The 55802-nt window shown below is 66.5% G+C and carries 55 protein-coding genes, 2 tRNA genes and 1 pseudogene (1 of these 58 running past the window's edge); 34 read left to right on the forward strand and 24 right to left on the reverse strand.

Annotated features, from left to right (window positions below; genetic code table 11):
- Positions 1–224: 224 nt before the first annotated feature.
- On the forward strand, positions 225–959 hold the full coding sequence (locus MF610_RS11555; RefSeq protein ID WP_242196587.1) for an SDR family NAD(P)-dependent oxidoreductase: 735 nt from the start codon (positions 225–227) through the stop codon (positions 957–959).
- A gap of 408 nt (positions 960–1367) precedes the next feature.
- Here the strand turns inward: MF610_RS11555 and MF610_RS11560 are convergent, their stop codons facing one another.
- On the reverse strand, positions 1368–2255 hold the full coding sequence (locus MF610_RS11560; protein WP_242196590.1) for a LysR family transcriptional regulator: 888 nt from the start codon (positions 2253–2255) through the stop codon (positions 1368–1370).
- Positions 2256–2351: 96 nt separating this feature from the next.
- Here MF610_RS11560 and MF610_RS11565 point away from each other — a divergent pair, with 96 nt between their 5' ends.
- Together MF610_RS11565 and MF610_RS11570 are read left to right on the forward strand one after the other, a co-directional pair.
- On the forward strand, positions 2352–4778 hold the full coding sequence (locus MF610_RS11565) for an aldehyde dehydrogenase family protein (RefSeq protein ID WP_242196593.1): 2427 nt from the start codon (positions 2352–2354) through the stop codon (positions 4776–4778).
- Positions 4779–5929: 1151 nt separating this feature from the next.
- Positions 5930–8476: a TonB-dependent receptor plug domain-containing protein gene (locus MF610_RS11570; protein ID WP_242196595.1), complete on the forward strand. Its 2547-nt coding sequence runs from the start codon at positions 5930–5932 to the stop codon at positions 8474–8476.
- Between the two features lie 198 nt (positions 8477–8674).
- On the opposite strand, the gene MF610_RS11575 is transcribed toward MF610_RS11570, so the two are convergent.
- The gene (locus MF610_RS11575) at positions 8675–9571 is read right to left on the reverse strand and encodes an AraC family transcriptional regulator (protein WP_242196598.1); all 897 of its coding nucleotides are present in this window, start codon (positions 9569–9571) and stop codon (positions 8675–8677) included.
- Between the two features lie 149 nt (positions 9572–9720).
- Between MF610_RS11575 and MF610_RS11580 the strand changes: the two genes are divergently transcribed.
- The gene (locus tag MF610_RS11580; RefSeq protein WP_242196601.1) at positions 9721–10446 is read left to right on the forward strand and encodes an SDR family oxidoreductase; all 726 of its coding nucleotides are present in this window, start codon (positions 9721–9723) and stop codon (positions 10444–10446) included.
- Between the two features lie 301 nt (positions 10447–10747).
- Here the strand turns inward: MF610_RS11580 and MF610_RS11585 are convergent, their stop codons facing one another.
- Positions 10748–11377 (reverse strand): TetR/AcrR family transcriptional regulator, encoded by a 630-nt coding sequence (locus MF610_RS11585; RefSeq protein ID WP_242196604.1) that lies wholly within the window; start codon positions 11375–11377, stop codon positions 10748–10750.
- A 128-nt stretch (positions 11378–11505) separates the two neighbouring features.
- Between MF610_RS11585 and MF610_RS11590 the strand changes: the two genes are divergently transcribed.
- Positions 11506–11925 carry a nuclear transport factor 2 family protein gene (locus MF610_RS11590; RefSeq protein ID WP_242196607.1) on the forward strand — a complete coding sequence of 140 codons (420 nt, stop codon included), beginning with the start codon at positions 11506–11508 and terminating at the stop codon, positions 11923–11925.
- Positions 11926–12069: 144 nt separating this feature from the next.
- Here the strand turns inward: MF610_RS11590 and MF610_RS11595 are convergent, their stop codons facing one another.
- On the reverse strand, positions 12070–12717 hold the full coding sequence (locus MF610_RS11595; RefSeq protein ID WP_242196610.1) for a TetR/AcrR family transcriptional regulator: 648 nt from the start codon (positions 12715–12717) through the stop codon (positions 12070–12072).
- An 83-nt stretch (positions 12718–12800) separates the two neighbouring features.
- Here MF610_RS11595 and MF610_RS11600 point away from each other — a divergent pair, with 83 nt between their 5' ends.
- Together MF610_RS11600 and MF610_RS11605 are read left to right on the forward strand one after the other, a co-directional pair.
- A complete protein-coding gene (locus MF610_RS11600; protein ID WP_242196611.1) occupies positions 12801–13712 on the forward strand; it encodes an SDR family oxidoreductase in 912 nt (303 codons plus the stop codon).
- A gap of 21 nt (positions 13713–13733) precedes the next feature.
- Positions 13734–14105 (forward strand): hypothetical protein, encoded by a 372-nt coding sequence (locus MF610_RS11605; protein WP_242196615.1) that lies wholly within the window; start codon positions 13734–13736, stop codon positions 14103–14105.
- Here MF610_RS11605 and MF610_RS11610 read toward each other — a convergent pair.
- On the reverse strand, positions 14067–14873 hold the full coding sequence (locus tag MF610_RS11610; RefSeq protein WP_242197542.1) for an acyltransferase family protein: 807 nt from the start codon (positions 14871–14873) through the stop codon (positions 14067–14069). The two genes, MF610_RS11605 and MF610_RS11610, sit on opposite strands and share 39 nt — an antisense overlap.
- 22 nt (positions 14874–14895) lie before the next feature.
- Between MF610_RS11610 and MF610_RS11615 the strand changes: the two are divergent.
- A pseudogene (locus MF610_RS11615) lies at positions 14896–15170 on the forward strand (integrase core domain-containing protein); the annotation flags it as partial.
- Positions 15171–15503: 333 nt separating this feature from the next.
- Here the strand turns inward: MF610_RS11615 and MF610_RS11620 are convergent.
- Positions 15504–15594: transfer RNA gene (locus MF610_RS11620), tRNA-Ser, on the reverse strand.
- 92 nt (positions 15595–15686) lie between these two features.
- Here MF610_RS11620 and MF610_RS11625 point away from each other — a divergent pair.
- Positions 15687–16559 (forward strand): peptidylprolyl isomerase, encoded by an 873-nt coding sequence (locus tag MF610_RS11625; RefSeq protein ID WP_242196618.1) that lies wholly within the window; start codon positions 15687–15689, stop codon positions 16557–16559.
- A 3-nt stretch (positions 16560–16562) separates the two neighbouring features.
- Here the strand turns inward: MF610_RS11625 and MF610_RS11630 are convergent, their stop codons facing one another.
- From MF610_RS11630 to MF610_RS11650, 5 genes are read right to left on the reverse strand one after another with little or no spacing between them, the layout of a single operon-like run.
- Positions 16563–17177, reverse strand: a complete 615-nt coding sequence (locus tag MF610_RS11630; RefSeq protein WP_242196621.1) for a LysE family translocator — start codon at positions 17175–17177, stop codon at positions 16563–16565.
- 11 nt (positions 17178–17188) lie between these two features.
- Positions 17189–17767, reverse strand: a complete 579-nt coding sequence (locus tag MF610_RS11635; protein WP_242196624.1) for an ABC-type transport auxiliary lipoprotein family protein — start codon at positions 17765–17767, stop codon at positions 17189–17191.
- Between the two features lie 22 nt (positions 17768–17789).
- On the reverse strand, positions 17790–18755 hold the full coding sequence (locus MF610_RS11640; protein ID WP_242196627.1) for an MlaD family protein: 966 nt from the start codon (positions 18753–18755) through the stop codon (positions 17790–17792).
- The gene (locus tag MF610_RS11645) at positions 18755–19606 is read right to left on the reverse strand and encodes an ABC transporter ATP-binding protein (RefSeq protein ID WP_380870618.1); all 852 of its coding nucleotides are present in this window, start codon (positions 19604–19606) and stop codon (positions 18755–18757) included. Before MF610_RS11645 ends, MF610_RS11640 begins: the two co-directional genes overlap by 1 nt.
- Complete coding sequence (locus MF610_RS11650) at positions 19597–20706, reverse strand: ABC transporter permease (protein ID WP_242196633.1); 1110 nt, start codon at positions 20704–20706, stop codon at positions 19597–19599. The genes MF610_RS11645 and MF610_RS11650 overlap by 10 nt, the downstream gene beginning before the upstream one ends.
- 56 nt (positions 20707–20762) lie before the next feature.
- On the opposite strand from MF610_RS11650, the gene MF610_RS11655 reads away from it, so the two are divergent.
- The gene (locus tag MF610_RS11655) at positions 20763–21443 is read left to right on the forward strand and encodes an HAD family hydrolase (protein ID WP_242196636.1); all 681 of its coding nucleotides are present in this window, start codon (positions 20763–20765) and stop codon (positions 21441–21443) included.
- Between the two features lie 103 nt (positions 21444–21546).
- Here the strand turns inward: MF610_RS11655 and MF610_RS11660 are convergent, their stop codons facing one another.
- A complete protein-coding gene (locus tag MF610_RS11660; protein WP_242196638.1) occupies positions 21547–21990 on the reverse strand; it encodes a hypothetical protein in 444 nt (147 codons plus the stop codon).
- Positions 21991–22104: 114 nt separating this feature from the next.
- Here MF610_RS11660 and ppc point away from each other — a divergent pair, with 114 nt between their 5' ends.
- Entirely contained in the window at positions 22105–24780 is a 2676-nt protein-coding gene (ppc, locus tag MF610_RS11665; protein ID WP_242196641.1) for a phosphoenolpyruvate carboxylase, read from the forward strand.
- A gap of 360 nt (positions 24781–25140) precedes the next feature.
- On the forward strand, positions 25141–25875 hold the full coding sequence (locus MF610_RS11670; RefSeq protein WP_242196644.1) for a glutaredoxin family protein: 735 nt from the start codon (positions 25141–25143) through the stop codon (positions 25873–25875).
- Between the two features lie 211 nt (positions 25876–26086).
- On the opposite strand, the gene panC is transcribed toward MF610_RS11670, so the two are convergent.
- Positions 26087–26926, reverse strand: a complete 840-nt coding sequence (gene panC / locus MF610_RS11675) for a pantoate--beta-alanine ligase (protein ID WP_242196648.1) — start codon at positions 26924–26926, stop codon at positions 26087–26089.
- Positions 26927–27010: 84 nt separating this feature from the next.
- Between panC and MF610_RS11680 the strand changes: the two genes are divergently transcribed.
- The 5 genes from MF610_RS11680 (at position 27011) to MF610_RS11700 (ending at position 31007) form a co-directional block, all read left to right on the forward strand.
- Positions 27011–27808 (forward strand): division plane positioning ATPase MipZ, encoded by a 798-nt coding sequence (locus MF610_RS11680; RefSeq protein ID WP_242196651.1) that lies wholly within the window; start codon positions 27011–27013, stop codon positions 27806–27808.
- 4 nt (positions 27809–27812) lie between these two features.
- Positions 27813–28067, forward strand: a complete 255-nt coding sequence (locus MF610_RS11685; protein ID WP_242196654.1) for a J domain-containing protein — start codon at positions 27813–27815, stop codon at positions 28065–28067.
- A gap of 265 nt (positions 28068–28332) precedes the next feature.
- Entirely contained in the window at positions 28333–29700 is a 1368-nt protein-coding gene (gene pgmG, locus MF610_RS11690; protein ID WP_242196657.1) for a phosphoglucomutase/phosphomannomutase PgmG, read from the forward strand.
- Positions 29701–29859: 159 nt separating this feature from the next.
- Positions 29860–30615 (forward strand): exonuclease domain-containing protein, encoded by a 756-nt coding sequence (locus MF610_RS11695; protein ID WP_242196660.1) that lies wholly within the window; start codon positions 29860–29862, stop codon positions 30613–30615.
- Positions 30612–31007, forward strand: a complete 396-nt coding sequence (locus MF610_RS11700; protein ID WP_242196663.1) for a hypothetical protein — start codon at positions 30612–30614, stop codon at positions 31005–31007. The genes MF610_RS11695 and MF610_RS11700 overlap by 4 nt, the downstream gene beginning before the upstream one ends.
- A gap of 182 nt (positions 31008–31189) precedes the next feature.
- Here MF610_RS11700 and MF610_RS11705 read toward each other — a convergent pair whose 3' ends face one another.
- The 4 genes from MF610_RS11705 to MF610_RS11720 form a co-directional block, all read right to left on the reverse strand.
- Positions 31190–31672: a DUF1440 domain-containing protein gene (locus tag MF610_RS11705; RefSeq protein WP_242196666.1), complete on the reverse strand. Its 483-nt coding sequence runs from the start codon at positions 31670–31672 to the stop codon at positions 31190–31192.
- Positions 31673–32049: 377 nt separating this feature from the next.
- Complete coding sequence (locus tag MF610_RS11710; protein WP_242196669.1) at positions 32050–32688, reverse strand: 2-dehydro-3-deoxy-6-phosphogalactonate aldolase; 639 nt, start codon at positions 32686–32688, stop codon at positions 32050–32052.
- A complete protein-coding gene (locus MF610_RS11715; protein ID WP_339328526.1) occupies positions 32685–33548 on the reverse strand; it encodes a 2-dehydro-3-deoxygalactonokinase in 864 nt (287 codons plus the stop codon). Before MF610_RS11715 ends, MF610_RS11710 begins: the two co-directional genes overlap by 4 nt.
- On the reverse strand, positions 33545–35125 hold the full coding sequence (locus MF610_RS11720; protein ID WP_242196672.1) for a sodium/sugar symporter: 1581 nt from the start codon (positions 35123–35125) through the stop codon (positions 33545–33547). Before MF610_RS11720 ends, MF610_RS11715 begins: the two co-directional genes overlap by 4 nt.
- A gap of 105 nt (positions 35126–35230) precedes the next feature.
- Here MF610_RS11720 and MF610_RS11725 point away from each other — a divergent pair, with 105 nt between their 5' ends.
- A complete protein-coding gene (locus tag MF610_RS11725; protein WP_242196675.1) occupies positions 35231–35941 on the forward strand; it encodes a FadR/GntR family transcriptional regulator in 711 nt (236 codons plus the stop codon).
- Positions 35942–36061: 120 nt separating this feature from the next.
- On the opposite strand, the gene fghA is transcribed toward MF610_RS11725, so the two are convergent.
- Entirely contained in the window at positions 36062–36901 is an 840-nt protein-coding gene (gene fghA, locus MF610_RS11730) for an S-formylglutathione hydrolase (RefSeq protein ID WP_242196678.1), read from the reverse strand.
- A 110-nt stretch (positions 36902–37011) separates the two neighbouring features.
- Here fghA and MF610_RS11735 point away from each other — a divergent pair, with 110 nt between their 5' ends.
- Positions 37012–37560 (forward strand): pseudouridine synthase, encoded by a 549-nt coding sequence (locus tag MF610_RS11735; protein WP_242196681.1) that lies wholly within the window; start codon positions 37012–37014, stop codon positions 37558–37560.
- Positions 37561–37726: 166 nt separating this feature from the next.
- Here the strand turns inward: MF610_RS11735 and MF610_RS11740 are convergent, their stop codons facing one another.
- Positions 37727–39157 (reverse strand): sigma-54-dependent transcriptional regulator, encoded by a 1431-nt coding sequence (locus MF610_RS11740; RefSeq protein ID WP_242197548.1) that lies wholly within the window; start codon positions 39155–39157, stop codon positions 37727–37729.
- Between the two features lie 199 nt (positions 39158–39356).
- Here MF610_RS11740 and MF610_RS11745 point away from each other — a divergent pair, with 199 nt between their 5' ends.
- From MF610_RS11745 to MF610_RS11775, 7 genes are all read left to right on the forward strand, one after another.
- Positions 39357–39482: an aa3-type cytochrome c oxidase subunit IV gene (locus MF610_RS11745; protein ID WP_242196684.1), complete on the forward strand. Its 126-nt coding sequence runs from the start codon at positions 39357–39359 to the stop codon at positions 39480–39482.
- Between the two features lies 1 nt (position 39483).
- Positions 39484–40611, forward strand: a complete 1128-nt coding sequence (locus MF610_RS11750) for a Re/Si-specific NAD(P)(+) transhydrogenase subunit alpha (protein ID WP_242196686.1) — start codon at positions 39484–39486, stop codon at positions 40609–40611.
- 10 nt (positions 40612–40621) lie between these two features.
- Positions 40622–40990 carry a PH domain-containing protein gene (locus tag MF610_RS11755; protein WP_242196689.1) on the forward strand — a complete coding sequence of 123 codons (369 nt, stop codon included), beginning with the start codon at positions 40622–40624 and terminating at the stop codon, positions 40988–40990.
- 185 nt (positions 40991–41175) lie between these two features.
- Positions 41176–41580, forward strand: a complete 405-nt coding sequence (locus MF610_RS11760) for an endonuclease domain-containing protein (protein ID WP_242196692.1) — start codon at positions 41176–41178, stop codon at positions 41578–41580.
- A gap of 4 nt (positions 41581–41584) precedes the next feature.
- The gene (locus MF610_RS11765) at positions 41585–41863 is read left to right on the forward strand and encodes an NAD(P) transhydrogenase subunit alpha part 2 (protein WP_055757824.1); all 279 of its coding nucleotides are present in this window, start codon (positions 41585–41587) and stop codon (positions 41861–41863) included.
- Between the two features lie 5 nt (positions 41864–41868).
- Complete coding sequence (locus MF610_RS11770) at positions 41869–43377, forward strand: NAD(P)(+) transhydrogenase (Re/Si-specific) subunit beta (RefSeq protein WP_242196695.1); 1509 nt, start codon at positions 41869–41871, stop codon at positions 43375–43377.
- 80 nt (positions 43378–43457) lie between these two features.
- A complete protein-coding gene (locus tag MF610_RS11775) occupies positions 43458–44378 on the forward strand; it encodes a winged helix DNA-binding protein (protein ID WP_242196698.1) in 921 nt (306 codons plus the stop codon).
- A 421-nt stretch (positions 44379–44799) separates the two neighbouring features.
- On the opposite strand, the gene MF610_RS11780 is transcribed toward MF610_RS11775, so the two are convergent.
- Positions 44800–44875: transfer RNA gene (locus MF610_RS11780), tRNA-Val, on the reverse strand.
- A gap of 94 nt (positions 44876–44969) precedes the next feature.
- Positions 44970–46601, reverse strand: a complete 1632-nt coding sequence (locus MF610_RS11785; protein ID WP_242196700.1) for a peptide MFS transporter — start codon at positions 46599–46601, stop codon at positions 44970–44972.
- A 176-nt stretch (positions 46602–46777) separates the two neighbouring features.
- Here MF610_RS11785 and MF610_RS11790 point away from each other — a divergent pair, with 176 nt between their 5' ends.
- The 3 genes from MF610_RS11790 to MF610_RS11800 all read left to right on the forward strand — a co-directional run bounded on the left by MF610_RS11790 (position 46778) and on the right by MF610_RS11800 (position 48094).
- A complete protein-coding gene (locus tag MF610_RS11790) occupies positions 46778–47353 on the forward strand; it encodes a nitroreductase family protein (protein WP_242197551.1) in 576 nt (191 codons plus the stop codon).
- 39 nt (positions 47354–47392) lie between these two features.
- The gene (locus MF610_RS11795; RefSeq protein WP_242196703.1) at positions 47393–47752 is read left to right on the forward strand and encodes a GntR family transcriptional regulator; all 360 of its coding nucleotides are present in this window, start codon (positions 47393–47395) and stop codon (positions 47750–47752) included.
- 144 nt (positions 47753–47896) lie between these two features.
- Complete coding sequence (locus MF610_RS11800) at positions 47897–48094, forward strand: hypothetical protein (protein ID WP_242196706.1); 198 nt, start codon at positions 47897–47899, stop codon at positions 48092–48094.
- A 126-nt stretch (positions 48095–48220) separates the two neighbouring features.
- Here the strand turns inward: MF610_RS11800 and rsmI are convergent, their stop codons facing one another.
- On the reverse strand, positions 48221–49060 hold the full coding sequence (gene rsmI, locus MF610_RS11805) for a 16S rRNA (cytidine(1402)-2'-O)-methyltransferase (RefSeq protein WP_242197554.1): 840 nt from the start codon (positions 49058–49060) through the stop codon (positions 48221–48223).
- A gap of 13 nt (positions 49061–49073) precedes the next feature.
- On the opposite strand from rsmI, the gene MF610_RS11810 reads away from it, so the two are divergent.
- Entirely contained in the window at positions 49074–50267 is a 1194-nt protein-coding gene (locus MF610_RS11810; protein ID WP_242196709.1) for a penicillin-binding protein activator, read from the forward strand.
- Between the two features lie 5 nt (positions 50268–50272).
- Positions 50273–50680 carry a hypothetical protein gene (locus MF610_RS11815; RefSeq protein ID WP_242196712.1) on the forward strand — a complete coding sequence of 136 codons (408 nt, stop codon included), beginning with the start codon at positions 50273–50275 and terminating at the stop codon, positions 50678–50680.
- 150 nt (positions 50681–50830) lie between these two features.
- Here MF610_RS11815 and MF610_RS11820 read toward each other — a convergent pair whose 3' ends face one another.
- Positions 50831–51646: an LD-carboxypeptidase gene (locus tag MF610_RS11820; protein ID WP_242196715.1), complete on the reverse strand. Its 816-nt coding sequence runs from the start codon at positions 51644–51646 to the stop codon at positions 50831–50833.
- 48 nt (positions 51647–51694) lie between these two features.
- On the opposite strand from MF610_RS11820, the gene MF610_RS11825 reads away from it, so the two are divergent.
- The 3 genes from MF610_RS11825 to MF610_RS11835 all read left to right on the forward strand — a co-directional run bounded on the left by MF610_RS11825 (position 51695) and on the right by MF610_RS11835 (position 55068).
- Positions 51695–53086 carry a glutamate ligase domain-containing protein gene (locus tag MF610_RS11825; protein ID WP_242196718.1) on the forward strand — a complete coding sequence of 464 codons (1392 nt, stop codon included), beginning with the start codon at positions 51695–51697 and terminating at the stop codon, positions 53084–53086.
- Between the two features lie 222 nt (positions 53087–53308).
- On the forward strand, positions 53309–54658 hold the full coding sequence (locus tag MF610_RS11830; RefSeq protein ID WP_242196720.1) for an MFS transporter: 1350 nt from the start codon (positions 53309–53311) through the stop codon (positions 54656–54658).
- Positions 54659–54732: 74 nt separating this feature from the next.
- Positions 54733–55068 carry a DUF3060 domain-containing protein gene (locus MF610_RS11835; RefSeq protein ID WP_242196722.1) on the forward strand — a complete coding sequence of 112 codons (336 nt, stop codon included), beginning with the start codon at positions 54733–54735 and terminating at the stop codon, positions 55066–55068.
- Between the two features lie 269 nt (positions 55069–55337).
- Here the strand turns inward: MF610_RS11835 and MF610_RS11840 are convergent, their stop codons facing one another.
- Positions 55338–55802, reverse strand: the 3' end of a protein-coding gene (locus MF610_RS11840; protein WP_242196725.1) for an ROK family protein. The gene runs 465 nt beyond the window's last position; 465 of the gene's 930 nt are visible here — the last part of the coding sequence; its start codon lies beyond the right edge, outside the window; it ends in the stop codon at positions 55338–55340.

Consider the following 55802-nt stretch of genomic DNA (forward strand, 5'->3'; position numbering starts at 1 on the left):
GCATGATCTCCACTTCACGTAGCTTCCCGATGATCTCCCAGGGCTTGTGCTTCTTCGAAGACATTCGTCGTCCCTTCCTTGATCCAGACTATCATAGTCGATGGACCACTCAGAAGGGGGCAGCTCAGTGGCTGGTAGCATTTTTGGATACCTACCTAAAGGTGCATACTTGTCCCTAGGTAGGTTCCGCGCCAGCTACGTGCAACCAAGAAATGGAGGCACGTATGAACCGATTAGAAGGCAAGACTGCGATCATTACCGGCGGTGGCACGGGCATTGGCCTGGCGTCGGCAAAGCGCTTCATCGAGGAAGGTGCGTTCGTCTACATCTTCGGCCGGAGGCAGGAGAAACTGGACGCAGCGGTGACCGCGCTCGGCGCGAATGCCCGTGCGGTGGCGGGATCGGTGACCGAGAACGACGATCTCGACCGACTGTTTGACACCGTGAAGCAAGAGCGCGGCACGCTCGACATCCTGTTCGCCAATGCCGGAACCGGCGCGCTGGTGCCGCTCGCCGAGATCACGCTTGAGCATTATGACGAAACATTCGACATCAACGTGAAGGGCACGATCTTTACGGTGCAGAAGGGCTCGAAGCTGATGGGTGAGGGTGGTTCGATCATCCTCACCGGCTCGACCACCGGCGTGATGGGAACGCCCGCATTCAGCATGTACAGCGCGTCAAAGGCTGCTGTCCGCAACCTCGCGCGTAGCTGGGCGCAGGATCTGCGTGGTACAGGTATTCGCGTCAACGTCCTGTCGCCTGGACCAACGCTGACCGAACTGGCGGCCGAGGTCGTTGGTCGCGAAGCAATGATCGAGATGGGAGCTACCACGCCGATCGGCCATGTCGGCGACCCGTCCGAAGTTGCGGCGGCTGCTGCGTTCCTCGCATCCTCCGACAGCAGCTTTATGACGGGCAGTGAGCTGTTCACCGATGGAGGCTTGGCTCAAATTTAAGAAACTCAGCCAGTGGGCAATAAGCCCGCTGGCGTAGAAAGTCAGACCTTCCGGCTTAAACCTGCTCGCCAAAAGCGCCGTGAGATCGAGATTAACGAAAGTCCGAAGTTTCGAAGCGCGGGAACGATGCAGGGCATCGTCGTCGGGCTGAAGCGCTCAGGCTTGGTCATCCGGGCACCACATGCCCGTCATGGTCGTGTACAAACCACGGAACTGACAAGTCCGGGTCGCAACGTACTGAACGAAGCGTCTGCGATCGTGGCCAGCGCGGAAATTAGGCTACGTACCGCATCGGCTCGGCTCGATCCGCAAACGCTCATGTCGGCTCTCTTGCGATTGGCGGATGCACCTCGCTAATCGAAAATAGCTGCTCGGTCGGCGCCGCACGTTAGCTGAGATATTCTGCTGCTACTTCTGCAAGGTGGCAACGACCGCCCGAAGGCTGGCCGAGGGTAGGCGGTGGCTGGGATGAAACAGGTAATAGGCGAAAGCCGGCGGGCACCAGTCTTCCAACACGCGCACCAAGCGACCTTCCGCCATATGGCGAACGACATCGTGCTCGGACAGTTGCGCGACGCCGACGCCGGCCAGCGCGGCTTCCCGCATCAGCCATTCGGCATCGAGTATGAGAGGTCCAGTGACCGCGACCTCGATCCGATCATTGTCCTTTGCGAATTGCCACCGATGGATCGCACGCGCCTGGCCATAACGCCGCCCGATGCAGCGGTGTCGTTGAAGATCGCCCGGCGCGGCGGGAGGCGTATGGGCCGCCCAATATTCTGGTGAGGCAACGACCGCAGCGCGAAAGGGGTCGCTGACGCGTACGCTGGTCATTCCGCCGCCGACGCTTTCACCAAGTCGGATTCCTGCGTCAAAGCCGGCCTCGACGATGTCGACGAAACCGTCATTGACGCTGATCTCCAGTTCGACGTCGGGATAGGTTCGCGCGAAGGTGCCGAGCATCGGTGCCAGAACGACCGTGGCAGCATTTTGCGACACGGTCAGCCGCACGGGACCTTGTGGGTTCTCACGATGCTCGTTGACCGCCTCGACCGCGTCGTCGAGCGTCGCTAGCGCCGGCGCTATCCGGGCAAGAAGTGCGGCACCCGCGGCGGTCGGGGAGACGCTACGCGTCGTTCGTGCGAGCAGCATGACGCCCAACCTTGCCTCCAACGCGGACACCGCGTGGCTAAGCGTCGACGGACGAAGCTTCAGCTCGGCCGCCGCCCGCCGGAAGCTGCGAAGCCGCGCGACCGCTGCAAAAGGAGTCAGCTCGGAAAATGCACCAGCCCGCATTGATGAATTCTACCCACCTGTATCTGCCGGAAAACGTGCCTTATCCGATCCTATCGCGCTGTCCATCTCACAGTCAGCAACAGAAGGACCGATGCGATGCGCAACCCTATCGACACTGCCAGTCTGCCGGGCTTCACCGCCGCCAATGCATGGATCGGCAATGCCGCCAAGCAAAACCTGATCGGTGCGGACTGGCGGGCGGCGATCTCCGGACGGACCGCGATGACTCCCAACCCTGACACCGGCAAGGACATCGCCGCAGTGGCGGACTCGGCAGCGGAGGATATCGACGCTGCGGTCCGGGCAGCGCGCGCTGCCTTCGACGGGTTCTGGCAGCGGATGGATCCCTACGAGCGCGAGCGGCAACTGTTGCGCATCGCCGACATACTCGAGGCGCATGCGGACGAACTCACTGTGATCCAGTCGTTCGATATGGGCGCGTTGTTGCCGACGTCGCGGATGCTAGTTGAAAGCGCTGTTACTGCCTTCCGCTACTACGCGGGCTGGGTCACCAAAATCGCCGGGTCGACGCTGCCGATGAGGGGCGAGCAGATCACCTTCACGCGGCGCGAGGCACTAGGCGTTGTCGGTGCAATCATTCCCTGGAACGGTCCCGCGCTCGCCACAGCATGGAAGATCGCGCCTGCCATCGCCTGCGGCAATACGGTGGTGTTCAAGCCGGCACCCGAAGCACCGCTCGTTTCGATCCGCATGGTCGAACTGATGCTCGAGGCTAGCCTTCCTGCCGGCGTCGTCAACTTGGTGACGGGCGGTCGCGAGGCAGGCGCCGCAATCGCCGAGCATTCGGGCATCGACAAGGTGACGTTCACCGGCTCGACCGCGACCGGCCAGTCGATCCTGCGCACATCGGCAGACACCATGAAGAAGGTGACGCTCGAACTCGGTGGCAAATCACCGACGATTATCATGGCCGACGCCGACCTCGACAAGGCGATCGCCGGTGCGCTGGCGGGGTTTACTGCCGGGGCGGGGCAAGGTTGCGTCGCTGGTACGCGTATTCTCGTCCACGAGAGCATCGCGGACGAGGTCGGGCAGGCACTGGCTGAGAAGACCAAGGCCCTGAAGGTCGGATCGGCCTTTGAAGAGGGAATCGAGATTCCACCAATCGTCTCCAAGGCACAGCTCGAGAAGGTACAGGCCTATATCGCGACAGGCAGCCGTGAAGGGGCCATGGCACATCGGTTCGACCGTGATGCCGATGGCGGCTTCTACGCGATGCCGACACTGTTCACCGACGCTACGCCGGATATGACCATCGTGCGCGAGGAAATCTTCGGCCCGGTTGCTGCGCTGATGCGATTTGGCAACGAGGCTGAGGCCGTCGCCATGGCGAACGACACCGGCTACGGCCTGTCCGCGAACCTTTGGACGCGCGATCTCGGCACGGCGCATCGCATGTCGGACCGGATCGGTGCCGGCATCGTCTGGGTCAACACCATCTTCGAGCTGGACCACATGGCGCCGTTCGGGGGCTACAAGATGTCCGGCCTGATCGTCAGCCCGCTGGCGCTCGGCACTATGACGTTTGGCACCAAACGATGGGGTGTTGATGGCGACGACGCGAGCGCGATCTTCGACGCCTATGTAGATGCTGGCGGCAACATGATCGACACCGCCGACATCTATGCGGGCGGGCGTAGTGAGGAACTGCTGGGCGGCTTCATCGCGGATCGGCGCCTGCGTAACGACTTGGTGCTCGCGACCAAATTCACCTGGAACATGGGCAAAGGTAAGCCGAACGCTGGTGGGAACGGGCGCAAGCATATCCATGCCGCCCTCGATGCCTCGCTGAACCGTCTGCGCACCGATCACATCGACCTGTACTGGTTGCACTTCTGGGATATGGTGACCCCGGTCGAGGAAGTCCTAGACACGCTGGTCGACCTGATCCGCGTCGGCAAGATCCGCTACTATGCCCTGTCCGACGTACCCGCCTGGTACATGACCCGGATGGCGACGCTCGCCGAGACACGCGGTGTTCCAAGACCGATCGCGCTGCAGACGCAATATTCACTGGTCGAGCGTTCCGCCGATTACGAGCATCTGCCGGCCGCGCGAGAGCTCGGTATCGGCGTCCAGGCGTGGAGCCCGCTGGCAGGGGGTTTCCTGTCGGGCAAATACCGGCGCGAAGACGGCAAGGCGTCGGGCGAAGGACGGCTTGCCGGCGACAATCCTCTGGGCCAGTCTCCTTTCACCGATCGTAACTGGGACATCCTCGACACGTTGCGGACTGTGGCGGACGAGATAGGACGCAGCCCCGCCGACGTAGCGCTTGCTTGGGCATCGACGCAGCGTGGCATCGGCTCGGTTCTGATCGGCGCAAGCCGTCCCGATCAGCTCGATCGCAACATTGCGGCGCTGAACGTTACGCTGTCGCCCGATCAGCTGCAGGCGCTAGATGAGGCAAGCCGGGCGCCTGACGCCTTCCCGTGGTCGGGCTTCGTCGAACCCATCCGGCGCAGCATCTTTGGCGGCGCGAACGTGCCCAGCTGGCAGGCCTGATAGAAGGCGCTTATGTGGCGAGGTATGCGTCTTGTGCCCCCGCCTAGAATGCCTTCTGTTGCGACCGGATCGATGGATCGATCCGGTCGCGGAGGGCCCGACGAGCGGTTATCGGCCCTGAGAGGCAAGCGTGACGGCATCCGCACCTGCCGGAATACGGAACGGCGTGGATGTATCGGCCGCGGCGCGCCACACCGCTTCGGCTACGCGGCTGAGGTCACCTCCGTAGTTTGCGGCTGAGCGAACATTTGCTGGGCCCAAGCAGCATATGCTTCCGGGATACCCTGCTGTGATCGTGCACGCGCGGTCGCACTGAACGCGGTTTCCGGTGCGCGCCTTGGGACGACCAGGCGTACTCGAACGCCGAAAGGCTCGACCTCGAGGGCCAGGTCCTCACTGAATGCCTCCACCGCAGCCTTGCTCCGCTGCCGATCCGGGGTGGTCCACGGAAGGGAACGTTGGTGGCCTACGTTTCAGGCCCCGATCATATCACGATAGAACTTATGCAGCCGGCAGCCCGTTAATGGGCCGGTAGCAGCTTTGCCGCCTCATCAACTTTTTTGAAGGCTGGCAGGGCAGCGGGCAGCGTCGAGGCTCAGCACCGTCTCTGCTGCAAAACTGAATGGATGGCAGGAGTTGGGGAGCCAGAAAGAGGCCGCGAATGACCGCAAGCGGGTCCTCCCGGTCACTTTCCATCGATTCTTCGTCGTTCCGGTCGCACTGGGATGTGTTTGAGAGCTGCTGTTGGTCAGGGGTGCCACCGCGCAAATCAGCTGGAAAGAGGGCGCTTTGCGAAAGGGTGTCTTACGGCGTGCATAGGGGCGGCGGGCGGTGATCGGTCAACATGTCGCTCCGACCTTACGTTCACGCCCTAGCGCGATTTGACTGGGGTGCTGCCCGCTCTGATAATGGACGGCTGTGAACGTGGGCTTGATCCTCATAGCTGCTTCCTCCATGGGATGATGTATCATTGCATTGCGGTCATGTGCGATGTGCGGCCGTCGCATCCAAAGGGGGACAGTACATTGAACGTTACTACGGCGCGGCTGGGGGTAGCTGCGGTTTGCCTTGCTGCGGGTCTGGCAGGCACGGTTCCAAGTCAGGCGCAAAGCAGCGCTGGAGCGCCAGCCGAGCAGAAGAATGATCCGACCTTGGCCTTAGAAGCGCAAGCCGCTGTCGAGCCGAGTAGCGGCGGCGACATCGTTGTGACGGGTAGCCGGTTTGGCGGACGGACGCGCATCGGCTCGGCAACGCCCGTTGACGCGATCTCGCAGGAGGAGCTTCAGCAGAGCGGTCGGATTGACCTGATCCAAATGCTCAAGGTCCAAGTGCCCAGCTTCAGCTCACCGCGTCCGCTCGCTTCAGGCATCGGCGACTTTCTGCAGCCGCCTTCACTGCGCGGCCTTGGGCCCGGCGAGCTGCTGGTCCTCATCAACGGTAAGCGCCGTCATACCGCGTCCGATCTCAACTCCAGTAACGGCATTGGTCGGGGCGACGTGGCGATCGACTTCAACGCGATCCCGTCGCTTGCGCTATCCCGTATCGAGGTTCTGCGGGACGGTGCGGCAGCGCAGTACGGCTCAGATGCGATCTCCGGCGTGATCAGCATGTTTCTGGATCAGTCGATCGGAACGCGAGCGCAGGCCACGTATCTGACCACGACGGAGGGTGACGGCGCCACCTACGAAGCCAGCGCTTCGGTGGGCGTGCCGGTCGGGGCCAATGGCGTGTTCCGCTTGACCGCAGCGTACCAGGATCGCGGCGGCACCAATCGTGCTCGGCCCGACACCCGCCAGCAGTATTTCGGCACCAACGTGGCCGGACGCCCGGTGCTGCCGTCGGGCAACTTCGGCTCGGGCGTGGGGCTAACTCCGTCGAACGGCACGCTCGACCCCCGCGAACCCGGCTTCAACCGCAACGTCTTTCAGCAGGGCGACCAGCCAAACACCAACAAGCAGATCTTCTACAACTTTGTCGCGAAAGCGCCCGGGGACGTTGAGATTTACTCCTTTGGCGGGTACAACCGGATCGATGGTGACATCCAATATCTCTTCCGCCGCGCCGGCCAGGACGAGACCGTCCGTGCTCTTTACCCCAATGGCTACAGCCCCGGTCTCGAAACCCGCATCGAGAATTTCTCGACCGGCATCGGCGTGCGCGGCAGCGACCTCATGGGGTTCGGATGGGACCTGTCGAGCGTCTACGGCGTCAGCACGCAGGACCTGACCTACGTAAACAGCGTCAACGTCTCGCTGGGGGCGGCATCGCCGAGCCGCTTCTACCGCAACGGCAGCGACTTCTACCAATGGACCAGCAACCTCGACCTGACCCGTGAGATTCCGGTCGGTGACAGCAGTCCGCTGCGGCTCGCCTTCGGCCTGGAATACCGACAGGAGGACTATCGGCTCTTCACCGGCTCGCCGGACGGATACCGCAACGGTGGCGTGCCGATCCTCGACGGCCCGAACGCCGGCAGGCCCGCCATCGTGGGGTCACAGCCCGGACCAAGCAACGGCCTGGATGATCGCGCTTCGCTGAACCGGCACAGCTATGCCGCCTACGGCGAGGCAGAGAAGGAGCTGTTCAATCGACTGATCGTCTCGGGCGCGGTGCGGCACGAGCATTATTCCGACTTCGGCGACACCACCAATTTCAAGGTCGCTGGCCGGCTTGGCTTGATCGGCAGCTGGGCGCTGCGCGGATCGTACAACACCGGCTTCCGTGCGCCCGCTCTGGCACAGGCAGGCTTCAACGCGTCCAACACACTGATCCTGAACGGCACGCAGGCGATTGTCCGCGTCGCGGCAGTCGACACACCCGCCGCACGCCTTGCAGGGGCGACCGACCTGAAGCCGGAGAAGTCGGACAACATCTCGGTCGGCACCGTTTTCCAAGCCGGCGGACTGACGTTCACGCTCGATGCCTATCAGATCAAGGTGCGCGACCGCATCGCGATCTCCTCGACCTTCCAGGACCCGCGGCTGACTAACTTTCTGGCCGCCAACGGGCAGTCGGGATTTGCCGCCCTGTCGTTCCTCACCAACGCCGTCGACACGAACACCCGGGGTGTCGATCTGGTGATGAACTATCGCCACAGCTTTGGCGACGGTAGCCGGTTCACCGGCACGCTCGCGGGCAATTACAACAGGACCAAGTTCGACCGTATCGCAGGCACACCCGCCCCGATCGCGGCGCTCGGCATCACGACGCCGCTGTTCGATGTCACCCAACAGCTCCGCTTCTCAGACAGCCAACCACGCGAGAAGGTGACGCTCGACCTTAATTATGCGCGCGGACCGTTCACGCTCTCCGTTACCAACACGCGCTACGGCAAGGTGTCGACCGTTGCGATCCAGAACAGGACCCCCGCCCAGGTGGCGGCGCTGGTGCCGGGCTTCGACACCCGGCTCGTTCCCTCGGCTGGCAGCGCTACCAATTCCGACATCATTCAGACCTTCGGCGCCAGGCTGCTGACGGACGTAGAGTTGTCCTGGCAGGCTACGCGGGACTTGCGGTTCAGCGCGGGCACGCAGAACCTATTCAACGTCTACCCGGCCGAGAACATCGCTTCGACCGTGGCCACTGTCGCAGCCGGTACCAACGGGTCCGACAACGCCGGGACACAGCCGTACAATGCGATCTCACCCTTCGGCTTCAACGGACGCTCGGTATTCGTCCGGGCTGGCCTGAACTTCTGAATACGGATGAGCATGACCGAGAACGTTTCCGCATCGATTCTGATGGATTGCTTGACGCTCGGCTAAGGCGCGCGCCCGCGTCCTCGACGGCCTTTCGCTGCGCGGGCCTGAAGCCAGCATAACCGCGCGCTCGATGGCAACGGCACAGGCAAGTCAACCACGCTTGCCGCGCTGCTCGGTTTGCGACCCAAGCCATCGTCACAGCGCCATGGCCGCTGCTGGCGCAGCGTGGAGCCGTTCGATGTCGGCACGTGGAGGTGCACCGAACAGTCGCCTATATTCTCGGCTGAATTGCGATGGGCTCTCATAGCCGACGGCAAAGCCTGCAGTATTCGCAGTGGCACCCTCTGACAGCATCAGGCGTCTGGCCTCCTGCAACCGCAGCTGCTTCTGATACTCCAGCGGCGTCATGCGGGTGATCGCCTTGAAGTGTGCGTGAAGCGAGGAGGAGCTCATCCCGGCCTCGGCTGCGACGTCGTCGATGCGGATCGGGGCATCGAACCGCCGGCGGATGGCGGCGATCGCGCGGCTAACCTGATTGAGATGGCTGCCAGCGGTTGCAACGTGACGAAGCATCGGACCGTGCGGTCCGGTGAGCAGACGATAGAGGATTTCGCGCTCGATCAGCGGTGCCAGCGCGCGGATCGTGTTGGGTCGGTCGAGCAGTCCGACCAGCCGGCATGCCGCGTCGATCAGGTCGGGATCTCCGGGGTAGACGCCAAGCACCGGCAAATCCGTACGGGCCACGCCGCCGCCCTCACTCGCCATGAGATCGGCCAGTATTGCAGCATCTAGATCGATCTTGCAGCAGAGATAGGGTCGTTCGGGACTCGCGTCGAGCACAAGTCCGACCAGCGGCAAGTCGACCGAGACCAAGAGGTAGTGAGCCGCATCATAAACCACGCTGCGCTCGCCGATCGATACCCGCTTCGACCCCTGGGCTATTATGCAAAGGGAGGCCTCGTAGACGGCAGGCGTGGGGGTGCTCGGCGCGTCGGCCCGGATCAGCGACACACGCGGCATCGCCGTACTGCAAATGCCTGTTCCCCCAACGTGTCGATCAATGAGGGCGGAGAGTTGAGCGATCCGGTCCATAGCAACGATCCTTCTCCCACTCGCGCGCTATGGGCAAGCGCCTGGCATCAATTCTGGAGGATCGCGCAAGCCATTCGGGCGATCGGTCTACCGCTCGACGTGGGTGATGGCCCATCTGCGTCCCGTCACCACAACGGAAGGACTGCATCATGGCAGGAAATATCGACAAGGTTGTCCTTATCACCGGCGCGTCGAGCGGGATTGGCGAGGCAACTGCGCGCGAATTGGCTGCAGTCGGTGCCCGGCTGTTTATCGGCGCGCGTCGCGGAGAACGTCTGAAGGCACTGGCAGAGGAACTGGGCGAGACCTTCGCCTGGCGCGAACTCGATGTCACTGACGGCGCCGATTTCGACGCGTTCGTGGAGGCTGCTGAAACGCGCTTCGGACGTGTCGACGTGCTGGTCAACAATGCCGGCGTGATGCCGCTTTCGCCGCTCGCGGCGCTGAAGCGGGATGAGTGGAAGCGGATGGTCGACGTCAATATTCACGGCGTCCTCAACGGCATCGCGGCCGTGTTGCCCCGGTTCGGGGCGCAGAAGAGCGGCCATGTTGTCAACGTCGCCTCGGTCGCCGCGCACATGGTGATGTCGACCGCAGCGGTTTATTGCGCCACCAAACATGCCGTGCGCGCCATCACAGAAGGGCTGCGGCAGGAGCATGACGAAGTCCGCTCGACGTTGATCTCGCCGGGTGTGGTCGCCACCGAGCTGGGTCATGACATCACCGATCCTGAGGTCGCGGCGGCACTGACCGGATGGCGGAAGAAGTCGCTGACGCCAGACGCGATCGCGCGAGCCGTTCGCTATGCCATCGAGCAGCCGGAGGGTGTCGAAATCAATGAGGTGATCGTACGCCCGACCGCAGCGGACATGTGAGTGCATGGGCGTGCCGGTGCCAGAGCGGGCACGCCCAAACGTCGGGTTCGCCGACACAATCAGCTCGTCGGACCGCGATGAACGTATGTCCGGTTACGGGAAGCTACTTAATGGACCTGAGCGGCCGATTTTGGGTCTCGCCTGCCGTATGTCCTACAGGTCACCGCTTCGCGTTGGGGAAGCTATGCCCAAAGCCTGCGACCGATTTTGCAGAGCCGACAAACGTCATTGAACAAGCTTATCCGCCCCGCGCATGGTATGGTTGAAGAAGGATGCGGATGGAGGTCTGCACGCTTCCCAGCTACCGGCCCGGCCACATCTGCAGGAAGGTCGCCGCAGTTTCGCGCAGCTCGGCTTCACTCGTACCGCTTCCTGCCGCTACGAGCAGACCGTCCGTTGCAGCCTTGAGCGTCAAAGCCAGACTGCGGGCGGCAAAGGACGGCGCAAAGTCGCCGTCCTCGGCTGCACGTACCATGCGCGCGACTAACTTCTCCCGCCAGAAGTCGCCGCGCTGGACGACGAACTTCCTGATCTCGTCGTCACCGGGGGCGTGGCTCAGCGAATGGACGATACCCATGCTGCCCTTGGGATCCGCCGTATTCGTCTGCAGCGCGATCGTACCTTCCAACAGGTGCTCGGCGACGGCCCGGGCGGACGGCTGCTCAAGGGCTTCGACCATGTAGGCCGTCTTCTCCTGTTCGTAGAGGTCCATGACCTGACGGAACAAGGTCTCCTTGTCGCCGAAGGCTGCGTACAGCGTGGCCCGGCTGATCCCCATCGCCTCGAGCAGCGTACCGATGCTGGCCCCGGCGTAGCCGTGGCGCCAGAACACCCGCATTGCAGCGACGAGGGCGGCATCGCTGTCGAACTGGCGGGGACGCCCACGTTGGGCGGGCCGCTCTTGATCCGCTTGGAAGCGAGTCTCGGTCATGCAGTCATCCTTGGCCGAAAATTCGGCGATTGATTTATGGAACGATCGGTATACCTAGGTATTTGGAACGAGCGGTATAGCAATTCTCGCGTCGTCCCACACCCGTTTTCCGACATACGAGGACCACAATGACCTACTCGCCCCAGGAAGAAACCAACCTTCGGATCATCAATGACGCGTTGAACGATGCAGCGCAGGATCTCACCCGCTTCTTTGATGCGGTCTTCGCTTCGGATGCCGAATGGACCATCGCTGGGCACGGGCCTGTCGCACGGACGTATCACGGCATGGCGGACCTGTTCGACAATGCGGAGAAGGCCCTCTTCGCGCGCTTCGCAGAACCCCTCGCGATCGTCACGCGTGGTATCTGGGCGGACGGCGACAACGTGTTCGCCCGCATCGATAGCAGCAGCCGAGCCCTCGACGGTGAACCGTACCGCAATGGATATATGTACATCATGACCATGAAGGACGGTAAGGTCGTCTCCGGTATCGAGTGGCTGGACCTCAACGCTTATTACCAGATCATCGAGAGAGTGGTGATCTAAGCCTCGCGGGCTCCTGAGCACAGCGTGTACCGGGTCGACATCGAAGATGGCTTCTCGTCCGTCATTCGGCGTCGACTCCGTAGATCCCACTCCGTATTGCTGACGGTTTTCAGTCGGTCGCCGGCAACCACACGGACAGATCCATCAACCGGCTGCGCCGCCTCCACCAAGCATGATGCCGGCTTGATCGGAATTCCCGATCAGCTCCTTTCCCAGGGCATCGAATGCTGCGTCAAGCAGTTCGACCAGCGAACGCTCCTCGCCATCCTGGCCAAGCGCCTCCGTGGCCACGCGGATCGCGCCGATCGCGAGCAGAGCCACCAGCCGGAGGCCCGTTTCGCGCTCCGGATCGGGCCAGCGGTCGCGTAACGCCATGAACAAGGTGCGTTCATGCTCGACGTAGCTTGCCTGCTTGCGCGCCTGTACCGCGGGGCTCGCCTTCATCAACCGATCGATCTTCACCATATCGTCGGCCGGCACCTCGGCGCAGGTCGCGATCACCGCGGCACGGATCGATTCGAGCGGCGAAGCAGCGCTGTCGCCGTGCCGCACCCGCTCGGCGATGAGCCCGCCCATGCTGTGTTGAAGGGATAGGAGAATGTCGTCCTTCGAAGGGAGGTAATGGAAGAACGTGCGGCGTGAGATGCCCGCTGCTGCCGCAATCTCGTCAACCGTCGTCGCGTCGATGCCCTTCTCGATGAACAGGCACATGCCCGCATCGGTGATCCGCCGCAGCGTCTCATCCCGCTTGCGCTGGCGCAAACCCGCGACCGGCTGAGCATCTTTCTTCACCAAGACCATCGCTTCACGCTTGATTGTTGCACCAAGTGCAATCTATAAAGTTGCACCTAGTGCAGATAGCAGGTGTGGCAACGATGCGAAAGTGGATGCTGGCGGACATACCGCGACAGGATGGACGAAATGCAGTGGTGACGGGCACGGGAGGGCTCGGGCTCGAAGTGGCACTAGCGCTCGCTAGCGCCGGCGCGGACGTCGTTATTGCCGGTCGTGACGCGCGCAAAGGTGCCGCTGCTGTGTCACGCATCATTTCACAATATCCCGCGGCTACCGTGCGTTTCGAGGCGATTGATCTCGCCTCGCTCGCTTCCGTGGCGCATTTCGCCGACCGTCTGCGCGCGCGGCAGCAGCACCTCGACCTGCTCGTCAACAACGCCGGGGTCATGGTGCCGCCGGAGCGACGGGAAACGTCAGATGGCTTCGAGCTGCAGTTCGGCACCAACCATCTCGGGCATTTCGCGCTTACGGGGCGGCTGCTGCCTCTGCTGCGTGCTTCGCAGCATGCGCGTGTCGTGTCGGTGTCCAGTGTAGCGGCGCGCGCGGGATCGACCGACTGGGACGACTGGAACGCGCGGGCCGACTACGCGCCGATGCCTGTCTACGCCCGCTCGAAGATCGCGTGCCTGATCTTCGCGCTGGAACTCCAGCGTCGCAGCGCTGAGGCCGGTTGGGCGGTCAGCAGCATTGCCGCTCACCCCGGCGTCGCGCGCACCGAACTACTGCATAACGGGCCGGGCCGCGGCAGCGCGCACAGCATCGCCCGCACACTGCTGCCGTTCCTGTTTCAGCCCGCAGCGCAGGGCGCGTTGCCGCTGCTGTTCGCCGCAACGTCACCGGACGCGCGACCGGGCGGCTATTACGGTCCCGACCGTCTGGGGGAGACGCGCGGTCATCCCGCGTCGGCGAAGATGCCGCCGCAGGCATCCGATCGAACGTCAGCCGAGGAGCTCTGGAAGCTGTCGGAAGACGTGACGGGCGTGCGGTTCTGAGTGGGGGAGGAGAAGCGCACCATGGCCAGATATCTCACCTACGCGGCATTCGGATGGCTGACACTGACCGGCACTGCGCACTTCGCGATCGACGTTGTCAGCCAGCATCTGCGCGGCAAGCACTTACCCGGACCGGAGACCACGCTCTACTACGGTCTCCACTCGGCCTTCGCGATGGGACAGGTGCTTTTTGGGCTAATGTGCCTTTGGGCGGCCCGGCGCGAGCCCGAGCTGTTGCGCGATCCCTGGGTAGCGGCCCTGGCGGTTGCGGGCGGTGCCGCTTGGCTGGCTCTGACCTTCCTCGCGATGAGCTATCGCGAGCCAAGGATCAACGTCGCCATCTTCGTCGCGCTGCTACTGGCTGCGATCGTGGCGGTTCGCACGCGCGCCTGACCCGTTTCCTCCGACCCGACCGCGAGGCGATAGAAATCGTACCGTAAGCCTGCGCCGTACCGGCTCGTCATAGAGCTTGAGACAGGCGTAGGCGATCGTCACCGTCGCGGCGCACACGCCAACTCCGACGATAGCGCCCTCCATGGCTGGGATCTTACGATCGACGACCCAGCCCGTGTAGATGTAGATGAGCGGATAGTGCGTGATGTAGAGCGGGTAGGACAGTGCGCCGAAGAATCGCGCGATGCGGACCGACGCACCATCCACCATGCGCTCGCCCGCGCCGATCGCGACTACGAGGGGAAACAGCAGGATCACGCAGGCTGCATCGTACAGGCCGTTGATCCACAGATGATCGGTTCCGCCGAACCTGGGCAGGCACAAGGCGACGATGAGCAGGGCACTGCTGATGGCGAAGGCGTACGGAACCCGGAGCCTGCCTCCCAGACGCATCAACAGCACGCCGGCGAAGAACGGGAACATCACCCGGGACAGGCCGATCTTGATACCTGACGGATCAAGCGCCCAGCCCCCGATCAAGTCTCCACGTGGTCCGAACACGGCAAGGTAGATGAGCGCGATTGCGGACAATGCGACCAGCAAGCCCAGGGAGCGGTTCGACAGCTTGCGGACACCCAAAGCGTAGAGCGCATTGGCGACATACTCGTAGAACAACGACCACGCGGGACCGTTGAGAGGATAGATCTCGTCCCAGCCGCGAACATCGGCGCTCTTCGGCAGCGGGATCATGACGAAGCCAAGCACCATCACGATCAGGACGTGGAAGTCCTACATCGCGCCCGGCTCGACGTGGGAGAACGGCTATAACGAGAGCTTCAAGGGCTCGCTGTGGACGAACTGCTCAATGGCGAGATCTTCTACAGCCTCGCCGAGGCCAAAGTACTGATCGAGGCGTGGCGCCGTCACTACAACACCGTCCGGCCGCACAGCAGCCTGGGCTACCGCCCGCCGGCCCCGGAAGCGGTGACACCGCTATTGCCGACCTCCGGTTCCGCCTCGCGCCACCTACGCCCGGCAATGGCGGCGGAGGCGACAATGCACTAACTAACAATCCGGACCAGCCGGTGGGGGCTGCTCACCATCGCCACCCGCTACGATTAGCTCGTCAGCAGTTTTCCTCGGCATGGTCCATCTCGCCACCGCCAGACACCGGCTCAAATCTGCCCACACCGTTTAGTCTGCACTGAGTCGCGATCGACGGGGCTGGCATGCTCCCGCTCGATCATCTGTAGCCGTCGCGCGACAATCATCACACGAACCAAGCGCAAATTCCGCAATCAAGTCCGTGAACGTTCGCGACCATTCATTTCGAAAGTGGGCATGGAGTTGGGCATGATGCCATCAATTTTCATAAAATCTAGTGTTTACAACAGATATTGGCGGAGCGGGAGGGATTCGAACCCTCGATACGCTTTTGACGTATACTCACTTTCCAGGCGAGCGCCTTCGACCACTCGGCCACCGCTCCGCATTGCCGGAAGGTGGGTTCCCTAAGGCGCGGCGGGGCTTCGTGCAAGCGGCAGTTGCGGGGTGGGGCGCCCGCGTGCCACGATGTGCGTCATGATCCTTGCTTCCCTGATCGCGGCGCTGTTCCAGGCCGCTGCACCGGCGGTCCCGCCTGCACCGCCCAGTCCGGCCGATCCGGCTCCGTCCGACTGGCGGGCAATCCCCGAAGACGAACTGCTGGTGATGACGCTGGCGGGGGACAAGCGGGTCGTGATCCGGCTGGCGCCGCGCTATGCGCCGGTGCATGTCGCCAATCTGCGCACGCTGGCGCGGGCGCATTGGTGGGACGGAACGTCGGTCTACCGCGTGCAGGACAATTATGTCGCGCAATGGGGCGACGTGACCGAGAAGAAGCGGCTGCCCGCCGGGGTCGTCGCCAATCCGCCGCCCGAATATGTCGGCAGTCGCTACGACGCGGTGACGCGGATGACGCGGCCCGATCCCTATGCGGCGAAGAGCGGGCATAGCGCGGATGGCTGGCCGGTGGCGGGGGATGGCAAGGGCGCGTGGCTGACGCATTGCTATGCGATGGTCGGCGTCGGGCGCGACATGGCGCCTAGCACCGGAAGCGGTGCGGAACTCTATACGGTGATCGGCCATGCGCCGCGGCACCTCGACCGTAATATCGCGCTCGTCGGGCGGGTGATCGAGGGGATGGAGTATCTGTCGTCGCTGCCGCGCGGGACCGGCAACATGGGATTTTATGCGACCGATCAGGTGCCGATGCCGATCGTGACGGTGCAGCTGGCCAGCGACATGCCGGCGGCGACGCGACCGCGTTATCAGTATCGCGCCGCCGACAATGTCCGGTTCGCGGCATGGCTGCGCGGGCGCGAAAACCGCGAGCCGCCGTTCTTCACCGTGCCGGCGGGCGGCGCGGATGTGTGCAACGCAATGCCGCCGGTGCGCAAGACGCCCGACGCGTGACGGTCAGACGCGCGCGATGAGCAGGGCGGTGCCGAAGCCGATGAAGATGCCGCCGGTCGCGCGGTCGAACCAGCGGCGCACGCGCGGGTGGGTGAGATGGCGCGCCAGCGAGCTGCCGCCGAGCGCATAGGCGGCGTACCACAGGCATTCGACCAGCGCGAAGGTCGCGACGAGGATCGCGAACTGGAGTGCCTGTGGCTGCGCGCGGTCGATGAACTGCGGCAGGAAGGCGGTGGCGAACAGCAGCAGCTTCGGGTTGCTGATCCCGACGAGGAAGCCGCCGCGGAACAGGTGCGCCCGCGGCAGTTCGGCCGACCCGACGTCGATCGGCGCGGAGCGGTTGCGCCACGCGTTGAATCCCAGCCCGACGAGATAGGCGGCACCGACATAGCGCAATATGTCGAACAGGCCGGGCACCGCGGTCAGCACCGCCGCCAGTCCCGCCGCCGACGCGGCGAGCACCGTGACCAACGCGGTCAGGCAGCCTGCCATCGCCGGCAGGCTGCCGCGCCAGCCCAATGCCACGCTGCGCGTCAGGATGTGGAGCATGTTCGGCCCCGGCGTCCCGCACAGCACGACGACCGCCGCGACGAACAACAGCCAGCTGTGCAGCGCCATGCCGTCGTCCGTCAGCCCCGGACCCAGTCGGCGACGGCGGTCGCGACGGTGTTGGCGGCCTGGTTGATGGCCGGGCCGACGCTGGTGGCGTCGATCGTGGCGACCGGTGCGCGGGCTTCGAAGCGGCGCTTTTCGAAGGTCGTGGCGCCGGCGCGCTGCAACGTCGCGTCATAGACGACGACCGCTTCGTTGCGGATCGCGTCGATGCCGAATTCGCGCAGTTCGCCGCTCAGCTGCGCGCCGGGGTCGATGAAACCCTGCCGCGAGCTCAGCACCACCATGTTCGCGCGCGACGTCAGCGTATCCGACACCAGCCGGGCGAACAGCCGCGCGGGGGGTTCGACCCACTGCGCGTCCTTCACATAGGCGATCGTCGTCGGGCTCGACTGGACCGGCACGCGGTTGACCGCCAGCTCCTGCGGCACGACCGGCACCTGTACCGTGATCGAGCGCGCGGCAGCCGAGGTCTGTGTTTGCCCGGCGGCGATCGGCGCGGCGGGCGTCAGCACCAGCAGCGCGGGTGGCGGTTCGGCGCCGAAGCGGATACAGGCTGCCAGCGGCAGGAGGAGCAGAACGGACAGCTTCTTCATGGGGGGCCTCATATCGTCCGCGTCACTTCTTGGGATCGTAATCGGGCAGCTTCGAGCGACCGACCAGCGCGGTGGCGCCGCCCTGATCGACCTTTTCCGCGACCGAGGCGAGGGCACCGGTCATCGCGCGCAGGTCGCCGACCAGCTGGTTGACCTGCGGGATGGTCTGCTTGCTGAACGCCTGCAGCCCGGGCTTCGCATCGCCGATCGCCTCGTTGAGCGTATCGGCGCTCTTCTGCGCGCTGGCGATGGTGCGGTTCAGCTGCTGGATCGTCGGCTGGATGTCGTTGGCCAGCACGCCGTTGGTCGTCGCCGCCAGTTCGCCGATCTGCTGCGACGCGACGCCCGCACGCTGGATCGCGATGCGGGTTTCGGCCAGCGTCGCGGCGATTTCGGGACCGCGATCGGCCAGCGCGTCGGTCAGCCGGTTGGTGCTGTCGAGGATCGCGGCGATCGAGTTCTGGTTGCGATCCGACAGCACGTCGGCCAGCCGTTCGGTCAGCGTGGTGACGCGTTCGAGCAGCTGCGGCGCCGAGCTGAGCAGCGCGGCGACGCCGCCGGCCTTCGGAGGAATGACCGGCACACCCATTGGGCACGACTGTTCGGGGTTGGTTTCGGGGCACGCGATCGGCGGCGCGCCCTTGACCGCGCCGTCGAGCGTGATCGTCGACACACCGGTGAAGCTGCCGACCATCGTCGCGGTCGTGCCGAGCAGAACCGGTGTTTCGTCCTTTACCTTGAGCCGGACGCGGACGAATTGCGGGTCCTTAGGCCACAAGGCGATATCATCGACCTGACCCACCGGTACGCCGGAGAAGGACACGGGCGAACCCTTTGCCAGGCCGTCGACGCCCTGTTTGAAAAAGACGTCATATTCCTTTTCATGGCCGCCGCCGACGCGGGCGAGCCACACGGTGAACAGCGCCAGCATGACCAGCAGGATCAGCACCACCGCGCCGACTAGGACATGGTTCGACCGGGTTTCCATCAGCGCCTCTGGGCTTGCGGCGAAACCGGTTCGGGTCCGGCATCGCGGGGGTGGTCCTGCGCCTTGGCGATGCGTTCCTGCGCATCGGTGGCGGCACGGCCACGGGGTCCATTGAAATATTCCTGGATCCAGGGGTGATCCAGCGCGAGCAGTTCGTCGATCGTGCCGACGGCGATGACCTTCTTGTCCGCCAGCACCGCGACGCGATCACAGATCGCGTGCAGCGTGTCGAGGTCGTGGGTGATGAGGAAGACGGTCAGCCCCAGCGTCTTTTGCAGCGACGCGGTGAGTTCGTCGAACGCCGCCGCACCGATCGGATCAAGCCCGGCGGTCGGTTCGTCGAGGAACAACAGCTGCGGGTCGAGCGCCAGCGCACGGGCGAGGCCGGCACGCTTCTTCATGCCGCCCGACAGTTCGCTGGGGTATTTGGGGCCGGCATTGGCGGGCAGGCCGGTCATCACGACCTTGTACCCGGCGATCTCGTCCAGCAGGGCAGGCTTGAGCTTCGGGTAGAATTCCTTCAGCGGCACCTGCACGTTCTCGGCGACGGTCAGCGTCGAGAACAGCGCCCCGCCCTGGAACAGCACGCCCCATTTCTTGCGGATTTCGGTGGCTTCGGTTTCCTCGCGGCCGATCGTGTTTTCGCCGAACACGTCGATCGTGCCGGCGGTCGGCGTCTGCAACCCGATGATCGAGCGCATCAGCACCGACTTGCCGGTGCCCGACCCGCCGACCACGCCGAGGATTTCGCCCCGACGCACGTCGAGGTCGAGCCCCTCGTGAATCACCTGATCGCCGAACTGGTTCTTGAGGCCGCGGACGCGGATGATGGCTTCGTCGCTCATATCCATCCGATCCACGCGAAGAAGATCGCGAAGAACGCGTCGAGCACGATCACGAGGAAGATCGCCTGCACCACCGCCGCGGTCGTGCGGCCGCCGACCTGTTCCGCGTCGCCTTCGACCTGCATCCCGTGGAAACAGCCCGAAATGCCGATGATCGCGCCGAATACCGGCGCCTTGATCAGGCCGATATAGAGGTCGGTGATCGGCACGACCTCGCGGATGCGGGTGACGAAGGTGATCGGCGGGATGCCGAGCTGCGCCCAGCTGAGCAGTCCGCCGCCGATGATCGCGACGATCGAGGCGTAGAAGCCGAGCAGCAGCATCATGACGATCGCGGCGATGACGCGCGGCAAGACCAGCGCCTCCATCGGCGACACACCGATCGTGCGCATCGCGTCGATCTCTTCGGTCAGCTTCATCGTGCCAAGCTGCGCGGCGAAGGCCGAACCCGAACGCCCCGCGACCATGATCGCGGTCATCAGCACGCCCAGTTCGCGGAAGGTCAGGCGGCCGATCAGGTTGATCGTGAACACTTCCGCGCCGAACTGGCGCAGCTGCACCGCGCCCTGCTGCGCGATGACCATGCCGATCAGGAAGCTCATGAGGCCAATGATGCCGAGCGCCGAGACGCCGACGACCTCGAAGCGCTGCACCGTCGCGTTGAAGCGGAAGCGGCGCGGATGGCGCAGCACGTTGATGAAAGCGATGACGGTCGCGCCCATGAAGCCGAGCAGGCCGAGCAGCTGCTTCGCACTGCCGGATACGGCGTCGCCGATCTCTTCCAGCACGCGCAACGGAGGGCTGAGCGCCTTCTGCTTGGCGACGACGGGATCGTCGGCCGCGGCGACCTGATCGAACAGATGCTGGCTGTCGCTGTTCAGCCCGTCGATCGTGACGTCGCGGTCGCGGGCGAAGCGGTGGACCAGCCACGCGCCGACGGTGTCGATGCGATCGACCTGCGATAGGTCGATCCGGTCGACCGGGCCGTCGACCGCGTTCAGCCGTTCGGGCAGGTCGCCGACATGCGCCAGCGAAAGGTCGCCGGTGAAACGCAGCACGCCGCCGCCATCGGCCCGGTCGTGCGAAAAATCGGCGGAAGCGCTCATCGCGACCATCCATCGGCGATTTGCGGCGTCGCGGCAAGGTGGTACGCGCGTCCGCCATGGGCCATCCTGACCTCGCCATCTATGACATGGACAAGACCATCACCCGCGTCGCGACATGGACGCCGTTTTTGCGCCATGCGCTGAAGGAGCGGGGACGCGGCGCGCTGTGGCTGCTGCCGATCGCCGGAGTCGCGGTCGCGGGCTATGCCCTGAAACTCTATGGCCGCGACCGGTTGAAGGAGATGACGCACCGGCTGGTGCTGGGGCGCGCGGTACCCGATGCGCGGCTGATCGAGACGGCGCGCGCCTTTGCCCGCGCGACGGTCGCCACCGGGCTGCTCGACGGGGCGCGGGCGCGGATCGAGGCGGACCGGGCGGACGGACGAATGCTGGTGCTGGCGACCGCATCCTACCGTTTCTATGCGCAGGAGATCGCACAGCTGCTCGGCTTCGACGCGGTCATCGCCACCGACTGCGCGCGGGGGCAGGGTGGCGACGTGCTGTCGCGGATCGACGGCGAGAATTGCTATGGCGCGGCCAAGCTGCGCGCGATCGAGGCATGGGCGGCGGGGCAGGGGATCGCGCGGGGCGATGTCGCCGTGCGCTTCTACAGCGACCATGTGTCCGACGCCCCGGTGTTCGACTGGGCCGACGAGCCGTTTCCGGTCAACGCCCATGCGCCGCTGAAAGCGCTGGCGCGCAAGCGGGGCTGGCCGGTGCTCGACTGGCGTAGATGACGCTATGGGTGGGGAAATCGGAATGGCGCGGCTCGTGATGGACCCAGGATCGATCGGGTAAACGTTACGCGCCGCGAACGGTTCAATTTTTGTGAGCGAGCGCTCACTTTTTCTGCGGACCGAGCCGTTTCGCGTTCGCCGTCGCCTTGGCATGGATCGGGGTCAGCGCGCGTCCGCCGGCACCGATCATGCCCGCGGCCAACCGCATCGCGCGGTCGTTGCCCGCCGCCATCCGGCCGGCACTCGGCATGCGCCCCGCGGTGCCGATCGACCAGGCATCCTGCATCGTCTGCATCCACAGCGTCTGCATCGCCGCCATGTCGTGCGCCAGCGAGTCGCCCGCCTTGGCGAAGGCCTGCGCCTTTTCGGTGACCATGCCGGTCAGTTCGACGTGATCGGCGGTCCAGGGATTTCGCATCCCCGCGTCGATCATCGGCATCCGCCGGTCGATCACCACGGCGGACGCCGCCATGGTTTCCCACAGGCGCAGGCTGGTCTTCGCGGCATCGGTCCAGATTTGCCACCAGGCGGTCATCGGCGTCGTCATCGATCGTCTCCCCAGACGGGTGCAGCGCCAACGCCCTACGCGATGGCGGGACTTTACGCCATGGCAGTCATCGTGGGTTGACCCGCATCCTGCCGCATTGCAGCAAGTGTGCCCATGACGACTCTGCCCCCCATCACGAACAATCCCGACATCCGCTTCCTCGGCCGGCTGCTGGGCGATGTCATCCGTACCTATGGTGGCGACGCGTTGTTCAAACGGATCGAGCATATCCGTTCGACCTCGGTCGACCGGCATCGCGGGGTGGCGGGGGCCGACGGGATCGACCTCGGGCTCGACAGCCTCAGCCTCGACGACACCATCGCGTTCGTGCGCGGGTTCATGCTGTTCTCGATGCTCGCCAATCTGGCCGAGGACCGGCAGGGGATCGCCGCCGAACCGGGTGCTGATGTCGCGACCGCGATCGAGAAGCTGGCCGCCGAGGGCATTGGGCGCGACGCGGTCCGCGCGTTGCTCGACCAGGCGCTGATCGCGCCGGTGCTGACCGCGCACCCGACCGAGGTGCGGCGCAAGTCGATGATCGACCACAAGAACCGCATCGCCGACCTGATGCTGCTCAAGGACCACGGCGCCGAGGAGACGCCCGAGGGCGACCGGGTGGACGAGGCGATCCTGCGCCAGATCGCGTTGCTGTGGCAGACCCGCGTGCTGCGGCGCGAGCGGTTGTACGTCGCCGACGAGGTCGAGACGGCGCTGAGCTATCTGCGCGACGTGTTCCTGCCGACGCTGCCCGCGCTCTATGCGCGGTGGGAGCGGGTGCTGGGCGAGCGGCCGCCATCGTTCCTCAAGCCCGGCAGCTGGATCGGCGGCGACCGCGACGGCAACCCGTTCGTCGATGCCGCGGCGATGCGGCTGGCGCTGGCCAAGGCGGCCGAGGCGGTGCTCGGCTATTATCTCGACCAGCTCCACAGCCTCGGCGCCGAGCTGTCGATCTCGACCAAGCATGTCGCGGTGGACGAGGCGATCGCGGCGCTGGCCGACAAGAGCGGCGACAATGCCGCCAGCCGCGCCGACGAACCGTTCCGCCGCGCGATCAGCGGCGTCTATGCGCGGCTGGCGGCGACCTACCAGAAGCTCACGGGCAAGGCCGCGCCGCGTCCGGGCAATTTGACCGGCGAACCCTATGCCGACCCCGCCGCGTTCCGCGCCGACCTCGCCACGCTGGCGCGCGGGCTGGTGCAGGAGGGCAATGGCCCGTTGTCGACCGGCGGTGCGCTCGGCCGTCTGATCCGCGCGGTCGAGACGTTCGGGTTCCACCTCGCCACGCTCGACATGCGGCAGAACAGCGTGATCCATGAGAGCGTCGTCGCCGAACTGCTCAAGGTCGCCGGCGTCGAAGGCGACTATGTCGCGCTGGACGAGGAGGCGCGGGTGGCACTGCTGCGCCGCGAGCTGGAGAGCCCGCGTCCGCTGGTCAGCCCCTATGCCGACTATTCGGAGCAGACCGCGTCCGAGCTGGCGATCCTGCGCGCGGCGGCCGATGCCCATGCGCGCTATGGGCGCGAGTGCATCCGCCATTACATCGTGTCGATGGCGCAGTCGGTATCGGACCTGCTGGAGGTCCATCTGCTGCTGAAGGAATCGGGCCTGTACGTGCCGGGCGAGACGCCGCAGGCGCATATCATGGCGATCCCGCTGTTCGAGACGGTCGCCGATCTGGAGGCCGCACCCGAGATCATGACCAAGTGGCTGAAGCTGCCCGAGGTCGCGGCGATCACCCGCGCGCGCGGCCATCAGGAAGTGATGATCGGCTATTCCGATTCGAACAAGGATGGCGGCTATCTGACCTCGACGTGGCAGCTGTCGAAGGGATCGACCGCGCTGGCGCCGGTGTTCGAGGAAGCGGGCATCGGCATGCAGCTGTTCCACGGGCGCGGCGGTGCGGTCGGGCGCGGCGGTGGGTCGTCGTTCGCGGCGATTCGCGCGCAGCCGCACGACACGGTGCAGGGCCGCATCCGCATCACCGAACAGGGCGAGGTGATCGCGGCAAAGTACGGTACGCGCGACAGCGCGGTCACGAACCTCGAGGCGATGACGTCGGCGACATTGCTCGCCAGCCTCGAACCCGAGATGCTGGCGCCCGCCGATGCGGCGCGGTTCGCGGCGGCGATGGACCGGTTGTCGGATACCGCGTTCAAGACCTATCGCGACCTGGTCTACGGCACCGACGGCTTCACGACCTTCTTCCGACAGGCGACGCCGATCGCCGAGATCGCCGGCCTGAAGATCGGATCGCGCCCGGCGAGCCGCAAGAAGTCCGACGCGATCGAGGATTTGCGGGCGATCCCGTGGGTGTTCAGCTGGGCACAGGCGCGGATCATGCTGCCGGGCTGGTACGGGGTCGGCGCGGCGCTGACCGGGTTCGAGGACAAGGGGCTGCTGCGCGAAATGGCAAGCGCGTGGCCGCTGTTCGCCGCGACGCTGGCCAATATGGAAATGGTGCTGGCCAAGTCCGACATGGACGTCGCCGCGCGCTATGCGGGCCTCGTCGAGGACAAGGCGCTGTCGGAGGCGATCTTCGGCCGCATCCGCGACGGCTGGCAGGCGACGCATGACGGGCTGCTGTCGGTGACGCGCCAGACGCGGCTGCTGGAGAAGAGCCCGGCGCTGGAAGCGTCGATCCGGCTGCGTACGCCCTATATCGAGCCGCTGAACCTGTTGCAGATCGAACTGCTCAAGCGGCATCGCGCGGGCGAGGCGGATGCGCGGATCGGTGAAGGAATTTTGTTGTCGATCAACGCGATAGCAACTGCGTTGCGCAATAGCGGGTGAGGCAAAGTTTACGAAATTGACACTCGCGACGGTTTTACGCGTTGGGTTTGGCCGGTCCAAAGTTCACTAAGTTCACACTCGCGACGGTTTGTTTTCCGGTCGTATCCCCGCGCAGGCGAGGATCCAAGGTTGCTCGTCATTGCCGGTAGCGATCGTGGCTCTGGACCCCCGCCTGCGCGGGGGTACGGTTGGGGCGAGGTCGTTCTCCCCCGTCGCCCCGGATCAAGTCCGGGGTGACGAAGGGATAGCCGGCGATGTCAAAGAACCGCCGGAGCCTGACAGAGCGCCGCCGTGTAGGAAAGCGCATCCTGCGGGGTGATCGTGCGGACTGCGTATCCCATATCGGACCCAGGAGGACGTATGGCGAAGCCCGCAACGCTGTATCGCATGGTGATGCCCGATCATGTCTGTCCGTTCGGCAGGCGTGCGCTCGATCTGCTGCGGCGGGAGGGGTATGCGGTCGAGGACCGACACCTGACGACGCGAGAGCAGGTCGATGCATTCAAGGCCGAGCATGGCGTGAAGACCACGCCGCAGACCTTTGTCGATGGCAAGCGGATCGGCGGGCATGACGATCTGCGCCGGTTCCTCGGCAAGCGGGTCCGCGATCCCAAGGCGACGACCTATGCGCCGGTCGCGGCGATCTTCGGCATGGCGGCGGCGATCGCCGGAGCCGCGAGTTTTTCGGCGTTCGGCGATGTGTTCACGATGCGGGCGGGGGAATGGTTCGTCGGCATCGCGATGTGCCTGTTATCGTTGCAGAAGCTGCGCAATATCGACGGGTTCGCCAACGGGTTCCTGAACTACGACCTGCTGGCGCAGCGGGTGGTACGCTATGCATGGGTCTATCCATGGGCGGAGGGGCTGGCCGGCGTGCTGATGATCGCGGGCGCGCTGTTGTGGATCGCGATTCCCGTCGCGCTGGTGATCGGGACGATCGGCGCGGTGTCGGTGGTGAAGGCGGTCTATGTCGACAAGCGCTCGCTGAAATGCGCGTGCGTCGGGGGGAATAGCAACGTGCCGCTGGGGTTCGTGTCGTTGCTGGAGAATGTGTTGATGGTGGCGATGGCGCTGTGGATGTTGGTTCGGATGTAGCAGAAGGTTTGTTCACGCGGAGGCGCGGAGGAGGTCGCGCCAAGGACCAACGCCTCCCGCGTCAGCGGGCCCGGTGCAAGTTGGCACCGCCCGGAAGCGTCTCCCGCACGCGGGCGATTTCCCGCGCACGCAACCTCTCCGCGCCTCCGCGTGAACCATGCTTCTTTTGGCGACGGACGCGCGTCGTCACAAGCTGGCGCTATGGGCCGCCCTATTCGAACTCCACCGCGATGTTGTCGATCAGGCGGGTCGTGCCGAGCTTTGCAGCGGCGAGGAGGCGGGCCGGCTGGCCGCGTACCGGGTCGGCCAGCGTCTCGGCGTCGACCAGCGTGACGTAATCGGGATCGAAGCCCGCACGGGTCAGCGTCGCGATGGCGGCGGACAGGGCGGTCGCCACGTCGTCGCCGCGCTCGATCGTGCGCTTCGCCTCGCCCATCGCGCGCGGCAGGGTGACGGCGCGGGCGCGTTCGCCCTCGTCGAGATAGATGTTGCGCGACGACAGGGCGAGGCCGTCGTCCTCGCGCTGGGTCGGCACGCCGACGATCTCCACGGGCAGGTTCAGGTCGGTGGTCAGGCGGCGGATGACGGCGAGTTGCTGGAAATCCTTTTCGCCGAACAGCGCGACGGCCGGTCGGATCTGTCCGAACAGCTTGGTCACGACCGTGGCGACTCCGTCGAAATGGCCGGGGCGGTGCGCGCCGTCGAGGACGTCGCTGACGCCTGCGACGCTGATATTGGTGGCGAAGCCCGCCGGGTACATTTCCTCGGCATCGGGTGCCCACAGGATGTCGACGCCGGCGTCGGACAGCATCTGCGCATCGGTCGCCTCGCGCCGGGGATAGCGGGCGAGGTCCTCGTTCGGGCCGAACTGTTTCGGGTTCACGAAGATCGAGACGACGACGCGAGGAGCATGGCGGCGCCCGGCGTCGACCAGCGCCATGTGCCCGGCATGGAGCGCACCCATGGTCGGAACCAGCGCCACGGCCTCGCCCGCTTCGGCATAAGCCGCGAGCGCTTCCTGCAGCGCTTCCAGTCGACGGATAATTTGCACGGCCGATGGCCCTTCGATATGGACGGGGGAGGCGGCTTCTATGGGGCAAGCCGCTACGGATCAACAAGCTTGGGTTAGTGCGCTTTGGACGAAGCTTCGGATCGGTTGCACGTTATCGTGTTCGCCAATGAAAAGGGCGGCACCGGCAAGTCGACGACGGCAGTCCATGTCGCCATCGCGCTGGCCGCAAAGGGCGCGCGCGTCGCGTGTTTCGACCTCGACCATCGCCAGCGGACGCTGGGCCGCTATCTCGACAATCGGGCCGAGACGATCAAGCGGACCGGGCGCGACCTGCCGATGCCGATCTATGAAACGCATGACGGCGAAAGCATGGCGTGGTTCAACGACTGTCTCGGCCGGCTGGGCGAGCAGGCGGAATATATGGTCATCGATACGCCGGGGCGCGACGACCGCTTCGCGCGGATCGCGGTGACCAACGCCGACACGCTGGTCACGCCGATGAACGACAGCTTCGTCGATTTCGACCTGATCGGACAGGTCGATCCCGACACGTTCAAGGTGACCCGGCCGTCCTTCTATTCCGAGCTGATCTGGGAAACGCGCAAGCATCGCGCGAAGATCGACGGGTCGACGATCGACTGGGTCGTGCTGCGCAACCGGTTGCAGCATATCGAGGCGCGCAACATGCGCCGCGTGTCGGAGGCGATCAACCAGCTGTCGAAGCGGGTCGGGTTCCGCGTGACGCCGGGCCTGTCGGAGCGCGTGATCTATCGCGAGCTGTTTCCGTCGGGGCTGACGATGCTCGATCGCAACGATCTGGGCGAAATGGGTCTGGCGCATGTCGCCGCGCGGCAGGAACTGCGCGAGATGATGGGCGGGTTGCAGCTGCCCGAACCGGCCGGCTCGCGCGCCATCGCCTGAACCGATGGTCAAGCTGATCCTGATCGTCGCGATCGTGCTGGCCTTCTGGCTGTGGCTGCGTGCCAAGCCGAAAAAGGTCGGCGACGAGGTGGAGGCGCGGGCGATCCTGGGGGTCGGGCGCGATGCGAAACCGGGCGAGATTCGCGCGGCGCACAAGCGGCTGATGCAGGCGGTGCACCCCGACCGGGGCGGGTCGGCGGATCTGGCGCGGCGGATCAATGCGGCCAGGGATGTGCTGCTGGGGCGGTTGCGGCATTGAGGGGGTAGAAGGTTGTTTTCACGCGAAGGCGCTAAGACGCGAAGGGTGTTGCGCTTGTGGCGATCCTTTCGCGATCGGAAGACCGCATCGCTCGCTGCAGCCATCGATAGAGGCCGCTGGCGCGGGTGACGTTGCGCGGGACGCAACTCCTCCGCGTCTTCGCGCCTTCGCGTGAAAACGTCCTTTCTTCTTCCAAAAAGACGCCTCTACTCAGCCGGACCGCTTGCGCCTAAAGTCGCCGGCCCAAAGCCGGCAGGATCGATCTATGTCCCATGAGTTCCACCCGAGTTCGCTGCGCGAATACGACATTCGTGGCATCGTCGGGCGGACGCTGGGCGTCGAGGATGCGACCGCGATCGGGCGGTGTTTCGCGACGTTGCTGCGGCGGGCCGGCGGGACGCGTGTCGTGGTCGCGCGCGACGGGCGGGTATCGTCGCCCGAGATGGAGGCGGCGTTGGTGAAGGGACTGACGGCGAGCGGGGTGGACGTCGTCCGCATCGGCCTCGCGCCCACGCCGATGCTATATTATGCCGAGGCGATGCTGGAGGTCGATGGCGGCATACAGATAACCGGCAGCCATAATCCCGCCGATTACAACGGCTTCAAGATGGTGATGCAGCATCGGCCGTTCTTCGGGGACGATATCGCGCGGCTGGGGAAGATGGCGGCGGCGGGCGAATGGGACGACGGGGAAGGCTCCGTTTCGGACCATGATTTCACCGACGCCTATGTCGGGCGGCTGGTCGCCGGCTATGCCGGGGGCAGCTATCGCATCGGCTGGGACACCGGCAACGGCGCCGCCGGGCCGGTCATCGAGGCGCTGGTCCGGCATCTGCCCGGCGAGCATCATTTGTTGTACACCGATGTCGACGGCCATTTTCCCAATCACCATCCCGATCCTACCGAAGAACAGAATTTGGCCGATCTACAACGGCTTGTCGCCGAAAAGCAGCTCGACTTCGGACTGGCCTTCGACGGGGACGGCGACCGGATCGGCGCGGTCGACGGGCGAGGGCGGGTGCTGTGGGGCGACCAGCTGCTCGCGATCCTCGCCGAACCGGCGTTGAGAGAGACGCCGGGGGCCACGATCATCGCCGACGTGAAGGCCAGCCAGGCGCTGTTCGACCGGATCGCCGAGCTGGGCGGCGTGCCGCTGATGTGGAAGACCGGGCACAGTCCGATGAAGACGAAGCTGCGCGAAACTGGCGCGCCGTTGGCGGCGGAAATGTCCGGGCATATCTTTTTCGGGGGCGACGATCACGGGTTCGACGATGCGCCCTACGGTGCGGTGCGGCTGATCCGTGCGATCCATTTGAGCGGGCGGTCGCTGACCGAGTTGCGCGATGCGATGCCCGAAATGGTGAACACGCCCGAGCTGCGGTTCAAGGTGGGCGAGGAGCGCAAGTTCGCGGTGGTCGAGGAAGTGCTGGCGCGGCTGCAGGCGGCGAGGGCGGAGGTCGACACGACCGATGGCGCGCGGGTGACGACGGCGGATGGCTGGTGGCTGCTACGCGCGTCGAACACGCAGGACGTGCTGACCGCGCGGGCCGAGGCGCGCGATGAAGCGGGGCTGGCGCGGTTGCTGGCGGAGGTCGATGCGCAGCTGGCGGCGTCGGGGGTGGTGCGGGGGTAGGGCGTTCGCACTCACCCTCACCCTTCCGCGGCTGCGCCGCTCCCTCCCTCTCCCAGCGGGAGAGGGAAGGGGCCCGCCCGGCGCAGCCGGGTGGGAAGGGTGAGGGTGCTTCGTCCCGCCGGGGTGGCTTTTCCGCCCGCGACACGCCATCTGACCCTTATGGCCCAAGCGCAGATCATCCGTGTCGTCGACCTCGAAACCACGGGGCAGGCCCCGCCGGTGCATGGCGTATGCGAGGTGGGCTGGCAGGACGTTGCGCTGGGCGACGATGGGCGCTGGGAATTGTCGGGCGAGGGTGGCGCCTATTTCGTCAATCCCGGCCGCCCCATCCCGGCGGTGACGCAGGCGGTGCACCATATCCTCGACGAACAGGTCGCCGACGCGCCGTGGTGGCAGGATATCGCGCGGCGGGTGCTCGATCCCTACCCCAAGCGGCTAGCGCTGGCGGCGCATCGCGCGGATTTCGAACAGAAATTCTGTACTGCGCAGCTTACCCACGGCGCCGAGTGGATCTGTACGTGGAAATGCGCGCTGCGGCTGTGGCCCGACAGTCCGGGGTTTTCGAACCAGATGCTGCGCTATTGGCGCAAGCCGTACGGGATCGAGCATGAGCGCGGGCTGCCGGCGCACCGCGCGTTTCCCGATGCCTATGTGACCGCGTTCCACCTGCGCGACATGCTGAACGAGGCGTCGGTCGCGCAACTGCTCGAATGGTCGCGCCAGCCCGGGCTGTTGCCGCGCGTGCGCTACGGCCCCGATCGCGGGCGGGCGTGGACCGAGATCGACGACGATTCACTCGACGGCTTCCTGACCGATCGCGACGAGGATGTCCGCTTCACCGCCGAAACCGAACTGGCGCGGCGGCAGGGCGGGGGCGAGGTGAAGCGGACCCGCAACGACTGGCTGCTGCTGTGACGCGGACGCCGATGCAGGTGGTGCGGGTGCATTGCCCGGTGTCGGGAAACGTGCTGGCGCGATTGCAGGCGGGCGAGGCGGCGGCGCTGGCCGACGATCCGGTGTTGGCGGCGGTGGTCGACGTGATCCGGGGCAGCGAGGTGCTCGGCGCGGTCGGGCCGTATCGCGGGGTGTTCGAACTGGGGTTCGGGCTGGAGAGCTTCGTGCCCGGCACGGACGCGGTGCCGGCGACGGGGCGTGCCGGTGCGGCGGAGGTCGTGGCGACGGTGGTTGTGAAGAGCTATGCCGCCGCGGGGGCGGATATCGGCGCGGAACTGGCGGCGATCGTGGCGGTGCATCCGTGGGAGGTGCCGGTGGCCGAGGTCGGAGTGGTGGAGATGGTGGGGCGGTAGGGCCTCTGCCTACGTCCGTCTTTTTCCTGCCCTATCCGTTTGCTTCGAGCGTAGGTTCGAGCTTGTCGAGAACCGAAGTCGAGAAGGGGGTGCCCCAAGCTATCCGTTCTCGACGGACGCTTCTCGACAAGCTCGAAGCTGCTCGAACCGAACGGTGTCGTGCTGAGTGGGGGGTAGGTAGCTTACCCCATCCGCCCGCCGAGCAGCGATCTCGCTCCTTCCAGTGCCACCCCGAACACCAGATGCGCCGTCGCGCCATAGGCGTGGGTGGCGGCGTCGGTGTCCCATGGCGCGCTGCCCAAACCGACCGCGGGGACGGTCGCTTCGTCGAGCAGCAGTGAGGTCGCGACGCCGTACACGCTGCCGAAGCCGGCCGCGGCGCCGGGGCGGTATTCGGTGAGGACGCCGTACAGCCCGCCCAGCGCCGCGCCAGTGAGATAGTGGACCGCCTGTCCCGCGGGCGCGCGATAGGCGTCGGGCACCTGCTGGCCGGTGGTGGCGATGGCGACTTTGTCGGCGGCTTTCACCGTGGCGGGGTCGTCGTCGCTCTGGTCCTGTCCGAACGGCTTGGCGGCGATCGACTGGAACGCGGCCATCGCGGCGGAGGCGATCACGCCGGCGGCGATGCCGGCGAACAGGCCGAGGACGGGGCGGGGGTGTGACATGAGCGGTGCTCCGGCAGGGGAACAAGGGTAACGGTCGGGGTGGCTGGGGTTTCCGTCGTAGGCCGGCTCGGTGCGGTTTGCACGTGCGGGCGCTGCTGCACCGCGTATCCCCGCGGAGGCGGCGGGTCAGACGGGCCGAACGTGCGCGGGGTGCGCTATGAACCCGTATCCCCGCGAAGGCGGGGATACGGAGCCACGAACGGTGGCGCTGCTTGGCTCTGGACCCCCGCCTGCGCGGGGGTACGGTTAGCGAGGCGTCCCTCCACTGCAACGAGCGTCACCCCAGCGCAGGCTGGGGTCTCTTGCGGTGAACACACCGCGCCATCAACGGGAGACCCCAGCCTGCGCTGGGGTGACGATGTTGGAGATCGGGCTGATTACTTCTCCAGCGCGTTCCACGCCGCGACGAACGCCCGTGCGCGTTCGCCGACGGTTTCCGCGTCCATCCCCGGCACGTACAGCGCCGAGCCGAGGCCGTAGCCGGCCGCCCCGGCCTGATGCCAGTCGGCGAGCACCGACGGCACGATCCCGCCGACCGGCAGCATCCGCACGTCGCGCGGCAGGACGGCGCGCATCGCCTTCATGACCGCCGGGCTGGCGGCCTCGGCGGGGAAGAGCTTCAGCGCGGCGGCACCCGCTTCCAACGCGGCGAAGGCTTCGGTGGGGGTGGCGATGCCGGGCATGGCGACCAGCCCGCGTTCTGCCGCCGCCGAGATCACCGCCGGGTTGGCGTTGGGCGAAATGATGAGCGTGCCGCCCGCCGCCTCGACCCGTTCGACCTGCTCGACGCCCAGCACCGTGCCGGCACCGACCGCGGCATAGCCGGCCAGCTTCTCCGACAGGCGGGTGATGCTTTCATAGGGATCGGGCGAGTTGAGCGGGACCTCGACGATGGTGAAGCCGGCGTCGAGCAGCGCGTCGCCGATCGCCTCCACCTCATGCGGCTGGACGCCGCGCAGGATCGCGACCAGCGGGCAGCGGGCGAAGGCGGCGTCGAAGGTGGCGATGTGGCTCATGCGGACAACTTTCGAATCTGGGTGATACCGGCGATAAAGGCAGCCTCGCACCCGCTGACAAGGGCGCGGCCGCCCAGCGTTTCGATCGCGGTGGCATAGAGGGTGGCGAGATCGCCGTCGGCGACGAGGTGGACGTCGCGCCCGCCATCGATCCGCGCGGCGACGTCGCTGCCGATCAGCAGGCCGCTGGCATAGGAGGCGGCATGGGCATCGTCGCGCAGACCCAGCACATGCGACGCGCGGATGCCGAACAGACTGGCGGCGAGATCGCGCTTGGCCCCTTCCCGGACGCCGTCGCGAAACGCGTCGTCGGTGGTCACGGGGGCGGCGAGCTGGGGCGCGAGGACGCCGTTCGCGCGCAGCAGGGCAAAGAGTTCGCCGGTCATCGCGGTGGTGAAGGCGGCGATGCGGTTGCCCCGCAGCTCGACCCATTTGCAGTGGGTGCCGGGCTGGCAGAGCAGCGCGTCGGCGGGGACCTGTCCGGCGAGCGCGGCGCCGAGCAGCTGCACCTCCTCGCCGCGCATCACGTCGCCGCGCGGGCCATCGGTGAACGACAGGCCGGGTACGATCGCAGTACGGTCGTCGATCCATGTCAGCTTGGCGGCGATGGCGTCGAGCCCCGCCGGGACCGCGACATAGGGGGCGACGCGCCAGCCGATCGTCGATCCGACCATGCCCGCCATCAGCACGGGCAGGTCGCCCAGTTCCGCCCGGATCGCCGCCAGTTCGGCCGGATAGGCATCGGCGGGGGTGGTCGACACCCCCTGTGCCGAGCGCAGCGTCGCAGCGATGCGCCCGTCCTCGACACGGTAGGCGCGGCGGTTGGTCGTGCCCCAGTCGAGGGCGAGGAACGGGCTCACCACCACGTCGCGTAGAGCGCGATCAGGATCAGGACCACGCCGACCCCGGCGATGTTGAACCCGGTCGAGGTGCCGAAGCGCACGCCGTCCATCGTGATCCGGTTGGCATCGCCGCGCCCCTTCATCGCCAGCGACAGGACGACCGCGAGGCCGAGGCTGAGCAGGAATACGATCCCCATCCGGTCCATGAACGGAATGCCCGGCGCGACCGTGCGGAACAGCCACGACAGCAGGACCGACGCGACCGCCGCGCCGATCGCACCGGCTTCGGTCGCGCGTTTCCAGAACAGGCCGAGCAGGAAGATGACGGTGATGCCCGGCGTGAAAAAGCCCGAGAACTCCTGAATGAACTGGAACGCCTGATCCGCGCCGCCCAGCAGCGGGCGGGCGGCGACGATCGCGATCAGGATCGCGACGGTGGCGGCAATGCGGCCGATGCGAACCAGCTTGCGCTCCATCGCCGCGTCCATCGCCCCGCTCTGGCTGGTGCGCTTGGCATAGAGGTCGAGGGTGAAGATCGTCGCGATCGAATTGATCTTTGACGCGGTCGACGCGATGATCGCGGCGATCAGCGCAGCGAAGACGAGGCCGAGCAGCCCCGAGGGCAGCAGCCGCATCATCGTCGGATAGGCTTCGTCGGGCTTGGCGAGGTCGGGCGCGAGGACCACGGCGGCGATGCCCGGCACCACGATCACCAGCGGCATCAGCAGCTTCAGATAGGCGGCGAAGACGATGCCCTTCTGCGCCTCGGGCAGCGACTTGGCGGCGAGCGCGCGCTGGATGATATACTGGTTGAACCCCCAATAGCTGAGGTTGGCGATCCACATGCCGCCGATCAGCACCGACAGGCCGGGCAGGTCCTTGTAGAAGGGATTGTCCGCCGACAGAATCATGTCGAACTTTTCGGGCGCGCGGCGGGTCAGTTCGGCGAAGCCGCCCAGCACCCCGGCATCGCCACCGATCTGCGACAGCGTCAGGTAGGAGATGGTGAGACCGCCGAAGACCAGCAACGTGACCTGCACGATGTCGGTCAGCGCCACCGCCTTCAGCCCGCCGCGCAGCTGGTAGAGCAGCGCGAACAGGCCGAGGCCGACCAGCGCCACCGTCTGATCGACGCCCGCAACCTGCGTCACCGCGATCGAGCCGAGCCAGATGATGCTGGTCAGGTTCACGAAGACGTACAGCGCCAGCCAGAACACCGCCATCAGCGTGCGGATCGACGGGCCGTACCGCTGTTCGAGGAACTGCGGCATCGTGTAGATTTCGTTGCGCAGGAAGATCGGCAGGAAGAACTTGCCGACGATCAGCAGCGTCAGCGCCGCCATCCATTCGTACGATGCGATGGCGAGGCCGATGGCATAGCCCGATCCGGCCATGCCGACGATCTGTTCGGCCGAGATGTTGGCCGCGATCAGCGACGCGCCGATCGCCCACCACGGCAGCGACTTGGAGGCGAGGAAATAATCGGAAGAGTCCTTTTGATGGCCTCCCTTGTCGCGGCTCACCCACTGCGCGAGGCCGAAAATGCCGATCGCGTAGACGATCACTACGACCAGATCGATCGTCGACAGACCCATGGTTATTCCTCCCCGCCCTCTGGCGCTTTGGCACGGACAATTATACGACGAATACGATGTGTCCAGCACGAAGCGGCACATGGGCGACGGGAGAAGGTACGGACCATGGCGGTGCGGATGAGCGGGATGCCCGGTGGGAACCTGACCCGGTCGATGCTCGACACGCTGGGCCGGGCGATCGTCACCGGCGAATATGACGACCGCCCCTTTCCGACCGAGGCCGAGATCGGCAAGACGCACGGCATCAGCCGGTCGGTAACGCGCGAGGCGGTGAAGATGCTGACCGCCAAGGGGCTGGTGAGCGCCCGGCCGCGGCAGGGGACGGTGGTGCGGCCGGCATCGTCGTGGAACCTGTTCGATCCCGATGTGCTGCACTGGCTGCTCGACCGCAAATTCTCGGTCGAGTTGCTGCGCCAGTTCAACCAGCTGCGCATCGCGATCGAGCCGGAGGCGGCGGCGCTGGCGGCGGTGGCGGCGGATGCGGACGATCTGGCGCGGATCGGGCAGGGGCTGGCGCGGATGGCGGCGGCCGAACGGGGCGAGGATGACGCCCTTGACGCCGATATTGATTTCCACGTCGCGATCCTGCTGGCGGCGAAGAACCCGTTCTACGCCCAGTTCCGCGAGATGGTGGCGACCGCGCTCAACACCTCGATCCGCTTCACCAACACCATCGTCGGCCGGTCGGCCAGCGTCGAGCAGCACGCCGCGGTGGCGGATGCGATCGCGGCGCGCGACCCGCTGGCGGCGCGCGATGCGATGCGCGCGCTGATCGGCGATGTGCTGGTGCTGATCGAGGTGCGGGGGGAGGGGTAAAGGTTCGCAGCCAACCCAAGTACCCCCGCGCAGGCGGGGGGCCAGGGTTACGAGCGTAACCGGTGGTCTGCTTGGCTCTGGCCCCCCGCCTGCGCGGGGGTACGGTGAGCGCTGGGAAAACTATTTCAACCGCTCGGCATGCCAGCGGATATGGTCGGGGAGGAAGGTGGAAATGAAGTTGTAGCTGTGGTCGTAGCCCGGCTGCATCCGCAGCGTGCAGTCGATCCCGGCGTCGGCACACGCCTTTTCCAGCAATTCCGGTCGCAATTGCTCGGAAAGGAAGTTGTCGGCATCGCCCTGATCGATCAGGATTTCCTTCACCCGCGCGCCATCCTCGATCAGCGCGACCGCATCGGCGCCGCGCCATGCCGAACGGTCGTTGCCCAGATACCCGCCCAGCGCCTTTTCCCCCCATGGCACCTGGCTCGGGGCGACGATCGGCGCGAAGGCGGAGATCGAGCGGAAGCGATCGGGGTTGCGCAAGCCGATCGTCAGCGCGCCGTGCCCGCCCATCGAATGGCCGGTGATCGACTGGCGGCTGCCGTCCAGCATCGGAAATTCGGCAGCGATCAGCGCGGGCAGCTCGTCCTCGACATAGGAACGCATGCGGTAATTCTTGGCCCACGGTTCCTCGGTCGCGTCGACATAGAAGCCCGCGCCCAGCCCGAAATCCCACGCCCCGTCGGGATCGTCGGGCACGCCGTCGCCGCGCGGCGAGGTGTCTGGGGCGATGAAGGCGATGCCGTGTTCGGCGCAGGCGGCGCGAAACTCTCCCTTGTCGGTGACGTTGGCATGGGTGCAGGTGAGGCCGGAGAGATACCACAGGATCGGCGCACGCTGTCCGGTTTCCAGCGGCGGTACGAACACCGAAAAGGTCATCGTCGTGCCGGTGGCGGTCGATTCATGGGCATAGACGCCCTGCGTGCCGCCATGGGCGCGGGCGGTCGAAACGGTTTTCATGAACGCTCTCCGTAACTGGTTGCGCTTGCGCTATAGGCGAGGGACGGTTCGCAGGGGTAGCGGTTCCCGCCCCCTCGACAGGACGGGGCGGATCGTCGACAGGAACGGGCATGGCGCGGCTGATCCTGCTCAACAAACCTTACGGCGTGCTGTCGCAGTTTACCGATCGCGGGACCGAGGGCGCGCGGGCGACGCTGTCGGACCATGTCGCGGTGCCCGGCGTCTATCCCGCCGGGCGGCTGGACCGCGACAGCGAGGGGTTGTTGCTGCTGACCGACGATGGCGCGTTGCAGGCGCGGATCGCCGACCCGCGGTTCAAGCTGCCCAAGACGTATCTGGTGCTGGTGGAAGGGGCGCGGGACGAGGGGGCGCTGGACGCCTTGCGGCGCGGGGTAACGCTGAACGACGGGCCGACCCGTCCGGCGGAGGTCGCGGCGATCGATCCGCCCGACCTTTGGGAGCGGGTGCCGCCGGTGCGGTTCCGCAAGTCGGTGCCCGATCACTGGTTGTCGATCACCATCCGCGAGGGGCGCAACCGGCAGGTGCGGCGGATGACCGCCGCGGTCGGACTGCCGACGCTGCGGCTGGTGCGCTGGCAGGTCGGGGGGTGGAGCGTCGAGGGACTGGCACCGGGGGAATGGCGGGAGGTGGTCGCTTGATCCGTATCCCCGTTCAGGCGGGGATCCAGAGCTGCGAGCGTCGCCACTTGTAACTCTGGATCCCCGCCTGCGCGGGGATACGGTTTTTGTGGATCGAACCATCCGCCAATGCCGTCACCCCGGATCAAGTCCGGGGTGACGATACGGAGAGCCAGCGCAGCGCCCCTCACGCCGCGTTCTGGTCGATCCCCAGTTCGCCGAGCTTCCGATACAGCGTCGAGCGCCCGATCCCCAGCCGCCGCGCGACCTCGGTCATGCGGCCGCGATAATGGCCGATGGCGAGGCGGATGACGTCGGCCTCGATCTCCTCCAGCGCGCGCAGATTGCCGTCGGCGCGGAACAGGGTAACGCCGCCGGCGACGTCGCGGCGCTGGGCGGGGAGGGCGGGTTGCGGCGCGCCGCCCTCGGCGATCTGCGCGATATGGGGGAAGTCGGCGCGGGTCAGCGCGTCGCCGTCGCACAGCACCGCCGCGCGGAACAACGCGTTCTGCAACTGGCGGACATTGCCCGGCCACGCATAGGTGCCGAGCAGCGCGATGGCATCGTCGGTGATGCCCAGCTGGCGCAACCCTGGCTGCTGCGCGATCCGCGCCATCAGGTGGCGGGCGAGCGCGGGAATGTCACCGGTGCGCTCGCGCAAGGGCGGGATCGTCACCTGTACGACGTTCAGGCGGTAATACAGGTCCTCGCGGAAGCGCCCGGCCTCGACCTCCTGCGTCAGCGTCTTGTTGGTGGCGGCGACGACGCGGACGTCGACCTCGCGGGGATGGCGCGCGCCGACAGGGTGGATTTCGCCCGATTGCAGCACGCGGAGCAGCTTCACCTGCGTCTCGAACGGCATCTCGCCGATCTCGTCGAGGAACAGCGTGCCGCCGTCCGCCTCCTGAAACCGGCCGATCTTGCGTTCGAACGCGCCGGTGAACGCGCCCTTTTCATGGCCGAACAGCTCGCTTTCGACGAGGTTCGCGGGGATGGCGCCGCAATTGACGCGGACCATCGGCTTGCGTGCGCGGGGGCTGGCGGCGTGGATCGCATCCGCCACCACTTCCTTGCCGACGCCACTTTCGCCTTCGATCAGCACGGGCACACGCGCGCGTGCCGCCTTGGCCGCGATGGCCAGCGCGGCGCGGAATTGCGGGGCGGCGCCGACGATCTCGTCGAACGCCAGCGACATCGACAGTTTTTCGGTGAGCGGGCGCAACTCGCCGCGCGCTGCCCCGCCGACCGCGGCTTCGAGGGCGGCGAGCAACCGTTCGGCGGCGATCGGCTTGACCAGAAAGTCGCTGGCGCCGGCACGCATCGCCGCGACCGCGCCGGCAACCGATTCGTTGGCGGTGAGCATCAGGATCGGCAGCGCCGGGCGGTTGCGGCGCAGCTCGGCGATCAATGCGGTGGCATCGGCATCCGGCGACCAGTCGTCGAGCAGTACCGCGTCCAGCGCCATGCCGTCGGGCGTGCCGAGCGTGGCGAGCGCGGCTTCCGAATCGCCCGCGAACACCGTCCGCCACCCGCGACGCCCCGCGATCGCCGCCACCAGCCGGCGCTGCGCCGGTTCGTCGTCGATCACCATCAGCAGCCTTTGCCCGTCGCGCGTCATCTGCTGCCCCACGTCCCTAATGTCCCGTAACGGTGCAACCATGCGCCAACGTTCGTAAAATTCGGCTTAAGCGTGCGATCGGACCGCCGCATCGCGTCGCGGCGGATCAGCGATTTCATGCACCGCACGTGCGGGGTTGGCGCGTCGGATGGTGCGCGCTAGTCTGCACGCCAACGAAACGAACATGAGAGGAGCTTCGATGGCGATCGACGGCCGCCCGCCCGCGCATGCCGGGACCTATACCGGCTTTCTGCGCTGGTTCACCTGGGGTGCGGTGGTGTGTGCCGCGCTAGCTGCGTTGGTCATCTACCTGATCGCATCCTGACGTGAAGCTCGCGCTTCTCGCCGAACAGGCCGCCGGCGAACGCCGGGTCGCCGCGACGCCGGAAACGGTGAAGAAGCTGATCGGCCTGGGGGCCGAGGTGGCGGTGGAAGCGGGGGCGGGCGTCGGCGCGTCGATCGACGATGCCGCCTATACCGCGGCGGGTGCCAGCGTCGGCACGCGGGCGCAGGCGATCGCCGATGCCGATATCCTGCTGGGCGTCGCCGGGCCCGCCCCCGACAGCCTGACCGGTGCGAAGCCGGGCGCGTGGCTGGTCGCCGGGCTCAATCCGTTCGGCGAGCGGGCGCGGGTCGATGGCTATGCTGCGCTCGGCATTGAGGCGCTGGCGATGGAATGGATGCCGCGCATCACCCGGGCGCAGTCCATGGATATCCTGTCGTCGCAGGCGAACCTTGCGGGATACAAGGCGGTATTGGATGCGGCCGCAGAATATGGCCGTGCCTTTCCGATGATGATGACCGCAGCGGGCACGATCAGCGCGGCGCGGGTGTTCGTGATGGGCGTCGGCGTGGCGGGGCTGCAGGCGATCGCGACCGCAAGGCGGCTGGGCGCGCAGGTCAGCGCGACCGACGTGCGATCGGCGACGAAGGAACAGATTCAGTCGCTCGGCGCCAAACCGATCTTCGTCGAGAAGGTGGCGGGGATCGAGGGCGAGGGCGCGGGCGGCTATGCCGGCGAGATGAGCGCGGAATATCAGGCGGCGCAGGCCGAGCTGGTCTCCGCGCATATCGCCAAGCAGGACATCGTCATCACCACGGCACTGATCCCCGGCAAGCCCGCACCGCGCCTCGTCAGCGACGCGCAGGTCGCGTCGATGCGGCCGGGCAGCGTGCTGGTCGACCTCGCGGTCGAACAGGGCGGCAATGTCGAGGGCGCGGTCGCGGGCGAGGTGGTGGTGCGCCACGGCGTCAAGATCGTCGGCCATCGCAACGTGCCCAGCCGGCTGGCGGCGGATGCTTCGGCACTGTTCGCGCGCAACCTGTTCAATTTCCTGTCGGCCTATTGGGACAAGGATGCCGGACGCCCGGTACTGCCCGCCGACGACGAGGTGACGCAGGCGATCCGCCTGACGCAAAACGGGCAGGTGGTGAACGCGCGCCTGACCGCGTGAAGGGGGGAAGATGGGTCTGTTCAGCAGTCACGAGGTCGATCCGGCCGAAATCCACGAGAAATACGGCCACGCGCTGATCGCGGGCGAAGAGGTGCTGGCGGCGTTCCGCTCGCTGCGCGACACCGCGTTCCTGACCAATTTTCGTTTCGTGCTGGTCGATGTGCAGGGGATTACCGGCTCCAAGATCGCGTTCCGCAGCGTGCCGTACCGGTCAATCACCAGCTTTTCGGTGGAAAGCGCAGGCACGTTCGACCTCGACAGCGACCTGCATGTGTGGGTGACCGGACAGGCGACGCCGATGGTGCTGAAGGTCAGCCGCAATGCCGATCCGGCGGCAATCCAGCGGTTGCTGGCGGAACTGGTGTTGGGGAAGCGGTGAGCGAAACGCCCTCTCTTGTCCTCCCCGGCACGGGGAGGGCGGCCGGCGCAGCCGGTGGAGGAGCGCGCGCGCGTGATACGATAGCCACCCCAAATCCTCCCTATGCGCAGCATGGGGAGGGGGACCGCGCGAAGCGTGGTAGAGGGGCCTCGACCGTCCGGCAAGCGCGTCGGCTAAGGCGAGAGATGAGCTTGCCGGAAGTGCTGCTGTGGCAACGCCTCCGCCTTGAATCGCACGGGCTCAAGTTCCGCCGACAGCATCCGATACTGACCTACATCCTCGACTTCTACTGCGCCCGAGCCAGGCTGGCGATTGAGATCGACGGCGAAGCGCATGATCGCGGAGATCGGCCTGCGCGGGATGCCAAGCGCGATGCGGCGATCACTGCGCATGGTCTGACCATCCTCCGTATCCCCGCCCGTGACCTCCTGACCGATGCCGACACCGCAGCCGAAGCGATCGTGGCCACCGCGCTGCCCCTCCACCCCCGGCTACGCCGGCGGTCCCCCTCCCCAAGCATGCTTGGGGAGGATTTGAGCCGGCCCCCTCTCCCTTCCGGGGAGGATTCCATCCCCGTCCTACAGGAATAACCCGATGGACTTCCTCTCGATCCTGTCGATCTTCGTCCTCGCCTGCTTCGTCGGCTATTATGTCGTGTGGTCGGTGACGCCGGCGCTGCATACGCCGTTGATGGCGGTGACCAATGCCATCTCCTCGGTCATTATCGTCGGTGCGCTGATTGCCGCCGCCGCGGCGGGTGTGCCGGGGGCGAAGTGGCTGGGGCTGCTGGGCGTGGTACTGGCCAGCATCAACATCTTTGGCGGGTTCGCCGTCACCGAACGCATGCTCGCCATGTACAAGAAGAAGGGGTGAGGGGGATGCACGAGGCCGCACCGGTCAATCCATGGGTCGCGCTCGCCTATCTGATCGCGGGGGTGTGCTTCATCCTCGCGCTGCGCGGGCTGTCGTCGCCCGCCACCAGCCGACGGGGCAATCGGCTGGGCATGGTCGGCATGGGGATCGCGGTGCTGACCACGATCTTCACCCATCTGCCGCTGCAGGAGGTGACTGTATTCGCTCCAGCCGCTGACTATACTTACTGGATGCAACTGACGCTGATCGACAGCGTCACCTTCGCCGAAATCCTTGCCGCGATCGCCATCGGCGCGGTCATCGGCCTGACCACCGCCAAGCGCATCGCGATGACGGCGATGCCGCAGCTGGTCGCTGCGTTCCACTCGCTGGTCGGCTTGGCGGCGGTGCTGGTCGGGGTCGCGGCGTATCTGAACCCGCAGGCGTTCGGCATTTCGTCGATGGTGATCCCGATGATCGGGCAGCCGTTCGCGGTCATCAATCCGGTCAGCAAGGTCGAAATGGGGCTGGGCGTCGCGATCGGTGCGATCACCTTTTCGGGATCGGTCATCGCCTTCCTGAAGCTCAATGGGTCGATGTCGGGCAAGCCGATCCTGCTGCCCGGCCGCCATGTCATCAACCTCGCCACGCTGGCGGCGATCCTGTTCCTCGTCGCGCAGTTCGCGCATGGGCAGGAAGGCTGGCCGTTCTGGGCGGTCGTCGTGCTTTCGTTCGCGATCGGGTTCCTGCTGATCATCCCGATCGGCGGGGCGGACATGCCGGTCGTGGTGTCGATGCTCAACAGCTATTCGGGATGGGCCGCCGCCGCGATGGGCTTCACGCTCGGCAACACCGCGATGATCGTCACCGGCGCGCTGGTCGGGTCGTCGGGCGCGATCCTCAGCTACATCATGTGCCGCGCGATGAACCGCAGCTTCATCAGCGTGATCGCCGGCGGGTTCGGTGCGACCGACAGCGGCGGGGGCGGGGCGGCGGCAACCGACCGGCCGTGGAAGCGCGGTTCGGCCGAGGACGCCGCGTTCCTGATGCAACAGGCCGAACAGGTCATCATCGTCCCCGGATACGGCATGGCGGTGGCGCAGGCGCAGCACGCGCTGCGCGAGATGGGTGACAAGCTGAAGGAGCATGGCGTCCGCGTGAAATATGCGATCCACCCGGTCGCGGGGCGGATGCCGGGGCATATGAACGTGCTGCTGGCCGAGGCGAACGTGCCCTATGACGACGTGTTCGAGCTGGAGGATATCAACAGCGAGTTCGCGCAGACCGACGTCGCCTTTGTCATCGGTGCCAACGACGTGACCAACCCGGCGGCGAAGACCGACAAGACCTCGCCGATCTACGGCATGCCCGTCCTCGACGTCGAAAAGGCCAAGACGGTGCTGTTCATCAAGCGGTCGATGGGCGGCGTCGGCTATGCCGGGGTCGATAACGAAGTCTTCTACCGCGACAACACGATGATGCTGCTCGCGGATGCGAAGAAGATGGTCGAGGAGATCGTGAAGGCGATGGACTGAGCCCCACGGGGCTCGCCATCGCCATCCGTCCGCCCTACGACGGGTCGTATACGGTACGGTCCGGACGGAAGGGGGACAGGTTGACGGAGTTCGAGGGTTTCGACCGACAGGCGACGCGGCGGGCGCTGATCGTCGCCGATGACATGATCGCGCGCGAGGATGCCGTGACGGCGGCACGTGCCGCCGGGGTGGCGGTGGGCGATAGCATCGGTTTCGCCGGGCTGGCGGCGGCGCTGGACGCATTGCCGCATGCCGATGTGCTGGTGGTCGAAGCGGCGGGGGTGGCGTTGGACGTGCTCGACGTCGCGCTGCCGCTATTGGCCGAGCGCGCGACGCGCGACCGGGCGCTGCTGGTGGTCGGCTTCCCGCTCGACGCGCTGGACGTGGTCACGCTGCACCTGTTGGGCGGCCCTGCGACCCTGTTGTGCGAGGCGGGACCCGAGGAGCGGGTGGCAGCGATCATGGTCGGCGGCGCACTCGGCAACGGCGTGCAGGCGGTCGAACGCGATGCCGAACGGCTGCGACGGCTGAACGCCGAGGTCGCGCGGATCGCCGAGGCGTTGCTCAAGCTCAGCCGCGACGGGGCGAGCGACGGCGTCCGCGACCGCTCGTCCGACTTCGCCGCGCCGCCCGCCGACGATGCCGCTCCGGTCGAGATTTCCGCCGCGACCGTGCGCGGCGCGATCCGCGCGCGGCGGATGCGCGACCAGTTCGTGCCCGGCGACCTGTTCGCCGATCCGGCATGGGACATGCTGCTCGACCTGTTCGCCGCGCGGCTGGAGGGGAGCAGCGTGTCGGTGTCGAGCCTGTGCATCGCCGCCGCCGTGCCGCCGACCACCGCGCTGCGCTGGATCACGACGCTGACCGATGCAGGGCTGCTGATGCGGCGCGAGGACCCGAGCGACCGGCGCCGTGCGTTCATCGTGCTGACCGCGCGCGGGGTGGCGGGGATGCAGGGCTATGGGCAGGCGGTGGCGAAGGCCGGGTTGGGCTGGGCGTAGGGGGGCGCTTCTCGTCACCCCGGGCTTTGCCCGGGGTCCCGCTTCTTCTCGACCACAGTTAGAAGCGGGACCCCGGATCAAGTCCGGGGTGACGGTGGCCGCGCGGCGGTCGTCGCGTGGTTTTACCGAGAGATCCCAGCCTTCGCTGGGATGACGTTTGGAGCGGTGATTCCGCCACCTTGCGGGCTGGCGGGATATGCCCGCATCCCTTTCGCCACACACGTCGCCCCAGCAAAGGCTGGGGCATCCCGGTGATGACGCACCACCATTCGCCGCGAGCCGACGAACGCTCGAAACCGACGTCCCGCGCCCGCCCTGCCGTCAGTCGTGGCGAAGCCACGCCTTGTGGCATGGCTTCGACCCGCTGGCCGCGCTTGCGCTGTCGTGTGCTGCCTTGGCAGCACCTCGTCGCGCTGCGCGGTGGTGGGCGCTGACGGGCTCGAACCGCCGACCCTCTCGGTGTAAACGAGATGCTCTACCAACTGAGCTAAGCGCCCCCGTCACCGGGAGAGGTGCGGCATACCGTGGTTTGCCGCGGTTGCAACAGGGATTTGCATGTCGGGCGATCGTCGTCGCCCGACATGCGCCGTCTTACTTCTCTTCCTTCCACACATCGACGCCCGCCGCCTTCGGCTCGCCGATCGCGCCCTGCCCGGCGAGGCTGTGGTCGGTGTCGTCGCCCAGCGTGTCGAGGTGCATCCACCGCTTCACGATCGGCGAGAGCAGCAGCACGACCAAGCCGATGCCGATCGTCCACCACCCGATGCTGTTATAGACCGACAGCGTGCCTTCCTTGGTCATTTCGCCGTCATGGCCGCCGGTCGCCTCGCCGATCTTGCCCGCGACGAAATTGCCGACCGCGGTCATGTAAAACCACGCGCCCATGATCAGGCTGGCGAGGTGTTTCGGCGCCAGCCGGTTCATCGCCGACAACCCCACCGGAGACAGGCAGAGTTCGCCGGTCGTCTGGAAGAAATAGATCAGGAAGACGAACAGCACCGGCGTCGCGATTTCCGGGCCGACGGTGCGGGCGCCCCAGACGAACACCAGGAACGAGAAACCGACCTGCAACAGCGCCAGCGCGAACTTGGCCGGGGCCGAGGGTTCGACGTTGCGCTTGGCCAGCGCCACCCACAATGCCGCGAAGATCGGGCCGAGCAGCACGATGTAGATCGCGTTGATCGACTGGAACAGCGATGCCGGCACGCCGCCGCGATCGACGAAGCGGTCGGTATAGAGGTTGAGCGACCCGCCCGCCTGTTCGAACAGCCCCCAGAACACCGGGTTCAGCGCGATCAGGAACAGGATGGCGAACATCCGCTCGCGCGGTTCCTTGGGCAGCTTGAACGATTCGAACAGGACATAGGCGAGCAGCGCCACGCCGGAGATGATCAGCAGCGTCTCGATCACCGACTGATACTGGATCAGCGCCCAGATCACGCCGATCGACGCCACGCCGAGGCCGTACAGCCCCCATTCGGTGCCCTTCGACAGAGGGCGCGGAGCCTCGCCCTGGCCCTTCAGCAACGGCTTGCCCAGCACGAACACGATCAGGCCCAGCAGCATGCCGAACCCGGCCGCACCGAAGCCGTAGGACCAGCCATAGGTTTCGCCGAGGAACCCGGCAAAGATCACGCCCAGCGCCGCGCCGACGTTAATGCCGACATAGAAGATGGTGTAGGCGCCGTCGCGACGCAGGTCGGTACGGCTGTAGAGCTGTCCGACGATCACCGAGATGTTGGCCTTCAGGAAGCCCGACCCGACGATGATGCAGGCGAGCGCGGCCCAGAAGATGTTGATCGCCGGATCGGCCTGTTTGAGCAGCGGGTCGGTGACGCCGGTCTGCCCTTCGAACGCCATCAGCAGGTGGCCGATGGTCAGGATCACCGCGCCGAACAGCACCGCTTTGCGCTGACCCAGATAGCGATCGGCGAGATAGCCGCCCAGCACCGGCGTGATGTACACCAGCGAGGTGTAGGCGCCGTAGATCAGGTTGGATTCCCCGTCGCCGAACAGCCAGTGCTTGGTGAGGTAGAAGATCAGCAGCGCGCGCATGCCGTAATAGGAGAAGCGCTCCCACATCTCGGCAAAGAACAGGACGTACAGCCCCTTGGGATGGCCGGCGAATTCGTCGCCTTTGCTCGCGGCGGCGACGCCGCCCAGCACCAGCAACAGGATCAGGAACCCCGCCGCGATCGATGGAATGATGGGTAGGCCGAACAAGGATGCATCCCCCAGGAAAAAACTGGCGCGCCCGTCGCCTCTTACGGGCGGGGCACGCGAATGACGGTGAGCCTAACGGCGAAAATCGCGATGCCAAGCGGGATTGTTGCGATTGTGACGATGGCGTTGCGCGCGTGCTTGGCGGGCGGGCTGGTGGCGCCTACATCGCGGCCATGATCTTCAACGACCGCTCCTCGCTGCTCAGCCACCTTCGTACCCGCCGTTCGGGCAAGCCGCGCGACATGGTGGCACCCGGGCCGACCGATGACGAACTGGACGCGATGATCGCCATCGCCGCGCGTACTCCCGACCATGGCAAGCTGGCGCCGTGGCGGTTCGTGGTGGTGCCGGGCGATCGTCGCGCCGCGTTCGGGGCGTTGCTGCGCACGGCCTTTACCGCCGAGAACCCACAGGCGACGACCGCGCAGCTGGAAGCGTGCGATCGCTTCGCGGCAGAGGGCGAGGCGCTGGTCGTCGTGCTGTCGTCGCCGGTCGACAGCCATATCCCGCGCTGGGAACAGGAATTGTCGGCGGGGGCGGCGACGATGAACCTGCTCCATGCCGCGCATGCGATGGGCTATGTCGGCAGCTGGCTGACCGGATGGGCGGCGTTCAGCGACACCGTGCGCGACGCGTTCGGTGGCCCCACCGAGCGCATCGCCGGGTTCGTGTTTCTCGGTTCGCCCGGCCGTCCGCTTGACGAACGGCCGCGTCCCGAACTGGCGCGGGTCGGTACGCGTTGGGTCGGGTGATATGGTAGACTTTTTCGCCCGTTGCTGTATTAAGTCAGCATGACAGCGATCGACCATGAAGACACGCCCGTCTACCTCCGCCTGCGCGCGCTGATCGCCGCCGCGATCCTGCGCGGCGACTATCGTGCCGGGGACCAGTTGCCCTCGGTGCGCGCGTTCGCCGCCGAACATGGCGCCAACCCGCTGACCGTGGCGAAGGCGTATCAGACGTTCCAGGACGACGATTATGTCGAGGTCCGGCGCGGGGTCGGCATGTTCGTGCTGCCCGGCGCGATCGAGCGGTTGCGCATCGCCGAGCGCGAGCGGTTCCTGACCGGCCATTGGCCACGGATTCGCGCGCATATCGACCTGCTGGGGCTTGACGCGCATACGCTGTTGGACGAACGCGCCCCCGCCTGACCGGTACGTTGCGGTGAACCGGTGCCGGGCATCGTCCAATATTGCCGATCGTCCGGAACCATGTCGTACCGTTCCCTTCTCGACACCCTTCACAACGGAACCGTGGCGCGGTGGTGGCGTTCCCTTGCCGACAGGGAGAATGCCATGGAACGAACCGTATCGATGCCGACGCGCGTGCCGCTCTATGCGCTGCACGGTCGCAACAGCTGTCCGAGCTGCGGGGCGTCGCAATGGTTCGTGGGCCGGATCATCGCCGAATGCGCGTGCTGCGGCGATACGCTGCCGATCAACCACGCGGTGCGGCCGACGCAGTTAACGAAGCTGCGGGATATCGCGGCGTAACCGCCGGTTAGTTCACCGCGAGTTAGTTCGACGTCGCCCCAGCGGAGGCTGGGGCCTCCTGCGGCTGGGCGAGTACTCCACTACCGGGAGATCCCGGCCTACGCTGGGGCGACGTGTGGAACTCGCTTAATCTGCCCCCTTCATCGCCATCGCCCGCGCGTACAACTCGCGCCGGTCCAGCCCCAGTGCCTTCGCCACTTCGCCCGCCGCCTTCGACACGGGCAGGCGGGTCAGCGCCTCGCGCAGCGCCGCATCGGCATCGTCGGCGGTGGCGGGGGGCGGGGCGCCGGGGGGGGCGACAACGATCACGATCTCACCCCTGGGCGGCGCATCGGCGTAGCGTTCCGCCAGCACCGACAACGTACCCGTAACGCATTCCTCGAACCGCTTGGTGATCTCGCGCGCCACCCCCGCCTCGCGGTCGCCCAGCCCCTCGGCCAGCGCGGCGAGCGTCGCCGACAGCCGCGGCCCGCTTTCGTAGAAGACCAGCGTCGCGCGGATCGCGGCGATCTCGGCGATCGATTCGGCGCGGGCATGCGCCTTGGGCGGCAGGAAGCCGGCGAACAGGAACCGGTCGGTCGGTAGCCCGGCCAGCGTCAGCGCCGCGACCGCCGCGCAGGGGCCGGGGATCGTCACTACCGCATGGCCCGCCGCGCGCGCGTCGCGCACCAGCTTGTAGCCCGGATCGGAAATCAGCGGCGTGCCCGCGTCCGACACCAACGCCACCGCTTCGGATGCCATTCGCGCGATCAGGCCGGGGCGCATCCCTTCGGCATTATGGTCGTGATAGGGGAGCATCGGCCGCTTGACGCCGATATGGCGCAGCAGCCCGGCGGTGACCCGGCTGTCCTCCACCGCGATAATGTCGGCACGCGATAAAATATCGGCGGCGCGCGGACTTAGGTCTGCGAGATTGCCGATGGGGGTCGCGACGATGTAGAGGCCGGGTTCGAGTTTTTCGGTCATCAGGGGTAGGTCCATGGCAGACACGATAGCGCCACGGCAATGGCGGCATCACATCGCGCGCGCCACGGCGCTGATCGGGGCGGCGTTGCTGGCAGGGTGCACCACGCTGGTGCCCAAGGGGCCGGTCGAACAGGCACCGCCGACGACCACCCGCCCGCAGCCGACCCGGCCCCCGGTCGTCACCGGCGGCATCCCCGAAGATACCCAGCGCCACCGCGTCGCGCTGCTCGTGCCGTTGACCGGTCCCAATGGCGGCGTCGGGCGGTCGATCGCCAATGCGACGCAGCTGGCACTGCTCGACACGCGCAGCGAGCGGGTGCGAATCACCACCTATGACACGGCATTGGGTGCCGCCGCCGCCGCGCAGCGTGCGATCGCGGAAGGCAACCGCCTGATCCTGGGGCCCTTGCTCGCCGACGATGTCCGCGCGGTCGCGCCGATCGCGCGCGGGGCGAAGGTGCCGGTCATCAGCTATTCGAACGACGTGTCGGTCGCGGGCAACGGCGCCTGGCTGCTGGGCTATACCCCGGCGCAGTCGATCGACCGCGTCGTCGGCTATGCCCGCAGCAGCGGCATGACCCAGTTCGCCGGACTGGTCCCCGCCGGCGTCTATGGCCAGCGCGCCTCGACCAGCTTCTTGCGCGCGGTCGAGCAGGCGGGCGGGCGGGTCGTCTCGCTCCAGACGTATCCGCGCGGCGGGATCGCGGCAGCGGTGACGCGGCTGTCGAAGAACTCGCCCTATGAAGCGGTGCTGATCGCCGATCAGGCGGGGCAGGCGGCACTGGCGGTGCCCGCGATCCGCAAGACGCCCAGCCGATCGGCCAAGGTGTTGGGCACCGAGCTGTGGAACACCGAAACCGCGCTGGGCACGATGCCGGCGCTGAACGGTGCATGGTATGCCAGCGTGTCGAACACGCTCTACCGCCAGTTCGCGACCAAGTACCGCGCGCGCTTCAACGCCGCGCCGTACCGGCTGTCGAGCCTCGGCTATGATTCGGTGTTGCTGACCGTCCGCATCGCGCGTGACTGGACGATCGGCCGCGACTTCCCCGAAAGCCGGCTGCGCGCCGAGGACGGGTTTGCAGGCCTCGACGGCGCGTTCCGCTTCGGCCGCGACGGCGTGGCCGAGCGCGCGCTGGAGGTGCAGGAGGTGCGCGCCGGGGGTGCCGCGACGGTCAGCCCTGCGCCGCGGACGTTCGGGGAGTAGGGGCGTTGGACGAGCTTCCCGCCGAGGCGCTCGACAGAATTGCGTGGGAAGACGCCAGTCTTATAGAGATACGGCTGACATCGGCCGGCATCGATCTGGTGATGTTGGCGGACATATCTGGCGCGGTGCCCCGAACCGCCGGGGAAGAGTTTGGCTATTTCATCCTGTCGTTCGCCGGCATTCAGAAGTTGGATATGCCGCTGAGATTCGCGCATTTTGTGCCGGCGGAGTATCCGCGCGACGAGCTGCCCGATCTTGGGGGTATCCATTCACTGGCGATCAACACGTTGCCGGGCGCTGATCGAGGCCTGCCTCCGCGTCACCGAATGACGATGGACTGGGCTTATGGCACGATCAGCTTCGAATGTGAGGCCGTTCGCGCGACGATGATAGCCGAACGTGCCGAAGGTTAGACCCTGATCCTTCCCGTTTGCACCTGACGTCATCCCAGCGAAGGCTGGGATCTTCCAGTTATGGCACGGGACAAGAGCCGCTCGAGGCCCCAGCCTTCGCTGGGGCGACGCTCGTGGCGGGATGGACCAAGCGCCAATGGGCACGAAGCCTCACGCCACCCCGAACGGCACCACCATGTTATCGGCATAATGCCCGACATGCGCCCGGCCCAGATACGGCACGGCCATCGCCTTGGCCCAGCGGGTGACGATCTGTTCCTCGGTCTCGCCGAAGCCGGTGTCGTCGGGATGGCGATCGGTCACCGCGCCCAGCCGGATACCAGCGATCCCCTTCAGCTGCGTCGCCTCGCTCAGCTGCCACAGCAGCCGGTCGATGCGGTACAAATCTTCGCCGACCTCCTCGACGATCACGACATGGTCGGTCAGGTCGGGCAGCCACGGCGTACCGATCAGCGCGCACAGGATGACGAGGTTGAACGCGACGGTGGGCCGCCCGTCCAGTTCGGGCGCCAGCATCGTGCGGTCGCGGTTGACCAGCCATGCGAGCGCGCGCGCCGCGCTGTTGGTGCCGCCGGCCTTGCCGACCTGCGCCGCCATCGGCCCATGGATCGGCCGCCCGATCCGCCGGGCGTACAGTGCCGCCAGCAGAAACCCCATGTCGGAAAAGCCGAGATAGCTTTTCGCCGCCGCCGCGCGGTTCAGCTGCGGCATCACCGTGTCGAGGATACGGTTCGACCCGTATCCGCCGCGCGCAAACCAGATCGCATCGAATCCGGGATCGTTGGCGAATTCGAGGAAAGCGGCGGCACGCTGTTCGTCGGTGCCGGCGAAATGGCCGACGTCGAGGAAACATTGCGGATGCACCACCAGATCGACCGCGGGATAGGTGAGCGCGGCATAGCCCTGTGTCCGGGCCATCTGATCCTCATCCACCCGCCGTGCGGGCGCCACCACGCCGATACGCATCACGCAACCCCGCTTGCCACTCCGGACCAACCCCGATAGCGCCACGCGATGCTGTACGGCAAATCCTTCTTCCTCGTCGGGATCGGCGGGTCGGGCATGATGCCCTTGGCCATGATCCTCGCCGGGCGCGGCGCGACCGTCGCCGGCTCCGATCGCAGCCTCGATCAGGCGAGCCTGCCCGCCAAGTTCGACGCGCTCCGCGCGCTCGGCATCGCGCTGTTCCCCCAAGACGGCAGCGGCATCGTGTCGGGCGAGCAGATCGTCGTCGCCTCCGCCGCGATCGAATCGACCGTCACCGATATCGTCGCGGCGAAGGCGGTGGGTGCGAAGCGAATGGGCCGGGCCGAGCTGCTCGCCGAACTGTTCAACGCCGCACCGCTGTCGATCGGCGTTGCCGGGACCAGCGGCAAGTCGACCGTCACCGGCATGATCGGTTATATCCTCCACACGCTCGGCCGCGATCCGACGGTGATGAACGGCGCGGTAATGAAGGATTTCGCAGGCCCCGACCGCCCCTTCGCCAGCGCGCTGGTCGGGCAGGGCGACGCGTTCGTCAGCGAAGTCGACGAGAGCGACGGGTCGATCGCATTCTATGACCCGCAGGTCGCGGTGCTCAACAATGTCAGCCTCGACCACAAGTCGCTCGACGAACTGCGCGCACTGTTCGGCGGTTTCGCGGCACGGGCGGGGCGGGTGGTCGTCAATGTCGGCGATGCCGAGGCGGCGGCGCTGGCCGCAACGATCGCGGCGGACAAGCGCACCACCTTTGCAGTCGAGGGCGACGCCGATCTGGTAGCACGCGCGCTCGACCTCGACGCCTTTGCCAGCCGGTTCGAGCTGGTGATCGGCGGTGAGGTCCATGCCGTGCGGCTGGCGGTGCCGGGGCGGCACAATGTCGCCAACGCGCTGGCGGCGATCGGTGCGGCGATCGCCACCGGGGTACCGGTCGCCGACGCGGTGCGCGCGATCGCCGGCTTTTCGGGGCTCAAGCGCCGGTTCGAACTGGTCGGACAGGCGGGCGGCGTGTCGGTGATCGACGATTTCGGCCACAACCCGGACAAGATCGCCGCGACCATCGCCACGCTGCGCAGCCAGCCCGGCCGGCTGCTGCTGCTGTTCCAGCCGCACGGCTATGGTCCGCTGAAGGTCATGCGCCGCGAGCTGGTGGCGATGTTCGCCGAGCGGCTGGCGGCGGACGACCTGCTGGTGCTGCCCGATCCGGTCTATCGCGGCGGGACCGTCGCGCGCGAGGTGACCAGCGCCGATATCGTCGCCGACCTGACCGCACGTGGCGCGCCGGCGCGCCACATCGCCGATCGCGCGGATGCGGTGGCGTCGCTGCTCGAACAGGCGCGGGCGGGGGATCGCATCGTGGTGATGGGCGCGCGCGACGATACGCTGTCGGAACTGGCGGCGGGGATGGTGGCGCGGCTGGCCTGATCTGCCGCAACCACTCCCGTCACCCCAGCGGAGTCTGGGGTCTCCCTGTTACAAAGCGCGCGCCTTGCCGCAGGAGACCCCAGCCTGCGCTGGGGTGACGAAGGGCGCGGGACGCCCAATCCCTACCAATTTCTTGACATCCTTGCCCCGCTCGGCGAGCGGACGAATATCGTAAGTAAATAGACGAATTAGTCCGACAAAGCCGATCAAGGGGAGGCCGCTTTGGCACAGACACGGGCGGGTTCCGCCACCACCGGGCTGGCATTCGCCGCCGTCACCACGCTGTTCTTTGCGTGGGGGTTCATCACCTCGCTGATCGATCCGCTGGTCGCGGCGGTGAAGGGCATCTTCACCCTGACCGATTTCGAGGCGCAGTTCGCCGCGTCGGCGTTCTTCCTCGCCTATGGCCTGATCTCGATGCCTGCCGCGATCCTGCTCGGCCGGTTGAAGGCGGTGCCGTCGATCCTGTTCGCGCTGGTCACGATGATCGTCGGCTGCCTGACCATGCTGGTTGCGGCGAACCTCGCGGTATTCCCGATCGTGCTGTTGGGGCTCTTCATCCTCGCGGCGGGCATCACCATCCTGCAGGTCGCGGCGAACCCGCTGGCGGCGGCGCTGGGCGATCCCAAGCTCAGCCATTTCCGCCTGACGCTCAGCCAGACGTTCAATTCGTTCGGCACGTTCCTGGGCCCGCTGCTGGGCGCCAGCCTGTTCCTCGAAGGGGTCGAGGTAAAGGACGGCACGGTGCTGACCGAGGCGGTGCGCGCCGGCGCGCTGGCCGGGATCGACCGCGCCTATTTCTGGATCGCGGGGCTCATCGCCGCGCTCGCCATCTTCTTCTTCCTCAGCCGCAAGGTCGTGTCGGCCGCCGTGCCCGATGCACCGGCCGACATTCCATCGCCCGGCGCGCTGCTGCGCGATGCGTTCTCGTCGCGCTGGGCGGTGCTCGGCGCGGGCGCGATCTTCCTCTATGTCGGTGCCGAAGTCGCGATCGGGACGCAGATGGCGCTGTTCCTGAACGGCGACACCGTATGGGGCGCATCGGACGCGGCGTTCGGCGTTCCGCTGCTGGGGCTGGCGATGGGCAGCGACGGTGTCCCCGGCGTGTCGCTGCAGGAAGCGGGCAAGGCAGTCGCCTTCTACTGGCTGGGCGCGATGGTCGGCCGCGCGATCGGATCGGTGCTGCTGTCGAAAGTAAAGGCGCACAAGCTGCTGGCGCTGTTCACCGGTATCGCCGTCGCGATGTGCCTGTACGTCGCGCTGGTCGGCGGGGTCGGGGCGGGCTTCGTCGCGCTGGCGATCGGGCTGTTCAACTCGATCATGTTCCCGGTCATCTTCACCCTGACGCTGGAACGCTCCAGCGCCAGCGAGGCGGCGACCTCGGGCCTGTTGTGCACCGCGATCTTCGGCGGGGCGGTGATCCCGCTGATCGTCGGGCTGGTATCGGGGTCGGTCGGGCACGGCCCGGCGTTCGTCGTGCCGGCGCTGTGCTATGCCGCGCTATGTGGCTTCGCGATCGCTGCCGGGCGCACCGCGACGCGCAACGTCGCGTCGGCGAAGAGCCTGCACTGACCGGCCGAAGACGGCCATGGTTTCGCCTGCGTAACCGGGTTAGGCTGCGCCCGATCCGTATCGGAGAGAATATCATGGCCGTCGCCAAATTCGCCCTGCTGACCATCCTCGCGCTGCCCGCCGCGCTGTCGGCACAGACCCAGTATGAAGGGGCAGGCGCGCGACAGGACATCGATTGCGGTGGCAGCATCGCCACGATCCGCGGGGCGGGCAATACCGCGATCGTGACCGGGCGCTGCGCCGCGCTGCTGATCGAAGGGGCAGGCAACCGCGTGAGGATCGACCTGGCGCCCAAGGCGACGGTGACGATCCGCGGTGCCAGCAACAGCGTCGTCTATCGCACCCCCGACCGCACCAAGCCGCGCGTCAGTATCGCCGGCGCGGGCAATCAGGTGTCGATGGCGCGTTGACCGGCTGAGCCCGGACATCACCCCGGCGAAGGCTGGGGCCTCCGCTATCAAGCGCGCGCCTAGCCGCGGAAGGCCCCAGCCTGCGCTGGGGCGACGATCCACCCGCATCCAACCTGCGTCATCCCAGCGAAGGCTGGGATCTCCCGATTGTAGCACGGGACAAGAGCCGCCTGAGACCCCAGCCTTCGCTGGGGTGGCGGTTCCGGCCAGATGGATCAACCTCCAGCTCCGGGAGGCTCCGGCTTCCGCTGGCGTGACGTTCTTGGACGTTACGCCGCGACCCGGTCGCGCAACGCCACCTGCGCCAGCGCGATCGATCCCATCGGTCCGGCCTGATCGCCCAGCGTCGGTGCGACGACATAGTCGCACCCCGGCAGCGGCAGATAGCCGTTGATGCTCGCCCTGAGCGCCGGTTCGATCCGCGCCAGCAGGTGCGGCTGCTTGTTCATCACCCCGCCGCCGATCGCGATCCGCTTCGGACCCGTCGTGCACACCATCGCATGGCACATGGCAGTGATCGCCGCCTCGACCCGATCCCACACCGGATGGTCGTTCGCGAGCGTCGAGACATGGACGTCGCCCAGCGCCGCCTTGATCCCCGTTCCCGATGCCAGCCCCTCGACGCAGTCGTCATGGAACGGGCAACCGCTCGGCAACGTATCGATCGGCAGCCGCGGTACGCGCAAATGGCCCAGCTCGGCATGGCCGATCCCGCGCGTCGGCTTGCCGTTGAC

The sequence above is a fragment of the Sphingomonas hankookensis genome (assembly GCF_022664465.1).
Taxonomy (GTDB): Bacteria; Pseudomonadota; Alphaproteobacteria; order Sphingomonadales; family Sphingomonadaceae; genus Sphingomonas; species Sphingomonas hankookensis.

Excerpts from the sequence above, each read along its gene's own strand:
- MF610_RS11555 (WP_242196587.1), top strand. The coding sequence starts at position 225 with ATGAACCGATTAGAAGGCAAGACTGCGATCATTACCGGCGGTGGCACG.
- MF610_RS11560 (WP_242196590.1), bottom strand. The coding sequence starts at position 2,255 with ATGCGGGCTGGTGCATTTTCCGAGCTGACTCCTTTTGCAGCGGTCGCG.
- MF610_RS11565 (WP_242196593.1), top strand. The coding sequence starts at position 2,352 with ATGCGCAACCCTATCGACACTGCCAGTCTGCCGGGCTTCACCGCCGCC.
- MF610_RS11575 (WP_242196598.1), bottom strand. The coding sequence starts at position 9,571 with ATGGACCGGATCGCTCAACTCTCCGCCCTCATTGATCGACACGTTGGG.
- MF610_RS11580 (WP_242196601.1), top strand. The coding sequence starts at position 9,721 with ATGGCAGGAAATATCGACAAGGTTGTCCTTATCACCGGCGCGTCGAGC.
- MF610_RS11585 (WP_242196604.1), bottom strand. The coding sequence starts at position 11,377 with ATGACCGAGACTCGCTTCCAAGCGGATCAAGAGCGGCCCGCCCAACGT.
- MF610_RS11590 (WP_242196607.1), top strand. The coding sequence starts at position 11,506 with ATGACCTACTCGCCCCAGGAAGAAACCAACCTTCGGATCATCAATGAC.
- MF610_RS11600 (WP_242196611.1), top strand. The coding sequence starts at position 12,801 with ATGCGAAAGTGGATGCTGGCGGACATACCGCGACAGGATGGACGAAAT.
- MF610_RS11605 (WP_242196615.1), top strand. The coding sequence starts at position 13,734 with ATGGCCAGATATCTCACCTACGCGGCATTCGGATGGCTGACACTGACC.
- MF610_RS11610 (WP_242197542.1), bottom strand. The coding sequence starts at position 14,873 with ATGGTGCTTGGCTTCGTCATGATCCCGCTGCCGAAGAGCGCCGATGTT.
- MF610_RS11625 (WP_242196618.1), top strand. The coding sequence starts at position 15,687 with ATGATCCTTGCTTCCCTGATCGCGGCGCTGTTCCAGGCCGCTGCACCG.
- MF610_RS11630 (WP_242196621.1), bottom strand. The coding sequence starts at position 17,177 with ATGGCGCTGCACAGCTGGCTGTTGTTCGTCGCGGCGGTCGTCGTGCTG.
- MF610_RS11635 (WP_242196624.1), bottom strand. The coding sequence starts at position 17,767 with ATGAAGAAGCTGTCCGTTCTGCTCCTCCTGCCGCTGGCAGCCTGTATC.
- MF610_RS11640 (WP_242196627.1), bottom strand. The coding sequence starts at position 18,755 with ATGGAAACCCGGTCGAACCATGTCCTAGTCGGCGCGGTGGTGCTGATC.
- MF610_RS11645 (WP_380870618.1), bottom strand. The coding sequence starts at position 19,606 with ATGGATATGAGCGACGAAGCCATCATCCGCGTCCGCGGCCTCAAGAAC.
- MF610_RS11650 (WP_242196633.1), bottom strand. The coding sequence starts at position 20,706 with ATGAGCGCTTCCGCCGATTTTTCGCACGACCGGGCCGATGGCGGCGGC.
- MF610_RS11655 (WP_242196636.1), top strand. The coding sequence starts at position 20,763 with ATGGGCCATCCTGACCTCGCCATCTATGACATGGACAAGACCATCACC.
- MF610_RS11660 (WP_242196638.1), bottom strand. The coding sequence starts at position 21,990 with ATGACGACGCCGATGACCGCCTGGTGGCAAATCTGGACCGATGCCGCG.
- ppc (WP_242196641.1), top strand. The coding sequence starts at position 22,105 with ATGACGACTCTGCCCCCCATCACGAACAATCCCGACATCCGCTTCCTC.
- MF610_RS11670 (WP_242196644.1), top strand. The coding sequence starts at position 25,141 with ATGGCGAAGCCCGCAACGCTGTATCGCATGGTGATGCCCGATCATGTC.
- MF610_RS11685 (WP_242196654.1), top strand. The coding sequence starts at position 27,813 with ATGGTCAAGCTGATCCTGATCGTCGCGATCGTGCTGGCCTTCTGGCTG.
- pgmG (WP_242196657.1), top strand. The coding sequence starts at position 28,333 with ATGTCCCATGAGTTCCACCCGAGTTCGCTGCGCGAATACGACATTCGT.
- MF610_RS11695 (WP_242196660.1), top strand. The coding sequence starts at position 29,860 with ATGGCCCAAGCGCAGATCATCCGTGTCGTCGACCTCGAAACCACGGGG.
- MF610_RS11705 (WP_242196666.1), bottom strand. The coding sequence starts at position 31,672 with ATGTCACACCCCCGCCCCGTCCTCGGCCTGTTCGCCGGCATCGCCGCC.
- MF610_RS11710 (WP_242196669.1), bottom strand. The coding sequence starts at position 32,688 with ATGAGCCACATCGCCACCTTCGACGCCGCCTTCGCCCGCTGCCCGCTG.
- MF610_RS11720 (WP_242196672.1), bottom strand. The coding sequence starts at position 35,125 with ATGGGTCTGTCGACGATCGATCTGGTCGTAGTGATCGTCTACGCGATC.
- MF610_RS11725 (WP_242196675.1), top strand. The coding sequence starts at position 35,231 with ATGGCGGTGCGGATGAGCGGGATGCCCGGTGGGAACCTGACCCGGTCG.
- fghA (WP_242196678.1), bottom strand. The coding sequence starts at position 36,901 with ATGAAAACCGTTTCGACCGCCCGCGCCCATGGCGGCACGCAGGGCGTC.
- MF610_RS11735 (WP_242196681.1), top strand. The coding sequence starts at position 37,012 with ATGGCGCGGCTGATCCTGCTCAACAAACCTTACGGCGTGCTGTCGCAG.
- MF610_RS11740 (WP_242197548.1), bottom strand. The coding sequence starts at position 39,157 with ATGACGCGCGACGGGCAAAGGCTGCTGATGGTGATCGACGACGAACCG.
- MF610_RS11745 (WP_242196684.1), top strand. The coding sequence starts at position 39,357 with ATGGCGATCGACGGCCGCCCGCCCGCGCATGCCGGGACCTATACCGGC.
- MF610_RS11755 (WP_242196689.1), top strand. The coding sequence starts at position 40,622 with ATGGGTCTGTTCAGCAGTCACGAGGTCGATCCGGCCGAAATCCACGAG.
- MF610_RS11760 (WP_242196692.1), top strand. The coding sequence starts at position 41,176 with ATGAGCTTGCCGGAAGTGCTGCTGTGGCAACGCCTCCGCCTTGAATCG.
- MF610_RS11765 (WP_055757824.1), top strand. The coding sequence starts at position 41,585 with ATGGACTTCCTCTCGATCCTGTCGATCTTCGTCCTCGCCTGCTTCGTC.
- MF610_RS11770 (WP_242196695.1), top strand. The coding sequence starts at position 41,869 with ATGCACGAGGCCGCACCGGTCAATCCATGGGTCGCGCTCGCCTATCTG.
- MF610_RS11795 (WP_242196703.1), top strand. The coding sequence starts at position 47,393 with ATGACAGCGATCGACCATGAAGACACGCCCGTCTACCTCCGCCTGCGC.
- MF610_RS11800 (WP_242196706.1), top strand. The coding sequence starts at position 47,897 with ATGGAACGAACCGTATCGATGCCGACGCGCGTGCCGCTCTATGCGCTG.
- rsmI (WP_242197554.1), bottom strand. The coding sequence starts at position 49,060 with ATGACCGAAAAACTCGAACCCGGCCTCTACATCGTCGCGACCCCCATC.
- MF610_RS11810 (WP_242196709.1), top strand. The coding sequence starts at position 49,074 with ATGGCAGACACGATAGCGCCACGGCAATGGCGGCATCACATCGCGCGC.
- MF610_RS11820 (WP_242196715.1), bottom strand. The coding sequence starts at position 51,646 with ATGCGTATCGGCGTGGTGGCGCCCGCACGGCGGGTGGATGAGGATCAG.
- MF610_RS11825 (WP_242196718.1), top strand. The coding sequence starts at position 51,695 with ATGCTGTACGGCAAATCCTTCTTCCTCGTCGGGATCGGCGGGTCGGGC.
- MF610_RS11835 (WP_242196722.1), top strand. The coding sequence starts at position 54,733 with ATGGCCGTCGCCAAATTCGCCCTGCTGACCATCCTCGCGCTGCCCGCC.